This window comes from Vibrio sp. YQ_11, from assembly GCF_043103065.1.
GTDB classification, from domain to species: Bacteria; Pseudomonadota; Gammaproteobacteria; order Enterobacterales; family Vibrionaceae; genus Vibrio; species Vibrio parahaemolyticus.
The window spans coordinates 519045-568100 of record NZ_JBICJM010000006.1 but is presented as its reverse complement, the minus strand read 5'-3'; the positions used below and the strand labels follow the sequence as shown (position 1 = coordinate 568100).

The window sequence follows — 49056 nt, the reverse complement described above, 5'->3', positions numbered from 1 at the left end:
TCGTTACCCGTACTACGTGTAACAACATCTTCAGTGTACTAATCTGATGATGAAAATTTGTGGAGAGATGGCTGAGTGGTTGAAAGCACCGGTCTTGAAAACCGGCATACGTTAATAGCGTATCTAGGGTTCAAATCCCTATCTCTCCGCCACTATTAAGAAGCCTCGCTAGAAATAGCGAGGCTTTTTTATTTCAGCGCAAACTGGAAATGATAGAGGTTTAGCAAATCCTCCCGGTTGAGATTCCCTCCAAACTAGGCGCCCTTGTTCTAATATTCAGCACACAATCACTCAATACAAGGTTTGTTCTTAAATGAATGATTTTTAGCATACAGATGTTCCATTAAAGCTTTCGAACCTACTAAAGTGACGCTTTCTAAAGCAGCAAGCCTTAAACGCTGTGAGATTGAGTGGCTGGCAACTTGAGTTTTAGTGTTGCACACCTTGCAGCTATTCAACTTCCCTTTTCTCTAGTTAATTCAGATACAAAAACGCCCAAGCGATGGGCTTGGGCGTTCTTACATTTAATGTGTTTGTCGAGTGTATTAGAACTCTTTCGGTGCGAAGCCAGTCATCACGTCTAGGCGTAGTTCTTTACCCATTTTGGTCATAGGGTGAACGATAACTAGGCCGCGTACGCGTTTCTTCAGTTTACCGATGTCTGCCTGTTCTGCTTTAGTGATTTCACGAGAGAATGGCATATCTAACAGGCTTTTACGTTCTTTATTTAGTTCGTATGTTTGTTTGTGCTTAAGTTGGTTAAGCTTCTTTGTTAGATCTTCAACTTCATCCGTGAATTTAGAAATCATTTCGTGATCACCACGAGAACGTGCTGCATCCAGTTTACGTTGGCAGGTATCTACGCGGTTATGCAGCTTTTGAATATCAGTTTTAATGCTCATGGTAAATAGACTCAATTTTTTAATGGTCGAGGAGTATAGCATAGCTGAAAATCTACGCTCTACTATCCTCCTCGATTCTATGTTTACTTGATTAGTTCATTCCCTGAAACTTGGCCGGAGAAGAAGGTTTCTACGTTGTTCAATGTCACAGATGCTATGTTATTCAGCGCTTCGTGAGTTAAGAAAGCTTGATGGCCAGTGAACAGAACGTTGTGGCATGCCGATAAGCGGCGGAAAACATCATCCACGATAACGTCGTTGGATTTATCTTGGAAGAACAAGTCCTTTTCGTTGTCGTACACATCTAAACCGAGAGCGCCAATCTTACCCTGTTTAAGTGCTTCGATAGCGGCGACAGAGTCGAGTAACTCACCTCGGCTTGTATTGATGATCATCACGCCATCTTTCATTTGAGCAAAAGCGTTTTCGTTCAATAGATGGTAGTTTTCTTCGCTCATTGGACAGTGAAGAGAGATAACATCTGCATTGGCGTAAATCTCTTCAAGAGAGCAGTATCGTGCACCCATTTCTAAAGCCAGAGGGTTTTCGTAAGGGTCGTAGCAAAGCAGTTCCATCCCTAAGCCTTTAAAGATTCGCATCGTGGCGATACCAATCTTGCCTGTGCCGATAACGCCAACGGTTTTGCCGAAAAAGTTGAAGCCAACTAACCCTTCTAAAGAGAAGTTGGCATCACGGGTGCGTTGATACGCTTTGTGGAGACGACGATTCAAACACATCATCAAACCGACGGTATGCTCGGCGACCGCTTCGGGAGAGTATGCAGGCACTCGCACAACTTGAAGGCCAAGCTCTTTAGCCGCTTGTTGATCTACTTTATCGAAGCCAGCACAACGCATCGCAATGAGTTTTGTTCCGCCCAAGGAAAGTTGTTTTAGAACGGGAGCAGAAAGATCATCATTGACGAAAGCGCATACCACGTCACAACCGTGCGCCATTTTTGCGGTTTTTTCGGTGAGTCGAAAGTCGTGATAGTGAAATTCGAAGTCGCGATTGTTCTTAATTTTGTTAAAAGAGGCTTCGTCGTAGGATTTTGCACTAAAAAAAGCAATGTTAATCATAGTTCCCTCCCAAAAAGTATGGGTTTTATAAATAAATATACTTATAAAGTAATGCAACTTAGGCCTAATGAATAGTGAAATCTTTGCTTAAATATCAGTAATATCAAGATGCGATTAGCACCGTCTTTTTTACGTCTCAACGTTATAATCAGATTGCTTTGTGAGCATCATCTGACTAGCATAGCTTCTCTTTTATTTCCTTCTGACTCTTGGTTTGGGCGTTCTGGCAATGTCGATAAAATGGTGTGCTTTAATTCTGTGTGGATTGGTTACGTTCAGTACGCACGCGGCTGTCGATCTGGTTAAAGTTGATAAATCGAAACGCAGAATGTACTTGATGGAAGATGGCATCATACTAAAAGAATATCGTATTGCATTGGGTGCCAATCCTAAAGGCCATAAGCAAGAAGAAGGCGACAACCGAACGCCAGAAGGCAGTTACACGCTCGATTACGTGATTGAGGATTCTGCGTTTTATCGCTCGGTGCACATTAGCTATCCCGATGCTATTGACACGTTAGAGGCGAACCGGAGAGGTGTCTCCCCGGGTGGGAACATTAAAATTCATGGTTTAAAGAATGGTGAGACGCAAGATCCTAGCTTTATTCAGAGTTTTGATTGGACCAACGGGTGTATTGCGCTCACCAATGAAGAAATGGATGAATTCATCCAGCTTGTCACCATGGGAACACCGATCACGATCGAGTGGTAGGACTCGTTATCCCACGGGAGCTTTGAAAGGTTATTGCATAAAACGTTTTGGATGGTCACTAAAAATGCCATCTAATTGCGGAAGGTGCTTGAGCTTATTCGGGTTGTTGACCGTGTAACACATGACCTTATAGCCCGCTTCTTGCAGCTTAATGATCTGACGCGAACGAACCCAGTTAATATTTAGGTTACAGCTGTAGGCTGCCACTTCATCTAATAATAGCCCGTCTTTTTTTGTAAAAAACTCACTTAAAACACCCAAACGATAACCTTCGCAATGCTGGTAAAGTGCTCTGATGACATCATGACTAAAGCTTGAGAGTAAAAGGTTCTCTCTAGGCATTGAACTTTCGGTAAGCACTTTTGCGAGCGTTTGTGAGACTTCGTCCACTGGATGGCGGTCTACTTTAACTTCAATATTCAGATTTAGACCTCGCTCAGTAGCCAAGCTTAATAGCTCCTCAAGAGTCATGATAGTTTCGCCAGCAAAATCTTCGCTGAACCACCCACCGAAATCTAGTTGTCTTAGTTCTTCCAACGTATGCGCATCAACTCGTCCTATGCCATTGCTGCATCGATTTAACGTATGATCGTGGCAAACCACAAGTACGTTATCTTTTGTTGGCTGAATATCCACTTCTACCCATTTTAGGCCGAGATCAATTGCAGCTTGAACGCTGACTTTTGTATTTTCTGGGAACGAGCCGGCAACGCCGCGGTGACCAATTAACAGAGTTTCCATTTTGTTTGCCTTCTTGAATGAGATGTCCAGATTGTACTCGCTTTTGGCCGTTGATATAGAGGTGAAAGGCTTCTTCAGGGCGGTAACGTCACGATTCAACGGTGTAATTTTCATCAAACAAGCATGGTGCGGAAATGAAAGACTAGATTGGTAAGAGATTCTGAGCTACAAAATGACGTTGGACTTTTATGCTCTCGCCGCTCATTTTTAAAGAGCGACGTATCTTTCAAGAGCCGCATTTTTTCAGGGAGAGTAAGATGAAAATTGGTGTGATTGGCGCTGGCGCCGTTGGAGTTGGTGTTTGCAATTATTTGCTCACGCTAGGCAGCGTCAGTGAACTTGTTCTGTTAGACCAAAACTTAGAAAGAGCTGAAGGGGAAGTCTTCGATTTTCGTCACACTGCGGCGTTAACCTTTTCCAAAAATACCCGCATTATTCCCTCAGATGATTACCTCGATTTGTTAGGTGCCGATATTGTTGTGATAACGGCAGGTGCGCAAATTCAACAAGGACAAACACGTTTAGATATCGCGGAAATCAACGCGAAGATTGGCGTCGAGATCGCTAGCAAAATAGAGCGTGTTGCGCCAAAGGCGGTTTTGATTGTCGTGTCCAACCCTTGTGACATTGTTGCTCATTTTATTACTACCAATACGGGCTTTGAGCCAAACAAAGTGATAAGCAGCGGGTGTGTTATCGATACAGCCCGCTTGATGAGCATTGTTGCTAACCGTGTGGATCTCGACCCTAAAAACATATTTGGTTATGTGCTGGGAGAGCACGGAAGCCACTGTTTCACACCAAAGAGTCTGATCTCTATTGCTGGCCAGCCTGCGGATTATTATTGCGATACGCACAATATCGAGAGAATCGATGCTGATGAGTTGCTCGAAGCGGTTAAGCAAGCGGGTTACGAGATATTTCGTCGCAAACATAATACGGTGCATGGTATTGCAGCCAGCGTATTTCGAATCATTCAAGCCATCAAAATCAATGAGCGCTCTGTGTTGCCAGTTGGCACGATGATGTCGGGTCAATATGGTGTGAGTGGCGTCGTGCTAAGTCTACCGACGGTGGTCGGGAAAAAAGGTGCAGAGTCGGTTCTTACTCATCCGTTTACAGAAGAGGAGCTTGAAACATTACACTCTATCAGTATGAACTTGAGATCCATTGTTGAGAATGTCGCGCAATCGACAGGTTTGAAGTGCTGATTGTAAACAAAGAAATTCTCCGTTTTTCCTTATCTAGCCTACTGTTTAGTAGGCTTTTTTGTGTCTTCCAAACAGAGAAAAGCCCCATAAACTATGGTTGTTTAATTCGCAAATGAGTAATAGAATGCGAACCATTTTTATTTGAGTGGTAATTTGGCATGTCTCGAGTTTTGATTGTTGATGATGACGTTCCTTTGTGTGAGCTTTTAGAAGTAGTTTTGCAAGATGAAGGATATACCGTCTCTTCTGTGCATTGTGGTGAAAGCGCGCTGCAGTACATGGAGAAAACGCCAGTCGATTTAGTGTTGCTCGATGTGATGTTGCCAAACTTAAATGGGATGCAAGTTGCTCGTCGTATTTGCCAACGATTTGCTACGCCAATTCTGATGCTTACAGCATTGAACGATGAAAACTCGATGCTGGATGGCTATCAAGCGGGGGCCGATCAATACATTGGTAAGCCATTCAATGTTGCTGAGTTGCTAATGCGCATCAAAGCGATCCTGCGTCGAGTGGGCTTGGAGCGTCAACGCCAAACCATTTGTAATACCGCCCAGAGTATCAGTGATCAGCTAACCAGCTTACCGTTGACTAGCACTGAAGCGGAGCTTTTGAGCCATTTGGTTAAGAATCAAGGCGTGGTTATCTCCAAAGCTGAGCTACAGACAGAAGTGTTGAAAAAAGAACTCAGCCCGTTTGATCGCAACCTAGATATGCACATCAGTAACATTCGCCGAAAATTGGTTGAAGCGGGCTTATCTAAACAGCACATCAAAACGTTTCGAGGCAAAGGCTACAGTTATTTAGAATCTGTGGGCGCGTGATGAAGCTGGTGTGTCCATCCTACATAGCAAAACGCAAAGACAGCCTTGCGTTTAAGCTTTTCAGTTACATGACCGCGATAGTCATCAGCATTTTGCTGGTGCAAGCGTTAGCGGAACAAGCCTTGGTGAAAGCTATGTTGAAAGTTCCAAATAGCGTCAAAATGGAAATGTTGGATCTTGCTCACCAAGCCAACGTGCTGATTGAACATGGCGACATGGATGAGTTGGCTGATTGGGCGAACGCGCAGCAGTTCTATTTGTTTGTACTGAACGAGCAGCTTCAACCAGTGACGCATCGTCTCATGCATCCACATTTTGAATTTAAGCTCCAATTCAAACGCAGCATTGATGATCAATTGGAAGACAAAGTGAATCGACCAATCATCAGCATTCCATTGGTTCAGCAGCACAACTTAGTCATTCAACTGCCGCATCGCTTACATCCTGCGAATGACTTCATACTGTACTTTTCCATTATCAAAGTGGTAATTGCCGCCGTGATTTTGGCTTTGTTCTCGCTTTTAATGGCACGCAACTTACAGCAACCGTTGGACAGACTCAGAGAGGCGAGCAAGAAGCTTTCTAACGGCGATTTTAATGTCAGTGTTGTGCAGGAGCTAAAGTCCAACACGCGAGAATTTAATGAACTCGCGCAAGATTTTGACCACATGACGAAAGAGATTCACTCGCTAGCGGAGAAGCAACGTCTTTTGATTCGCGATGTGTCCCATGAACTAAGAACGCCTCTTGCTAGACAGAACTTGGTTTTGCACCTTTTACGTAAACGAGTTGGTGAAAGCGAACAAGAATTAGTGACGCGGCTGGAAGACGAAGCCAAAGAGCTGAATCATCTAATCAGTGACATTTTGGAATTTAGTCGCCTTGAGAATGCTCGCTACGACAAAGAGACCAAGCGTAGCGATCTTGAAGTGCTACTAGCCCCACAAGTTGAGCGTTGCAAAATCGATTTGAGGGAATCACAGAGCATTGTATTTATTTCTCGTGTGACCGAGCCGAGAGCTTACTGTGAAGATACTCTCGTGGTGCGTTGTCTGAATAATCTTGTTGGCAATGCCATCAAATACGCGGGTGAAGATGCTCGGATCGAAGTGGCTCTGACTAATCAAGAACTCAATGGGCAGGCTTATCTAGTTATGTCTGTCTCTGACGATGGGCCAGGCATCCCAGAGAACAAGTTGTCCGATATCTTTAACCCGTTTACCCGCTTGGATGCCTCGCGAGACAAAAAGCTTGGTGGATACGGGCTTGGACTGGCGATTGTTAAGGAATCGATGCGAATGATGGGTGGTTCCGTCAATGCAGAGAATCGTTCTCAAGGTGGTTTAACCGTGAGTTTGGTATTCAGACAATAACGGGTAACAATGAAGTGAACTCGATTTGTGATCTGGATCTCGTATGAGCGGTTCTTCATTAGAGAGTTCTTTACAAAACTTTGCAAATGCAAAGAATGTAAATTTAATGCAAATGGTAATACTTATCACTTATATTCACTCGCAAAATAAATAAGAGGGAATCACATTCACTGAATGTGCGACCCGAAAATAATCGGAGTGAAAGGATATGTTTACTAAGAGCCATTTGGCATTAGTGATCGGTGCGGTGCTAGCAGCACCTGCAGTGGCAAACGTTCAAACAGACGAGCACCTAGTTGTAGAAGGTCGCGAGTTCGGCTACAAAGCTGATACCAACAGTACAGCGATGCGTATGGAAATGACGCAGCTAGAAACTCCGGGACAGGTTGCGGTCATCGACGAAACCGTCATCGATGAGCAACGCGCAAGTACACTAGGTGAAGTGTTACGTAATGACGCGAGTGTAAGCGCAGGTGGAACTAGCCGTAACCGTGAACGTTTCTCGCTACGTGGTTTTGAACTAAGTAGTTCTGATGGCTTCTTACGTGATGGTCGTCAGCACTGGTCACATTACCGTCAGCCAATTGAGCTTTTAGAGCGCGTTGAAGTGCTAAAAGGTCCATCTGGTCTACTTTATGGTAAGTCTGAGCCGGGTGGCTTAGTAAACATGGTTTCTAAGAAACCAACAACACAAACACAGGTCAGCTTGAGCCAAGATATCGGTTCAAACGAACATTCGCGTACCGTACTTGATGTAAGTGGTTCTTTAAATGACGCAGAAACGCTACGTGCTCGCGCTATTTTTGCGAAAGAAAACTACAGCTCTTGGCGTACGTATGCCGATGGCACAAAGCCGCAAACTGCCCGTGTTGTGGGTGGCCTGGTTGTTGAGTATGACATTACTGAAAACATCATGGTGTCAGCGCATTATGACCGTACAAAAGACGAAGGTAGCGTAGATTCAGGTGCTTACATCGTGGACGGAAAGCCAGTTCGTGGTGATAAGTACATCTGGGACGCTCAGTGGTCAAAAATTGATAACGACGTAGAAAACTACGGTATCGATATTAATGCTCAAGTGACTGATAACGTGAATGTGAAAGCGGGTTACAACCGTCAAGACTTTAAGCGTTTTGATGTAGAGTCTTACCCTAAGTTTGACAATTATGACAAAGACGGTGTGATTCGACATAAAGGGAACGAGCGCACAGATAACTGGGTATTCGATACCGCGTACTTAGACGTGACAACCAATTTCTCTTTGTTGGGTACAGAAAATACGTTTTTGGTGGGGGCGAACTACCTCGACTACAAATACGACCGCTTTATGGCTTTCCATGCAGGAGAGGATGTAGCGGCAGGCACGACAGTTACTCGTCCTGGAACCGTACGCTCGAAAAAATACCCAAGAGGCGAGCATGACACTTGGGGGATTTACGCGCAAAACATGATGACGATTAACGATTACTGGCAAGTCCTTGCGGGTGCTCGTTATGACGAAAAGCGTGAAGATTCGCTAACAGAGAACCAAGTTTCTCCAAAGTTAGGTGTGATTTTCCACCCGACATCGAATGGTTCGATTTACGTGCAATACTCTGAGAGTTTTATGCCGCAAGGTGAAGTCAGCAACGGTAGTCGTATTTACATCAATGATGGTGAGAAACTCGACGCTGAGCGTGGTATCTCTTATGAAATCGGTACGAAGTGGGAACTGTTTGATCAGCGTTTATTTGTATCAGGTGCGGTATTTGATATCACGTTAGAAAATATCTCGCTAGATGTTGAAAGTGGTAAAGATGCTAGTAATCAGCTCCTACACAAGAAAACGCAAGGTGGTGAGCAAGTTCACAAAGGTGCTGAGTTAATGGCTCAAGGTTTTGTGACTCCAGAGTTGTCGCTAACCGCTTCTGCAATGTACTTGGATGCCGAGTTGAAGAAGGCTGAAAGATTTGAAGGCAACCGCCCTGCAGATGTGCCAGAGTTTTCGGCAAGTCTATGGTCTAGCTACAAGGTTCAGGACAATACGAACCTAAACCTCGGTTTGATTTATGAAGGTGATCGCTACGGTGATGCAGCGAATACCTTCAAGAAAGATGGCTACGCTCGCATTGATATGGGCGTGTCATACAAGCATAAGTACGATGAAAACTTGGATATCATTGCTCGATTCAATGTCGAAAACTTATTCGATACCGACTACCTCGCAGGTGGTGGTAGTACGAATGGCAATCAAGAAGGTGCGAGTGGAGTAGTGGTTGGAGAAGGCCGCAACTACATGGCAACCATCCAGTTCAAGTACTGATAACAATTTGATTAGTAAAGGGGAAGTTTGGTCTTCCCCTTTAGTCGTTTTTAGGAAATAGCATTTAAACTCGTATGAATCTAATGAAATCAAGTATCGCTCTGTTGATCTCATCCGTTTTGATTCCTGCCCACGCAGCGAATTTAAACGATGCACAAGCAGTGCAGAGTAAAACTAACCAAGCATCAGCGGTTAGCCAAAAACGTATTGATGCAAGCGCAGAAAAGGCTCTGACGCTGGAAGCGGAAATCGAACAGCTTCAGGAAGAAGTCAGCAACTTGAAGATTTATCGTGATCATCTTTCAAGTTTGGTCGAAAGCCAACATCAAGAAGTGAACAGTTTGAACGAGCAAATTGAGCAGATTGCTCAAACTCGTCAGGGTGTCGTGCCATTGATGTATCACATGCTTGAAGGACTCAAGCGTATAGTGGCCAGCGACAAACCTATTCGTAAAGCTCAGCGTGAAGAACGCATTGCGAAGCTTGATGATCTGATGACGCGAGCCGATGTTGCCGACGCAGAGAAATTCCGTCGAATCCTAGAAGCCTACCAAATTGAAATGGACTACGGCACCAAGCTTGGTATCTACCAAGGCAAAATTAACCTAGATGCTAACGAAAAAGTGGAAGCTGATGTCCTTTACTTGGGCCGTGTATCTTTGGTTGCGCGTAGCCTGTCTGGTGACAAATTCTGGAGTTGGTCGCAACAGCAACAAGCCTGGCAGCCTGTTGGTTCGGAACAAAAGACCGAGCTAGATAAGGCGTTTGCTATGGCAAACAAACAAATTGCACCGAGTATGTTAACTCTGCCAGTGTCACTAACGGTTGCGGAGGGCAAGTAAATGATCAAGAAATGGCTATCGGTTGCTCTTATCTCAACCGCGGCGATGATGCCTCACACAACGTTCGCGAGCGATACGTTGTTGCAAAAAGCGCAGCAAGAAAATCGTCAGCAACAAACACACAATACGTCACGTGAATCGGGTTTCAAGAAAAACGAACAAGAGCTGCAAGCAATTAAAAACAAGCTTGTTGCTGAGCGTGCAGCCCTTCAAGCCGAAGCTGATACATTAAGCGTAACGTTTAGTGAAAATGAAGCGGAACTGGCTCAGCTAGAAGAAAAATTGCGTTTAGAAACGGGCAGCCTAGGTGAACTATTTGGTGTTGTTCGTCAAAACGCGAAAGAGCTTGAGTCAGAACTGAAACACGCAGTGACAGGCGTAGATGCCAACTCATATCAAAAAGACATTGAAGCTATTGTCGCGGCGAAGTCTCTACCGACGTTGAAGCAGTTGCAAGCGATGTGGCGCAGTATGGAAGAGCAAGTTACCGCAAGTGGCGAACTGGCGAAGGTCTCTTTCACTTTGCTCGATGGAGAAGGTAAAGAACAGACAGTCAATGGTGTTCGTCTTGGTGCAATGGCACTACTTGATGACTATGGCTATGTGAAATGGAACGGCCAGCGTGGTGACGCAGTGAACTATTTGCGTCAGCCAGAAAATGGTCCGACAGCGAGCGCATTCACCAACGGCGAATTGGATTCGTTAGTTATTGATCCATCGCGTGGCATTCTTTTAGAACAGCTAGCGAACTCGCCAACGCTGAAAGATCGTCTAAATGCGGGTGGCGTAGTTGGCCAGATCATCCTTGTTCTATTAGCGATTGGTTTGATTATCGCGTTGGTTCGCGGTGTGTCTCTTTTCATTGCTCGCCAAAAAATCGCGAAGCAGCTAAAGAATCCAACCAAAGCAGAAGATAACCCTCTAGGTCGCGTTCTTTCTGTTTATCAAAACGACAAACATCGAAGTGTCGAAGCATTAGAATTGCGTCTACTTGAGGCGGTGGTTGATGAGCAAACGCACCTTGAAAAAGGACTATCGATGCTCAAACTGCTTGCAGCGCTGGCACCAATGTTGGGTCTGCTAGGTACGGTAACGGGCATGATCGAAACATTCCAAGTGATCACTCAGTTTGGTAATGGCGATCCAAAAGTCATGGCGGGCGGTATTTCGATGGCGTTGGTGACAACGGTTCTCGGCTTGGTAGCCGCAATGCCACTGCTTCTGGCGCATAATGTGCTGAGTTCTCAAGCCGAGAGCATTCGCAACATTCTAGAAAAGCAGGGTATTGGCTTAGTTGCTGAACAAGCAGAGCGCGATATGTCTAACAACAAAGGCAACCGTAACACGATAGCGGAGAACGCAGCATAATGGAGCAGATCCTACTCAACACTTTGGGTTTGATCAGTGAGGATTGGGCCAATACCTTGATGAGCTTTATGCAGCAAGGTGGCCAAATCCTATGGTGGTTGGCAGCCGTTGTAGCGGTGTGTTGGTTACTGGTTATGGAGCGAGTGGTTTACTTAACGACGGTATTTCCGAAGGTAAACAAACAGCTTCGTGAACAGTGGTTGGCACGGTCAGAGCACCACTCTTGGTATGCACATCAAATCCGCGATGGATGGATTGCAAAGGCACAAATCGAATTGCGCCAAAACCTTTCGACGATCAAGCTATTGGTGGCCATTTGTCCCATGCTTGGTCTGTTGGGTACTGTCACTGGCATGATTACCGTTTTTGACGTGATGGCCTCACAAGGCAGCAGCGATCCAAAATTGATGGCTTCGGGCATCTCTTTAGCAACGCTGCCTACTATGGCAGGTATGGTGGCAGCATTGGCGGGCATGTTTGTACATGCTCGTTTAAGCAAAGTATGTGAACGTAAAGCGATCCAATTAGAACAATCTTTAAGGAGTCAGAAGTGAGACTCGGACGCAGACCAAATCAACAAGACGAAGCTCAAGTCGATTTAACATCGATGCTTGATATTGTATTTATCATGTTGATTTTCTTTATTGTTACCAGCTCTTTCGTGCGAGAGTCTGGCGTGGAAGTGAACCGCCCTCAAGCATCGAACGTGGTCAGTCAAAAAGACGCAGGTATTTTCATCGCCATTACGGCAGCAAACGATGTATACATCGACAAACGCTTGGTCGATCTGGAACGCGTAGAAGCATCTATTGAGCACCTATTGCTAGACCAGCCAGATGCATCGTTAGTGATTCAGGCTGATGAACACGCTTACAACGGCACCGTTGTGAAAGTGATGGATGCAGCTAAAGGTGCTGGCGTGAAGAACATTGCACTGGCAGCGGAGAAACCTTAATGGGTAGGCTGTTAATTGCGTTACCAGCGTCATTATTGATCGCCGTGAGTTTGTTTAGCTTTATGGCGTGGATGGTCGATAATGGCAATCAACGCGCACCAAAACCGTCTGAGGCAGTGCGTTTTGATATGGTCATGGTTGAAAACGATGCCGATGTGCAGCGTCGTCAACGTTCAGTACCAGAGCAGCCAGAGCCACCTCAAGCACCAGAGCCGATGGAGCTGTCTCAAGCCAACACGCAAGTTGAGCCGATGAGTCAAGTAACACCGATCAGCGCGCTTGGGTTAAACACGGCATTAGATGGTATTGCGATTAATGCGCCAAACCTAAAGGGAACCATGGGCAATCAACAAGCGTTACCGCTGTATAAAGTTGAACCTCGTTACCCAAGTAAAGCATTAAAACGCAAGGTTGAAGGCTATGTGATCATGCGCTTTACGATTGACACGACAGGTCGTCCAAAAGACATTGAAGTGATCGATGCAGAGCCAAAGCGTATGTTTGAAAAAGAAGCCATTAGCGCGTTGAAGAAGTGGAAATACCAACCCAAAGTTGAAAATGGTGTGTCGATTGAGCAGTTCGGACAAACCGCAAAAGTGGAGTTCAAATTAGGCAAATGATGAAGAAATTCTTAATCACAACGCTGCTTAGTTTGACCGCAGCCAGTGCGATAGCTCAAGAGCTTAGCCAGTACACCGCATCTAGAGTGCAGCGTGCGCACAGCTTAGCTCAAGAAGAGAAGCTTAAAGAAGCGATCTCAACTCTCGAATCGTTAGACCTATCGCGTGGCTACGATCAAGCGTTTGTTGCTCGTATGCTTGGTATTTTTTATTGGCAGAATGAGCAAGTTAAGCCTGCTATCAAGCAACTGGATTTCGCGGTAAGCAGCGGTTTATTGCAAGATGAGCAAGCGTGGCAAACACGTAAAATGCTAGCGGATATTTTGTTGAACGAACAACAGTTTGCTAAAGCCTTGCCGCACTATTACGAGTTGAGTAAAGCTGTACCTAAAAACCAGAAAGCTCATGAAGTTTGGCTGCGCATCGCACAATCGCATTACCAGTTGAGCCAATGGAATAAAGTGTTATCAGCGATGGGTCGCTACGAGAAGTTTGGTCAGCCAGATGAACTCGGTCCATTGTCGATTAAGCTTTCGTCTGAACTGGAACTCAAAAAGTGGCAGCCTGCTATTGTCACCATCAAACGTTTGATTGCAATTGAGCCTGAACGAGTTGAGTGGTGGCGTCAGCTCGTCGCTTTGCACTTACGTGTCGATGACAGCAAACGCGCACTAGATTCAATGGCTTTAGCCAAGCTACAAGGTGTCGCGCTCAGTCAAGATGATTTTAAACTGCTGGCACAGCTTTATGCGAAACGTGGAATCCCGGAGCGTGCTGCTTTAATTATGGAGCAGTTGGAAGACCTTAACGTCGATAGCCAGTTAAAAGCTCAGCAGGCGACCTATTGGCAGATGGCAAAAGAGTGGGATAAATCCATCGATAGTTGGCGAATTGCCGCGAAGTTGGATTCTAAATACTACTGGAACTACTCTCAGCTACTTGTTCAACAAGGCCATTACCAACAAGCATTGGCTGCTTTGGATAAGGTAAAAGGTCGCAATGCTGACGTCGCGCTCATCAAAACCAGAGCCTACTACAAGTTGAATCGATTGGATGACGCATTGGCGAATGCGAAACGTGCGAATGAAATCAAACCATCGAATCAAGCCAAGAGTTGGGTGAAATACTTAACCCAACGGCGTAAAGCGGAAGCGACACAAAGCTCTTAGCGCAGAACAAATGAAAAGACCCGAAGTCATTCTCGGGTCTTTTTTGTTTTTGAGCCTTAAATTACCTTGCTCTAGAAGGTGTTTATCGTTTCATCTCCACTAAACGTAAACAATGTAAATTAAATGCCAATAAGAATGATTATCACCTAAATTATGCTCCACATTTATTGGTGATGATTGTTTTTTATGTTGCTTAAAAGCAAAGGTGTTCAAACGTGGGCGCGCCGTCTACATATCTATATTTCGATGGCTCTTTTATTGGTGACGCTGTTTTTTGCGCTCACTGGCATCACGCTAAATCGTCCTGAGCTGTTTGAGCGAAAAGAACCCATCATTCAACAGCACACCATCATCATCCCGCCGCAGACCTTGTTTTTGAACGGCGAAAGCTTCCAGCCAAACCGCGTTGCACTGATTGACTTTTTGACCCAAGAAGTGGCCTTACGCGGCACTCCATCTGCTTTGGACGTTTACACCGAAGTGGAGCAAGGTGAATTGGTGCTTGGCGAGCTCTCTCTGGATTTCAAAGGGCCGGGTTATAACGCCACGGTTTTCGTTGATATGACCACTGGCGACGCTGATATCGAAACCACCAATTATGGCGCGGTGGCACTGCTGAATGATCTGCATAAAGGTCGTAACAGTGGTGATGTTTGGAAGTGGTTTATCGACATCACTGCGCTGCTGATGGTGTTTTTCGTCCTGACCGGTGTATGCCTGTTATTGCCGAAGAAAAAGACGTTCAGAACATCACTACAGTGGATGAGCTTTGGCTCGTTGCTGTCGCTCGTCATTTATTTTGTTGCTGTGCCTTAACAGCCAGTTGTAGAGAAAAGCTTATGTTGAACACAGGCAAGTTACTTCGCCAAAACCTATTTTGCAAAGCGGCGTTGGTAGCGGCTTTAGCACCATGGCCAGTTTTGGCTGCGCCTTTACCTGATGCTGCCAAAATCGACTTTGAATTTGAATTGCCGAAGATCGATACCTCAATGTACGCCCGTCCTTACGTCGCAGTGTGGGTTGAAGATGAACAACGTCAATCCGTTAAAACCATTCAGCTTTGGGTCGGTAAGGATGAGTGGCTCAAAGACATGCGCAGCTGGTGGCGAAAAGTGGGTCGTTATGATCGCGATCTGATTGACGCTGTGACGTCTGCGACTCGCCCTGCTGGGCAGTATCGATTTGTTTGGGATGGTACTAACGACGCAGGCGAACGCCTCGAGCAAGGTGACTATACCTTACATGTTGAGGTCGTTCGTGAACACGGTGGTCGCAACTACTTGCGCCAAAAAATGACATTAGCGGACAGTGAGGTGCGCTACCAACTCAAACCAACTCAAGAGACGGGGGTCATCACCGTCAATTACCAAGTTAAGTGATAGAAGGACACAACAATGAAAACCAAAATGAAAGCAGTGGCGTTAGCAAGCGTAATGGCAATGGGAATAGCTGCAGCGACAACGGCACAAGCGCATCCTCGTTGGGTTTTGCCTTCACACTTTACCGTTTCTAAAGAAGGTGGTGATTGGCTCACGTTCGATGTGACCGCTTCTCATGGCACATTTGTATTCGATAAGCCAGCAGGTAGCGAACAAGCTTTTGTCATCATGCCGGATGGCCGCTCTGAGCGCCCGAACTTTGTAATACGTGGTAAGCGTCGTTCGATGTTCGATTTCTTCTTTGTTGAAGAGGGCACGCATAAGGTTGCGATCAACAATGAGCCGAGCTACTACACCCAGTACAAAGCAGGTCGCCGCGATACTGTGAAGTGGGTTAGAGCCAATAAAGCTGAGCGCGCTGATGTGCTACCAGAAAAAACGCGTGATGTGGTGACTCAGCTAAGCTACACCCGCGCAGAAAGCTACATCACGGTCGGTAAACCAACAGAAAAAGCGTTAGAAATTGAAGGCAAATTGCTAGAGCTAAAACCGCTGACTCACCCATCTGACATCATTGAAGGTGAAGCGGTGACGTTCCAGTTCTTCTTCGATGGCAAACCTCAACAAGGTGTGACGGCAGAGATCACGCGTGAAGGTACGTTGTATCGCAACCATCAAGAGCAAATTGACGTGGTGAGTGATAAAGACGGAAAAATTACTTTTACGCCAGACGTGGCAGGGCGCTATCTAATGAAAGCGAACTACAAAGGTGAGTTGAACAATCACCCATTAGCTGACAAAACCAGCGCGAATGTACACCTAACGTTTGAAACTCTACTCAACTAATCGAATTAGGCTCAGCAAGCGCTGAGCCATTTTGGAATCAACATGAACAACACTTCTATTCTTAAAGCTGCTCTGCTATTGGCTGGATGTTCTTCCTTTCATGCTTCTGCTCACTTTCCTCTAATGAGTTGTCATTTATCTCAAGATAAAGTGATTTGTGAAACTGGCTACTCTGATGGCTCAACCGCGATTGATTACGATGTCGAAATGTACGACTACGAAGATAACCTCATCGCCAAAGTCAGAACAGACAAGCGTTCTATTGCCGAGTTTTCTCATCCAGAGACTGATTTCTACTTGGTTTTCGATGCCGGTCATGAAAGCCCAGTTGAAGTGGATGTGGTTGAGCTGAAAGAGAAATGATCACACAAAAAGTTCGTCCCGATAACGGTAGCCGAGAAGGAAAATGGGTGGCACTTACCATCGCTGGTATTCTTGCTTGCGCCAGTGTTTTGATGCCTCTGCACCAAGTTGATTCTCCCCATTCTGAAGTGCTTTCTCATCAAATTCGAATCACGGACTTGCGCCAAGAAGAGCTCGGTTTGATTGCCGAGCTAAAACTGGCGCATGAAGAACTGCGCGATTTACACGCAGAGTCCGGTACTTGGCCAGATACGGAAGAGATGGCGTCACTGTGGATTGCGCCCTTTGTTCAAGATCAAAACTGGAAGCGTAAAGGTTCGCATCAATGGCAGAGCATTGGTGACGGGATCTACTTGGGCATCAGACAGAGTGATCAAGGGGCGGCTTCAATGATTCTAGATAGTCGTCAAAGCCACGCCGACATTTGGCTAATTGATGCCCATGGTTTTGCGCCAACCCCAACATTGAGCGAAGAAAGCCATCGCCATCAACAGGGGTGGCAACAGCTAATTCTCTCTTCTCCATCTTCTGCTCACCCTTCGCACACTTAACTCAATTCAAAGAATACATATTATGATCACACGTTCGCTTTTACGTTCCATGTTTGCATCTTGCGCTTTATTGGTCGCTAGCACGTCCAGTTTCGCGAGTGACAAAATGAAAATTGGTATCACGCTTCAGCCTTATTTCAGCTATGTGCACGCTGTTGTTGGTGACAAAGCGGAAATCTTGCCGCTGGTGGATGCTGGCTTTAATCCTCATAACTACTTACCGCAACCGAATGATCTAAAACGTCTTAATGAAATGGATGTCATTGTGGTGAATGGTATTGGCCATGATGATTTTGCATTGAAGGTGATCAACGCATCGCAACGCGATGATCTCGTTGTCATTGAAGCCAACAAAGAAGTTCCGCTATTGCCAGCAATGGGACAATCAGTCGGGCAAGGCGCGGTGAATCCACATACGTTCGTTGGGCTCTCAACAACGATTCAAAAGGTTTATACCATCGCGAGCGAGTTGAGCAAGCTCGACCCTGACAATGCCGATTTCTACCGTAAAAACGCGCGTCAATACGCTAAAATTTTTCGCATGATGAAACGTGATGCCATGTTGTCGTTGGGCGAATTGGACACGGCGGGAATGAAGGTTGCGACAACGCACAACGCATACGGCTACATTCTGCAAGAGTTTGGTGTGGATGTTGCCGCAGTGATTGAGCCAGCTCATGGCGTGGAGCCGAGCGCGAGCCAACTGCAAGAGACGATCGAGAAGATCAAACGATCTGGCATTGATGTGTTGTTTTACGAGCTGAATATGCCAAATCGCTTTGTTGATACCATCGAAGAAGCGACAGGAGTTAAGCTCTACCGTTTTTCTCACATGACGCATGGGGAATACGAAGCGAACAAAGTGGAAGTTGAGATGCGCGAAAATGTTGAGACCTTAATTGAAGCGATGAAGTTCGTGGCAAGCAAACACGCACAGGAGAAAGCGTAATGCTTGGTCCTTCTATTTCGATAGATAATTTAAGTCTCCAATACGGTGACAACGTGATATTGCAGAATGTTACTACAACCTTCGAGCCGGGCAAGTGCCATGTGATTATGGGTCCAAATGGTGGAGGAAAAACCTCGTTGTTGCGCTCCGTACTTGGACTTACGCCTTTTACTGGCGACATTTCCGTTCACTGGCCGAGTAAGACTCACAATAAGCTTGGCGGAAACGTTGGTTATGTTCCTCAAAAAGCGATGTTTGAAGCCAGCTTACCGCTAACGGTGATGGATTTTGTGTTGCTGAACCAAACACGAATCCCACTATTCTGGCGCCGTAAAACCAAACAAACACAACGTGCGTTGGCGCAATTAGATCGCGTCGGCATGGCCGCTCGCTCAGATCGTCGTATGGGGCAACTTTCTGGCGGTGAGCAACAGCGTGTGTTGTTCGCTCAGGCTTTGTTAGATGACCCAAGCTTGTTGGTGTTGGATGAGCCTACAACAGGGATGGACGAGCAAGGTGTGCGTTACCTTGAAGGGTTGATACATGAAGTTGTCGCGCAGGGCAAAACGGTGTTAGCGGTTCATCATGATGTCACTGCGGTGCGTCGCTTGGATGCAGAAGTGCACGTTGTTAACCGTCAGATTGTGGCGTCCGGAAACCACTCGGATGTTCTGAGTCCAGATCGTATTGAAACACTATTTAAGCACTACACAACCAAAGCGGAGGCGGCGTAATGGAGTGGTTACGAGCACTGGCGGTGAGTGGTGTAGATGCTGGATGGTTGAGCGACAGCTTTGCGTACGCTTTTATGGTGAACGCGATGGTCGCTGCGCTGATTTTGGGGCCGCTACTCGGCGGGCTGGGCACATTAGTGATTGCTAAGCGTTTGGCGTTTTTCTCCGAAGCAGTAGGCCACGCAGCACTGACGGGTATCGCTATTGGTGTTTTACTTGGTGAACCGCCAGAAAACCCAATCATAGGGTTGTTTAGCTTTTGCATGATCTTTGCGTTGCTGCTGCACTTCGTGAGAAATCGCACCAATGTACCTTATGACACGTTGGTCGGTGTATTTCTGGCGTTAGCTCTGGCGGTCGGGGCGGCGTTGCTGATGTACGTCGCACGTAAGATCAACATACACATGCTAGAAAACGTACTGTTCGGTTCGATTTTGACGGTGACCGATAGAGACATCACGTTGCTTGCAGTGAGTTGCTTGATCATCCTGCTGCTGCTGATTCCGACATTTAATCGCATTTTGCTCACGTGTATCAGCCCAGATATTGCTCGCGTGCGTGGCTTCAATACCAGCTTTTACGATTACCTATTCGTCATGATGATCACTTTAGTGACGATCGCCGCAGTGAAGATCATTGGTGCCGTGTTAGTAGGTGCCCTGCTGTTGATCCCTGGTGCGACAGCTAGGTTGCTCACCAAGCGAATGGGAAGTTTTGTATTGCTTTCTTCTCTGCTTGCGACGGTTGCTTGCTTGGTTGGCACCATATTGCCAATGGAGCTCGACTTACCGGTGCCATCGGGCGCGTCGATCATCATTGTTTCCGCTGCTTTCTTCTTAACTGCAACGGTTTATCGAATTATTCGTAAGGCGTGAGCACGCTTTTACATACCCAACTTAAGTATCTCAACATGAAAATGAAAACTCTTACTTTAGGTTTAGGATTGATGGCGATGAGTACATTGTCATCATTGGCGATGGCCAAAGATATTTTAACCAGTACCCCTGTGACTTACATGCTGTCAGAGCAATTGATGAAAGGAACGGGCGTGGAAACCACATATCTGCCTCCCAAACGCTATGGCATTGAACGCGTGGCGAATTGGTTCGCCACTAAAGGTGCAAACCAAGTTTCAGAGGCAGGAAAGAGCGCAACCGTGGCCATCACCATGAGAGCCATTTGGGACCAAGACCCGACGTATGTCTACGCACGGCAAGGCAACATTCGTTTGATCGAAATTGATGCTTCACAAGCGATTTCCCCTAGAGCTCAAGGCGTTGCGGCCTTAAAGCTGGAAGATGGAGCCACATCTAAATACGTTTGGTTGAACCCAAGTAATTTAATTCGTATGACAGCGATTGTCGGTGACGATCTGCAAAAGTTGTATCCGCAGTTCCAAGAGCAAATCCAAAGTAATCAACAAGCATTAATGCTTAGCGTGCGTGAGTTGATTAACCAACAACAAGCAGTGATATTTGAAAAAGAGATCGATTCAATCGTGTTGATGAGTGAATCACTAGAAGATTTTGCTTCAGGAAACCAACTTTTTGTCGTCAAACGTCAGTTCAAACCAGAGTTAGAATGGAGTGAAAAAGACAAACTATCTTTAAAAGCTCAGTTTGAACAAGATAAAACACTATGGTTGGTGACGGATAAAAAACCATCAAAAATCTTAACTTCTTTGGTATCACCGGATCGCATACTGCAAATTGATAATATTGACCGCTGGGGCAGTAAGGGTATCAAAACTGAGAAGCCACTCGCACGGTGGAAGATGTAACACGTAAAATGCCACAGAAGTAATGATAGGGAATGAAAAGTTCCCTATTTTTTTGTGGTGTAGATCAAAAATTGAGCACAAATAACACCAGTTGCATAAGAAAGTATTTGTTTCATTTATATTTCATTACTACTTTGTTATCTGTTCGTTGCGAACGATTCAGTTTTATTCTGTTTTGAAACGAACCGGTACAAACAACTATACGGATGTTAACAATGAAAATGAAAACTCTAGCCGTTGCAGTGGCGGCACTAGCATGTGGTTCACAGGCCTTCGCAGCAGAAGTTTATAACAGCGATGGTACATCTTTATCGATTGGCGGTCACGTTTCTGTTGGCGTGGGTGAGTATTTCGAAGATGAAGTGAAAGTTCACCAAGTGTCTCCGCGTATCAACGTGGCGGGTAAAAAGGACATTGGCAACGGTGTTACTGTAGATGCGAAAGGTGAGTGGGCTCTTAACTACCTTAACGGTGGCGATCAGTCATTCAAAACTCGTCTAGGTTACATCGGCGCAACTCACGAGCAACTTGGTCGTCTTGTTGTTGGTACACAATGGGCACCATACTACGATGTTGGTGGCGTTGCGGATTTACCAATCGCGTTTGCTAACGATTTCTTGTACGACAACCACGGCAACCTAGGTACTGGTCGTGCAGACAAAATGGTTAGCTACCGCAAAGGTTTCCAATTTGGTGAAGGTTTTGCTTTCAACCTAGGTCTAGGTTGGCAAGGTGAGCAAACTTCAGACGCAACAACTTACGAGCAACGTGGTCAAATCGCACTTAGCGGTGCGGTAGCAGGTTTCGGTCTTGGTTACGTATACAGCGGCGGTGATGTTAAGAACGCAGCTCTAGGTACTAAAACAGCTGAATCACACCTATTCTCTGTAAATTACGGTGAGTACGGTTCTGGTCTATACGCAGCTGTTGTTTACGGCATGAACGATTACTTCTACGAGATGCGTGAAGAGACATCTCAGCTTGAAGGTCTGTTGGCGTACGGTGTAAATAACTGGACGTTCAGCGTTAACTACGAAGGCGTAGAAGACGACAAAGACAACAAGACAGTTAAGAGCGAAACAGCACTACAAGCTGAGTACTCAGTGACTCCTTCGTTCGTTACTTTCGTTGGTTACCAATTCGACCTAGGTAATGACTACAACAACGAAGAGAACGATTACTGGACTCTAGGCGCTCGTTACTACTTCTAATAAATAGGACAGTTTCTACTGCCTAAACACATTTATTGTGTTAACGCCTACTCGTTGTGAGTAGGCGTTTTTCTTTCCGCTTTGGTGGTGATTTCCCCCTAAGCTGGTGGAATGAGGTTTAGGCTTAAATTGCTTCTCTGCTTCGAGAACGTGTCCAAACAAAAATGCCCGCAGTGTGCGGGCATTTTTATGAGTGGCGTGTATATGCTTATTTTTTATCGAGCAAGTCGAGGAAGAACGCGTATTCCAGTGCATCTTCTTTCAAACGTTTGAATCGGCCAGATGCGCCGCCGTGTCCTGCTTCCATATCGGTTTTGAACAACAAGACGTTATCGTCGGTTTTTATTTCACGAAGCTTGGCTACCCACTTCATCGGTTCAAAGTACTGCACTTGAGAGTCGTGTAAGCCTGTTGTCACCAACATGTTCGGGTAGTTTTGCGCTTTGACATTGTCGTAAGGCGAATAACTCAACATGTAGTCATAGTATGTTTTGTTGTTCGGGTTACCCCATTCATCATACTCATTCGTGGTGAGTGGAATCGATTCATCAAGCATCGTTGTAACAACATCGACAAATGGAACATGTGCGCCAATACCGCGATACAACTCAGGGGCTTGATTAATAATGGCACCCATCAATAAACCGCCAGCAGACCCACCAACGGCGAAGACTTTGTCTTTCGCGCCGTAGCCTTGCTCAACTAAACCTTTAGTCACATCAATAAAGTCGTTGAAGGTATTCTGTTTGGTGAGTTTTTTACCATCTTCATACCAAGGTCGGCCTAGCATTTCAGAACCGCGAATGTGAGCGATTGCAAATACAAAACCACGGTCCAACAGACTTAGTCGTGCAGAGCCGAACGTCGGTTCGATGGTCGCACCGTAAGAGCCGTAACCGTATTGGTAAAGCGGATTTGTACCATCTTTCTTAAACAAGTCCTTACGATACACCAGTGACACAGGGACCTCTTTTCCATCACGTGCTTTGATCATGATGCGCTCTGATTGGTAGTTATCCGCATCAAAGTCACCCAATACAGGTGTTTGCTTCATGATTTCAGATTCGCCCGTTTTCAGATCGAAGTCGTAGTAGGTTCCTGGAGTAGTCAAGCTACTGTAGTAAATGCGAACTTTTTTGTTATCCAGTTCGAAGTTGCCTGTTAAGTATGCCGCGAACGCATCGTCATTAAATGTGAGCGGGAATTCTTTTCCTGTTGAAAGCTGACGCACAGCGACGCTCGCTAGACCGTTAGAGCGCTGCTCATAGACGAGGTGGTCATCGAATAGCTCGAAGTCAACAAGTTGAGTATTGTCGTCTGCGGCAATCACATCTTGCCATTTAGAACGATCGTGCATCTCCTCTTGCTTAACTTTCATCAAACGGAAGTTGACGGCTTGATAGTTGGTATAAATGTAATACCAATTGCCTAACTTGGAAATGCTGTATTCAATGCCATCTTCTCGAGGGTAGAACGGTTCCGCCTTCGCTTTAGGATTGTTCGCATCGATGATGGAGACGCCGCTTGTCTCTGTACTCGAATGCCAAATGTAAACCTCGTCACCATCTTTGCTTTTGCTTAGTGAGGTGTAATAGGCGCTGTCGGTTTCTTCAAAAATCAGCTCATCGCTGCTTTGTGGTGTGCCTAATACGTGACGATAAACTTGATAGCCTAGCAAGGTTTGTGGATCTTTTTTGATGTAATAGAACGCGTTGTTGTCGTTCTGCCATGCGACAGCGCTTGACGCCCCTTCAATTTCATCTTGTAAGTAATTACCTGTGGTCAGATCTTTAATTTTAATGGTGTAAACACGGCGGCTTAATGTGTCTTCGCCATACGCCAATAAGTTTTCATTCGGGCTGACGTACAGGCCACCAATACTGAAAAATTCATGCTCTTTCGCAAGTTCATTGACATCTAAGATGACTTGTTTGTCTTTACCAGCAAAATCTTTCGCTCGAAGATGAACTTCGTACTCGTTATCTCCGGTAACTTCACTTGAGTAGAAGTAGTTTCCTTTACGCACAGGAACGGAGTTGTCGTCTTTTGCTATGCGACCTTTAATTTCTTCAAATAGCTCATTTTGAAGAGCTTCAGTGTGCTTGAGAACGGTTTCCGCATACTGATTTTCTTGCTCTAGGTGCTGCAAAATTTCTGGATCTTTACGCTCGTCGTCACGCATCCAGTAGTAGTTATCAACGCGAGTATCACCATGAATGGTCATCGCGTGAGGGATTTTTTTTGCAACCGGGGCTTGAGTTTGCTGAGCAACGATCTGTGATTGGGAATATTGAGTCATGGTTGGAGTTCCTTGATTGCTGCATCCGGCGATAAGCGCGACCGATACGGCCAACGTAGTTAAAGTGAAACGCATCTGTTTATCCTTATATTTTATACCTAAGTTACCTCATCCTGAGGGTATGGACCTTGGTTTCATTGAGAGTTTTCAGGCTGGCCACGCTTTTGTTTTAGAGAGCAGAAATGTGGTTCGAGAAGTGAATACTCTCACCATTTCTGAACGGCTCATTGTTGTGACCTGTTGGCTTGAAAACCCATTGTGTAAGCAACTGTTATTTTTAACAAATATCACTTCTAAAGTTAAATCATTCTCATCAATAAATAGAGGGAGTGTGATATGAAAAAAGGGACACACTATTTCGTGTGTCCCTTTTCAATGTTTTGGTCAGATTGAAATGTCGGTTAAATGACTTGTGGCATTTCGTTTGAGTGATCGTGCGCTCTGTGTACCCACAATAGGCCAAGCATCGCGACAATTGACATTGCCATCATCAAAACACCAAGCGGCATTTGGTTATGCGCTGGGAATAACGATGCAAGCAAGGTTGCAATACCTGCGCCCAAGTTCTGCATGCCACCCAGAGTCGCACCAGCTGTCCCCGCGTGGTAAGGGAACGGAGCAATTGCGCCTGTTGTTGCTGCAGGGAACAGAATGCCCGCACCTAGGAAATAAATAGTTGCGCCACCAATTAACGTCAGTGCAGTTGTTACGCCAAACAAGCCTGGGATTAATACGACGGCTGAACCGATAAAGATCGACACCAAGCCAACATTTAACGCACGACGCTCAGAGCGACGCTGCGCGATATAGCTAGACAAACCTGCTCCCACTAAGTAGCCCGGGATCGGCAAGATGAACAGCAAACTTACGGTAGTGGCTGGTAATGCCAATACACCTCCTAGCAATACCCCAGCTGCTGCTTCGAACACACCTACGCCAGCAAACGTCGCAACTAGGCAGATTAAAAAGCCTTGGAAGCGGCGGTCAGACAAAACGTGCTTGTAGCTTTTTGCCACTGGTTCGAACTTGCGTTTCTCTTTTGGCAGAGTCTCCATCATGCTGGTCATCATGGTAATCACCACCGCGATGCCGAACAGGGCTAGAAATAGGTAGCTAGAGCGCCAACCAAATGCTTCTGTTAGGTAGCCGCCAAGTACTGGTGCCATTAGTGGTGAGAAAATCACGCACATGCTGATCAAGCTGTTTGCACGATGCAGCTCAGCACCTTCAAAGCAGTCGCGAGTTAGAGTTCGTGACATCGCGCCGCCACAACCGATCCCCAAACCTTGAATGAAGCTACCAGCCAAGAACCACTCAAATTGATGTGCAAATAGCGCCACCAAAGTACCTAGGATGTAGATAAGTAGACCGACGATGATGATCGGTTTACGACCTAAGCGGTCTGATAGCGTGCCGTACGCAAATTGAGACAAGCCATATGGGATCAGGTAACAAGCCATCACTGCTTGAAGTGATGACGCAGATACCAAAAACTCACCCGCCATATGACCGATTGAAGGCACGTACATTGTCTGGGTCATTTGACCCACGGCAGTCAATATTGCGATTAAAAAGGTAAGTTTCGCTAATGGAAACGAGGCAGACATTTGCGTATCTCTCCAAAAAATTTAAGACGTAAAACCCCTTAGCTCTCCAAGTCGAAGTGCCAATTTATTGCTGGTGTTACGGGGTTATTTGCGCGAGATATTAGTGCTTGCCTATACAATTAGCAATCTAAAAGTGTGAACTTGAGCAAGATAAAAATCTATGATTTGGATTAGAAAAACTAATCATTATTTTGTGGGGTAAACGCATGATGCCATTTTCTCAATTAAGGGGAGGTTTCTATGTCGATTCGACATATGGTACTTGCTAGATCATTGGTTCTACTGATAAAAACAGTAGATGAGAAAGTGCCAATCTTTAGTGGGGGAAAAAGCGAATCTAGGTGAGGAAAAGGCTTAACAAGCCGCGATAAAGAAAAAGGGAGCCGAAGCTCCCTTAGAAATGATTATGTTTATTCGCGGCCAGATGCGTATGCGTAAAGCATTTCTAGCGCAATGGTTGCTCCCGCTAGTGCGGTAACATCACTGTGGTCGTATGGAGGCGATACTTCTACAACATCCATTCCCACGATATTCATGCCGGCTAAGCCACGAATAATTTTCAGCGCTTTGTCTGAGTTCAAGCCACCACAAACTGGTGTACCTGTTCCCGGAGCAAAGGCTGGATCCAAGCAGTCGATGTCAAAAGTAACATACACTGGCTTGTCTGCTACGGTGCGACGAATCTCTTCTAAGATCTCGTTCACCGACATGTCATTCGCTTGCATCGCATTAATCACATTGAAGCCGTGATCTTGCTGTTTGTACTCAGTACGAATACCGATTTGTACTGAGTTCTTCGCTGAGATCAAACCTTCTTTCGGCGCATGGTAGAACATCGTACCGTGGTCGTATGAACTGCCATTTGCGTAGGTATCCGTATGAGCGTCAAAGTGAATCAAAGCCATTTGGCCATGATGCTTTGCGTAAGCACGTAGGATAGGCAGTGTGATGAAGTGGTCTCCGCCCAATCCCAACATGGTTTTGCCGCTTTTTAGAATTTCACTGGTTGCCGCCTCTAGACGGTAAGTGAAATCTTCCGCATCACCGCAATCGAACACAAGGTCGCCCGCGTCGATCACTTTCAGTTTATCCAATACGTTGAAGTCCCAAGGGAACTTCTTACCTTCCCATGCCAAGTTGACTGAGGCACGGCGAATTGCATCTGGACCCATGCGTGCGCCTGGACGACCAGATGTAGCCATGTCCAGAGGAACCCCTAGCACCACAACGTCTGCGTCTGCCGATACCGGATTACGAATGTACGGTAGACGTAAAAACGACATAGAGTTGGAGTAAAGAGAATAATCGGTTTTAGTAAACAAATCATTCATATCAGAAGTCCTCTAAATAGGTGTATCCCGCTAGACCTTGTTCTAGTTCTGCTAGGATTTGTGCTTGTTCATTGGCTTCAACTCGTTGGGAAACCAATTGTTTGTAATTGTCACGAATCGCATCCACGTCGATATGAACGTAGCGCATCATGTCTTCTACACTATCACCTTCATTGATGTAACTGATCTCAAATTGACCGTGTTCATCAACATTGACTACTGCACTGTGGGTGTCACCAAATAGGTTGTGCATGTCACCAAGGATTTCTTGGTATGCGCCTACTAGAAAAAAGCCCATTAGGTACGGTTTGTCTTTGCTCCAAGCTGGTACAGGTAGCGTGCTCTCGATGCCTTGACCATCAACGTAGTGATCGATCGCGCCATCAGAGTCACATGTGATGTCCAACATCACAGCACGACGCTCTTCCGCATCGCCAAGACCAGAAAGTGGCAGAACAGGGAACACCTGATCAATACCCCAAGCATCTGGTAGAGATTGGAAGAGAGAAAAGTTCACGAAGAACTTATCTGCAAGACGTTCGCTCAACTCGTCCAGAATTGGACGGTGGAAGCGATTCTTAGTGCTCATCTTGCGGCTTAGTTCGAAGTAAATACGCAGTGACAGTTGTTCTGCCCATGCACGTTGCTCCAAGTTAAGCACGCCAGTTGCGAATTGAGAGTGTACCTCTGCCAAATCACTTTGGGTATCGTTGTAGATCTCAATTAACGCACGAGCGTCTGTACCATCTTGTAAGTTTTCCCAGTTTCGCCACATGTTTTGTAGCAAAAGTGGTGCATCTACGCCCAGTTCATGCACTTCTTCCGGTTGGTATGTTTCGGTACCAATTACGTTCGAAATCAATACAGCGTGGTGTGCTGTCAGTGAACGCCCGGATTCAGAAATGATCACTGGCATTGGTTGTTCGTATTGCTGACACACATCGCCCACTGTGTTGACGATATTACGTGCGTACTCTGCAAGGCCGTAGTTCATCGAGTTTGATGATTGGCTGCGTGTGCCGTCGTAGTCGACTGCCAAACCGCCGCCCACATCGAAGTATTCGATGTTTGCACCCAGTGCGCGTAGTTCGCAGTAGAAACGAGCAGATTCGTTCACACCATTACGTACGTCACGGATGTTTGCCATCTGTGAGCCAAGGTGGAAGTGAACCAGTTGCATTGCATCTAGGCTGTCTTCGCGTTTCAGACGTTCAATAACGCTGAGCACTTGCGATGCAGACAAACCAAACTTCGATTTTTCACCGCCACTTGCTTGCCATTTCCCTGCACCTTGAGAGGCGAGGCGAATGCGCAAACCAAGGCGCGGTTTTACGCCCAAGCTTTTCGCTTCTTCTAGCACCAGATCCAGCTCAGAAAGCTTCTCTAGTACGATGAATACTTTGTGACCTAGCTTTTCACCGATCAGTGCAAGACGCACATACTCACGGTCTTTGTAGCCGTTACACACGATCACGGAGCTGCCTTGTTGAGCCAATGCAAGTACTGCCAACAATTCTGGCTTGCTACCCGCTTCAAGACCAAGCTGTTTGGTTTCTAGTTGAGCTTGGCTAGCTAGAATTTCATCCACCACTTCACGTTGTTGGTTTACTTTAATTGGGTACACCAACAGGTATTTGTTTGGATATTGGTATTCTTCAATTGCTTGGTTGAAAGCGTGGCAAATTCCATGCACACGTTGGTGCACGATTTGCGGGAAGCGCACTAATACAGGCAGATTTAACTGCTGCGCTTCTAGCTCATTTACAATGGCACTGAAAGGGATTTGATGTGCACGATCACTACGAGGTGATACGTAAACCTCGCCTTGGTCATCAATACCGTAGAAACCTTGGCTCCAGTAGTGAACGTTGTAGTCCGCGCGGATGCGGTCTAATTTAGTTGCTTTTTCCAACTCGATTCTCACAAAAATGTACTTAAGTCCTTAATTAATTAGAAGGAAAAGTACAAAAAAGCAAATCATGAGGTATTAACCTCATACCCTGACACGAACTCCGTGTGCGCGCATTAACGGATAAAAGTGCCTCTGAGTCTAATGATTAAAATCTATCATCTCGATTATGATTTGTTGTCGTAGTTGGGTGTGAACATTTGTTTACCGGAGCGTCGATTCTGCTGTTATAGTTGGTCTGACCAGCAAGGAAGCGGTCATGAAAAATCTCACTCAAATAAGGACATATTTTGCAGCTGCACAGAATTCAGGGATACATTCAGACCATGTATCTTGCCGAATATCCCGATAAATTAATGTTGCTTGATAGTGCAAGTCGAGCAGACATTCCTCATCTTAAAGATTTTATTGAACATCAACTCCATCGCCCTTTTTCTGACCTAAAGTTGGTCGTTGTGACTCATATGCATCCAGACCACGCTGGTGGCGCGCACAAGTTGCGTGATTTGACCGGATGCAAAGTGTTAGCCGCAAAGCGAGAAAGCCAGTGGTATGACGGTGTAGATGGTTGGTTAATGCATTTAACCGATTTGATGTTAGCGCACTGGATGGCGAACCGGATGCGCAAACCAAAGCGAAACCTGTGGTATTCGCGCAAGTTAAAGCCCGATATCGAACTCATCGATGGTGAGTGTATTCCGGGATTTGATGATTGGCAGGTGCTAGAAACGCAGGGACATACCGATAGAGATCTGTCGGTTTATCATTCTGAACAAGATGTATTGTATGTGGCGGATTTGATGGTGCAGGTTAAGAAACATCTTATTGCGCCGTTTCCCGTATTTCATCCAAACCAATATCGCCAATCATTAAAGCGCGTGTTTGAAATGAATCCGCAATGTTTGCTTTTGGCACATGGGGGAGAGGTGACTTTTGATGAGAAAGCGTATCAGCACATTCTGCATACTGCGCCGACTAAGCCGATGACCCATTGGCGAGTGACAAAAGTTAAAGCGAGGGGATTGTTGTTTGCGCTATTTCGTAGGAAGTAGACGAATGTAAAGCCAGACGAGTGATGCTCAACAAAAACGTTCGATCACTCATCTGAAGCTACGGGGTTAAGACGCCAATAAGTGAGATTGGCTAGGGTCTACCAGCACTTTGTCTGCCATACCCTGACGACCTAACAACATCATGTAAGTCATTTTTTCACGGTTAGTCAGCGTAATGTCGATTGGCCATTCTTGGTCGCCCAAGCGTAGCATCGTGGTGATGACGCAGCGGTGCTCAAAAGTACCGTTCGAAGACTTAACCTTGCGGTTTGCCTTTAGCTTCGCTGTGCAGCGAACCACTTGTTCTAAGTGATAAACATCCGGGTGTAGATCGAATGCAACGTAAGACTGACCATCTTTTTCAAAGCAATCAATGTTATCTACATGCAATGAAGATGTTTGTGCGCCCGTATCAATACGCGCTTCAAGGTGAGTAATCCCTAACTCTGGCAAGCAAATAGCTTCGGCATTCCCAATGATCATTTTCTGATTCATAGTGTCATCCTAGCGACGAGTAACAAGAGAGCCGGATTTTGGCTCTCTTGTGCGTTAAACAAAAATCAACCTTTACCGCGAGTACGGTTTGAATTTGGCTTAGCGTTTTTCTCGATAAAATCGAAGATCATACCAGCAACGTCTTTACCTGTTGCTAGTTCGATGCCTTCTAGGCCAGGTGAAGAGTTCACTTCCATCACCACAGGACCATTTTTAGATTGAAGGATATCCACACCACAAAGGTTCAAGCCCATCACTTTCGCTGCATTTACAGCGGTTGCGCGTTCTTCTTTGCTTAAGCGTACGAGTTGCGCAGAACCACCACGGTGAAGGTTCGAACGGAATTCGCCTTCTTTTGCTTGGCGCTTCATTGCAGCAATAACTTTGTTACCGACAACAAAACAGCGGATGTCCGCGCCTTTTGCTTCTTCGATAAACTCTTGCACCATGATGTTTGCTTTCAAACCCATGAATGCTTCGATCACACTTTCTGCCGCTTTATTTGTTTCAGCAAGTACAACACCGATGCCTTGAGTACCTTCTAGCAATTTAATGACTAGAGGTGCGCCACCAACGTTTTTGATCACGTCCTGAATGTTGTCAGGGTGGTGAGCAAAGCCCGTGCGCGGCAAACCGATGCCTTTACGTGATAGCAATTGCAATGAACGCAATTTGTCACGAGAGCGGCTGATCGCTACAGATTCGTTGACACAAAATGTGCCCATCATTTCAAACTGACGCACAACAGCAGTGCCGTAGAAAGTGATGGATGCACCGATACGTGGAATAACAGCATCGTATTGCGGCAATTCTTCACCCTTATAGCGGATCATAGGGTTGTTGCTCGTAATGTCCATATAACAGTGCAGAGTGTCGATAACATCGATTTGATGCCCACGCTCTTCACCCGCCTGTTTTAGGCGCATGGTTGAATATAAATTCTCATTACGAGAGAGAATAGCAATACGCATGGCAATTCCTTAGTAAGTCAGTACCAAATTAAAATATAAGTATAGAGTATAGAATGTAGTAGGCAGGTGATCATGGTATGACATAACCTACTTACTTCAACGATTTAGAAGTGTGGTTGAACAACCACGTCGTCAGAGGTGCGCACCTTAGGTTTTTTTGTTATAAGTTTAAAACGAAAAAAAGCATTCGTTACGACAAAAATTATTTGTCGATTTATCGCGCCTTACAGTGATTGTGTGTCAATAGTTTAGCGAATAAAACCAGTGAAAAAATCATGGGCATTGAGTTTGAAATTCGCGCAAAAAACGCTCGGATTCACTTGCGCAAGGCCATGCATATTGGCGTTATTGGAACAAAAATCACAGCAGAAAAGATTTTTTAGCCGCTATAAATTTTACGAAACTTATACAAAAGGTGGTCTTAACCGATGCACCCCCACTTTCTTTACGAAAGACGCTTATTTCCCAATGATGCCTGATAACACCTCTTTTATCGTGGTATAGCGCAGCGGTAATGTGCGCCCCCGTTTTTTGACTAAATACAAATCTTCATAAACGGTTTGTTTTAGCTGCGCGACGTGCAATTCTTCTCTATTTGGAAAGCTTTCTACTGCACTTTGAGGCAACACCGTAAATCCCAATCCTTTGCTAACTGGCAATAATATTTGGCTTAATTGATTGACGAAGCCCGAAAGCGGCATGTCACTCATTTTTGTCTCTTTTAATTGTGGCTCTGCACATTGGTCAAAAAACAACGTCATATAGTGCTCGGCATCGGGATGACCAATAACACCGCATTTTTGCAAGATCTCAGGCGTTAAGGGCTCGGCTTTATATGCGTGGGGAAGGATCAAGCACAGCGCTTCTCGACCGATTCGTTCGCTTTGGAAGAGGCTTTTGTTTGGAGCGTCAGTCACGATGCCGATATCAATGCGGCCTTCAGAGATACCATTAAGAATAGATTGGTTTGGCGCGGCTTCTAAGTGGATGGACAAACTAGGATGTTGCGTTTGTTGCTCTAATAGAGGGCCGTAAAGCATGAGGGCCAACGCACCGGAACAAGCGAGTTTACAATGGCCAGAATAGGCATCATCAAAGCTGAGTTCTTCTAGTAAGCTTTTTTCGCGCTCCTCTAGCTCCAACGCATAGGCGTAAACCATACGACCTTGTTCGGTGAGCTCGAAACTTTTGTTCTCACGTTTGATCAAGGCATGCTGACAACTTTGCTCTAACTTCTTGATGTGTTGGCTAACACCGGGTTGGGTCATGTAGAGCTTTTCTGCGGTTTGTGTAAAGTGGCCGACTTCGACCAGAGTCTTAAACGTGTGTAACCAAACGGGATTAAGCATAGTGCGTGTTGTGCTGTAAGCTTGCTAAGAGACGTTGAGAAAATAATAGCATGGCACTGCACGAAATAAATCGGCCGAAGTGATTTGGGGTGGTTCGCGAATGCTAAATAGCAGACAAAATAAAACCCCGCCTGGTTTCCCAGACGGGGCTTATTATCTTTCGCAGCAATCCAGCTACTAATAGGTGCTCCCTGCATCTATCCTTGATTGTGGCTAAGTCCTTTAACCGAGTTCCTTGTTCATCGCCTTCCTAGCGGTGTCCATTCTTGCCTATCATCCTGACGGGCGAACTCTATCCTAGAGCTTAACTACATCCTTGCTGATAACTCATCCTAAGCTACCAAATCTTCATCCTGAAGATACCTAGTCCATTAGGCTTTTTTCCTGTTCCCGCCAACATCCTGTCGACACAATCAGTATTGATGTTTTGCTGATTACTCTCAATCAGCTAGGTAAAAAAACTTTGGCAGCGAATATTATGAAAAATACTATAAGTTTTAATTTTCAACTATTTATATGCATTTTTTGATTTTATCTTAGTCAAAGATGGTCGTTTTGCTTACATCGCTTGTGAGAGATCTCGCACAAGGTGTCGAGCAAATGTCCGAATTGGCGTCGTTTTTATCCTGTTTAAGAATTTGCTCAAGATCACAACTCGATTTGTAACCATAAAATTTGGCGATGGTGTTAGGTGGGATTTCCATTTCTCTGATAGAGAATTTTGCCCATTCATCGCGTGTCTTGTGCAGGATTTGGCGTAGCTTGATAGTGAAGTGGCTCATGAAAGCTTCCTTAGTTAGCTTGTCTTTACAAGGCAAGAATAAGGAGAGAGACAACACCAAGTTGATAGTATGCCGTTTAATATCAATACTATTTCGGCGTGATGAAGATTATGCCGGCAATACTGATATTATTTGAGCGTGAAACAATACTATCTTGTGGAGTAGCCAATGGCGCACATCGAAAAAGTACCGCAGAGACCAGGTTTTTCTTGGCGCTATCGTCGCATTGATGAGGTAGAGAAAGAGTACGACCTCCATTTTCACGATGATGTGTTTGAGTTGGTCATCCATCGACACTTCACTGGCAGTTTGCATATTGGTCATCACGAATTAGAAGTGACTCACAACCAAATGCTATTGATCGCGCCTGGTGTGCCTCATTCAATTCACTCCACATTGGTCGAAAGCAAGTGCGAGACTCATGTGATTTGGTTTAAGCGTGAGTGGATTGCCAATTTGATGTTCTATTGCGCAGAGCTTAGAAAGCTTGACCCGCTTTTAAAGGCGGCCAATAAAGGTGTGGTGTTTTCTGAACGGACAGCTCAGCACGTTGTGGATCTTCTGCATGAGCTCATGACGTTTTCTGCAATGGAGCAACTATCGAGATTTCTCCATGTTTTGTCTCTGATTGCTCACGATGAAGGAGCAAAAACACTGATGACTCACTCATACTTATCGATGAGTGAACACGAGCTACAGGAAAGAGAGCGCGTGGCAAGTGTTAACGCGTATCTCGAACAACACTTTGCAACTAAGGTGACGCTCGCAGACTTGGCGAACTACTTATCGCTGAGTGAAAGTGCGGTCACAAGATTGTTTCAAAAGCACTTTAAAGAGCCGTTTAGCCAACGTCTAATGAAATTGCGGATCAATCATGCCGCAGATTTGCTGCAATCTACGTCGTTGCCGATTGGGATTGTGTTTGAGCGAGTCGGATATCGTAATCAAGCCCTGTTTAATCGCCACTTCAAAACGTACAAAGGACTAACACCACGCGACTACCGCCAGCATTATCAGCAGCGAATTCAGCCTTAATGGGAATGGTATGCAACTGCTAGTAAGAACGTGAAAAGAGTTACTCGACGGAAAGTGATGTGCAATTGGTATATTACTTGCAAAGTTTTTCAGGAATCATTATTAAGATTCAATGACAGTTAATTTAGGGAACTTGATTGCCATTTTTCTGTCATATCTCGTGAGTAATTTGACCGTGTCAGGAAGGTAATAATCGGTTTTAGGTGTCAAAAATGGCTGCAATAGAACCGTTTTTATCATTATGTTGTGAAATGAGTCACGGTTAAATAATTGGTTCCCTTATAGATTGAAGGGGATAAAAAACCTTAGACAATAAGCTCATAAAGAGCGTTACTTATAGAAGATGAGGGAGATTACTATGAAAAAAATGAGAAGAGCTCAGCTACATCGTGTTCGCATCCAGTACTGGAAAGATACGAAAGAAGCAACAGCTAAGAAATCATAGTTAACCATACTCGAAGTCCTTGAGCTGGCAATAGAATTCAAACGTTCTCTACGCATTGCCAGCTCCAAACACCACCAACACTTCAAATCTAATTTTAAATTCAGTTTCATCACCCATAAAAAAAGCCAGTCCGAAGACCAGCTTTCTCTAACGTATTTGCTTGCCTGCTATTACAGGTAGTTTGCGTCAAGCAAGTCGCCAGCTTTCGCGCTTTTCACTTCTGGACGAGCTTCTAACCAAGCAACGACTTGTGCTTTTTGCTCTTCTGTCGCGCTACCGTAACGTTCTGTAGAACATAGGAAGCCTTCAAATAGCTCCAGACCGCCGCCGCCAAAGCATAGACCTAGAGTATCAATGTAGTCGATAAAGTCATCAACGAATGCATCGTAACGGTCGAAGTCGTTGATGTCTGTTTCACAGCTGATCTCGAAACCTAGGATTGCGAACTCACCTAAGAACAGCTTTTTACGGATACGACGGTTCTTGTTATCGATTTTGTCTAATTTCATGATTCTCTCTCGTAGATGATTTGAGTACGTACACCTTATACCTTCTATCAGACTTTAGCCCAAGAAAAATCAGAATGAAGCGATACAGTTGGCGATTATGTAATCAAACCTAAGGATAGGTTGGCGTTGTGCACGATTTTTGAGCTCTGGAGTGTTGCATTGCTCGCTGTGGGAAGTGAGAGAGGAGGAATATATGAAGAGTCGATAGGGATACGGAGTTGCCGTGTCTCGTTTATTGAGTGATCACATCATTGAAATACAAGTTTCATATAGATTGAGCATTTCTGTCATTTTTCTTCTCCAAACTTCTTGCCGTTCAACAATTTATTCACTAACTATAAGATCGGGAAAGTAAAAATGAGCAAGGAAACCTTCGACGCAACGCGTTATAACCAAAGCGATAACAAGCCTTTTGAAGAAGTACTAGAAGCGAGTCTATCTCGTCGTAGCATCTTAAAAGGTGGCCTTGGTATCAGCGCAATGACTGCGTTTGGTGCTTTTGGATTGGCGGGCTGTAACTCTTCGAGCTCTGGCACGTCAGCAAGTAACGGTTCTGGCGTTTCGAAAGCGGTACTTAACTTTGACTCAATTCCTGGCTCGTTGACTGATGCCGTTTCTATTCCACAGGGTTATACCGCTCAGGTACTGGTACCTTGGGGTACACCGCTGAATGCTCAAGGCAGCGCGTGGAAAAATGATGGCAGCAATACCAGCTCAGACCAACTTAACGCGTTGGGCATGCACCATGATGGCATGCACTTTTTCCCATTAAATGACAGTACGACCGACGGCCTGCTTTGCATCAACCATGAATACATTGATACATCAGCACTGCATCCAAACGGTCCAACAGTTGCGAATGGCGTTCGCACAATAGTTGATGAAGTTCGCAAAGAGATTAACGCTCACGGCGTTTCCGTTGTTCGTATTCAGCTAGAAGACAATATGTGGAAATTGGTGGATACCGATCCGCTTAACCGCCGATACACTGGTGCGACAGTGATGGATTTATCTGGCCCAGTCGCTCACACGGCGCTTACTGTGACGCGTTTTTCGCCTGATGGCAGCCAAGCTCGTGGTACGTTAAACAACTGTGGCAACGGCTATACGCCGTGGGGTACTTACCTCACGTGTGAAGAGAACTGGCCTGGCTACTTCGTTAATGCGGGGACTCGTACAGAAGAACAAGATCGTATTGGTCTGGATGATAAGAGCACGCGTTACTTGTGGGAAACATTGGCAGGTAACTCAGAAGAGCGTTTAGATGAGTTTACGCGTTTTAATGTTGCACCAACAGGCACCAGCTCTGCAGACGATTACCGTAACGAAGCGAACGGCCATGGCTACATTGTAGAAATTGACCCATATACCCAAAACTCTCGTGCGAAAAAGCGTACCGCGCTTGGTCGTTTCCGCCACGAAGGTTGTGCTTTCGGTAAGCTAGAAGCAGGCAAACCCGTAGTATTTTACTCAGGTCATGATTCTCGTTTTGAATACCTTTACAAGTTCGAGTCTGCAGCGGCTTGGGATCCTGCTGATGAAAATCCTGCGAATCGCTTGGCGACGGGCGACAAGTACATGGACGAAGGCACACTTTACGTTGCGCGTTTCAATGAAGACAGCACAGGTACTTGGTTGCCACTAACGCTTGATAGTGTGACGACATCTGGTGGCACGCTTGCTGATCACTTTAACTCGTTAGCGGAAATTATCATTAATACGGCTGGCGCGGCTGACCTTGTTGGCGCAACGCCAATGGATCGTCCTGAATGGTGTTCGGTTGACCCGTTCACAGGCTCTGTATACCTCACGCTAACCAATAACACGCGCCGCACAGACGAAACGAATCCAGCAAACCCACGCTTAAACAACAAGTTTGGTCACGTTATTCGTTGGGATGAAGGCACTTCTGCGACAGACTTTATTTGGGATATCTTTGTTTTTGGTTCGCCTGCAAATGGTGATGCAGACACAAACCGTTCTGGCTTGAATGAGCTTAACCAGTTTGCAAGTCCAGATGGCTTGGCATTTGATGGTCGCGGCATTCTTTGGATTCAGACTGATAACGGCGCAGATGAAGTCACGTCTTACACCAACGACCAAATGCTGGCGGTTGTACCATCTAAACTCACGAATGAAAATGGCGATCAAGCAGTGATCGGTGCAGACAACCAAGCAGAGCTGAAACGCTTCTTTGTTGGTCCAAACGGTTGCGAAGTGACAGGCTTTACCATTAGCCCAGATTACAAATCGTTATTTGTAAACATTCAACACCCTGGTAACTGGCCATACAGTGATGATGCCGCGCAAGAAACTCCGGCTGGAACTACAGTTCGTCCTCGTGCTGCAACCGTTGTGATTCGTCGTGAAGATGGTGGCGAAATAGCGGTTTAATCTCATCGTGTATTAAGACCTTAAAACTCAAGCCCTGCAATTGCAGGGCTTGATGTTTAGGCTTGTGTTTCGCTGTCATTCACATATGTGCGTTAGCGTTTTAACGAACCACCTGCGGTACGAATCACATCCTGATACCAGTAGAAGCTCTTTTTGCGTTTACGTTCTAAAGTGCCTTGTCCATCATCGTGACGATCAACGTAGATATATCCGTAACGCTTGCTCATTTCTGCCGTTGAGTTGGCTACTAAATCAATCGGCCCCCAACTGGTGAAACCCATTAATTCCACGCCATCAAGAATGGCTTCGTGCGCTTGCACTAGGTGATCGTTGAGGTAGGCAATGCGGTAGTCATCTTGAATTTCGCCATTTTCGTCAAATTCATCTCTCGCTCCCAAACCATTTTCCACGATAAAGAGCGGCTTTTGGTAGCGATCGTGCAAGAAGTTCAGCAAAATACGCAGACCTTTGGGATCGATCAACCAGCCCCATTGGCTCTTTTCCAAATATGGATTTGGCACGCTCTCAACAATATTGCCGACTTCCTTTTGTTTCGGATCCGCGCTCGCACAGCCACTGGCGTAGTAGCTGAAGGAGATAAAGTCGACACTGGCCGAGGCAATGTCTTCTAAATCGCCGTCTTGCATCTGGATGTTGATGCCATTTTCACGGAAATAGCGCTTCATATAACCAGGATACTGACCACGAGTTTGCACATCACCGAAGAACAACCACTTGTTGTTTTCATGCATGGCGGCTAACACATCATCAGGGTTGCAAGTGTATGGGTAGTTCATGGCACCCAGTAACATGTTGCCGATTCTGCCATTCGGTACAATTTTCTGGCACAGCTTCACCGCTTTAGCATTCGCCACCAATTGATGGTGAATCGCTTGGTAAATCTCTTGCTCTGTTGCGTCTTCTGACAAACCAACCCCAGTAAATGGTGCATGCAGAGACATGTTGATTTCGTTGAAGGTAAGCCACAGTTTGACCTTATCTTTGTAGCGTTCTAACACGGTTCTAGCGTAGCGCTCGAAAAACTCGATTACTCGACGATCGCCCCAACCACCATAATTTTCAACCAAGGCGTAAGGCATCTCGTAATGAGAAAGCGTCACAAATGGTTGCATGTCGTGTTTGGCTAGCTCATCAAAAATTTTGTCGTAAAACGCCAGTCCTTCTTCGTTTGGCTCCAGTTCATCACCATTAGGAAAAATACGGCTCCAAGCGATGGACAAGCGCAGGCAGGTGAATCCCATCTCTTTAAATAAGGCAATATCTTCTGGATAGCGATTGTAGAAATCGATCGCAAGATCTTTGATACCGGGCGTTCGTTCTTCACGCGTTTGATGCGGGCTCAGAATGCCGTTTGGCAACATATCTGATGTTGATAAACCTTTACCCCCAAGGTTATATGCCCCCTCTACTTGGTTTGCAGCAATGGCACCACCCCAAAGGAAATTATCTGGAAACTTAATCATGTTTCTCACTCTTTTATCATTAGAAAATTGCAGTTACTTGGATTTTTCTTTGCTTGAGAATAGTGCAGGTCACATCACGATTCTTGTAGCCAGATCGACTTTCTGAAGGGCGATTGGTTCGGTTTTAGAAAAGACGCCAACCGAAGCTAATCTGGTTGGCGTAACTATTCAGGTGGTGAATCAGAAAGTGAAGGCTAAGTTCGCCGCTGCTCCGAATTGATTATCGCCTGCGTAAGAACCTGCTAGGTCAAGGCTAACAACATCAAATGGGCTGATCCCAATACCACCAGTGACGGAGTTATCTAGGTTATTCTCCAGATCTATTTCATAGCCTGCGCGAAGTTGTGCCCATCCCCACGCGTCGCCTTCGATACCGATGCGTACAAACTGAGTGTCATCATCAAGTTCTTTAAAGCGCTTTTGCGTGGTTAGATCGGCGTCTAAGCTCAGTGCTACGTAGTTACTCACGTAGCCAATCCCAACGGTTGCTTGAGGAGTGAGTTCGTAGGTATAACTACCGAGTTTGGTTTTAATGTCTTGCTTGAACACATCCTTAACGGACAAACCCGCACGAAAGGCTTCGTGATACCAAGCGATGCCAACATCCATATTGAAGGCGTTTTTTGAGACTTCGCTTTTGTCGTAATCTTCAATATCAAAGTCATCAAGCGTTGTACGTTGGGTGTAAGTTTTGAGTTGTTGATATTTAGGTGTGAGGCCAAAGGCGACGGTTTGTCCGCCAAGAGTATAGGTTCTTGATAGAGAGACGCCATATTCTGCGCTGCCAAATGCCGCCAAATTAACTGCCGAGTTCAGGTATCGCTCAGCGGTGTTGGTGGCGTCAGAAATATCAGGTGCCGCGAGAATCTCCACATAACCAGCGCTAAAAAGGTTCATTGACATAAAACGTGTTGGTATCGCGATGGCAAAGGTTAATCCACCGTTGATAACGATAGGCACACTGCTATCTAACTGATCTAACAGTCGATTCATTGCAGCTTCGTCTGCGGGAGTGGGTAGTCCCTGAATGCTGTCATACAAATCTTGTACGTCATCGACGGTCGAAAGAGCGTCATCTTCATCGTGAATATTGACGCCAAAGGCGGGGATCAGTAGACCAATATCATCATTTTCTCGATAAAGTGCACCAAGCGCAGGATTGTGAAGTGGAGCTGTCAAATAATCTGCCGATACCACTCCAGTATTTCCCATACCGTGACTGCGAGCATCGGCTGCATAAGGCGCAGCAAAGGAAGGAAGTGACAACAAAGTAAGGGCACTTGTCACTGCTAAAGTTGTTTTTCTCATAACGCGTCCATTCTTACTTGAAGTAAATACTTGTAATAAGTTAACGGTTGGATGCCAAAGCGGATGTAGACAACCAACAATTCCATTGATGAATGGCAAGGTGGTTATTCATCATGTTAAGCGTAGGTTAAGCAATCTGCTTTATAAAGCTGAGGGCGAGTTATTGGTCTGCACGAATAAAGAGAAATGCAAATAGTTTTTTATGTGGCTCAATCAATCGTATTGGCGAGCTGAAATCGCAAGATGAACGACATACCGGAACCAGGATTGCGTTGTGCTGTGACTTGTCCATTCATGTCTCGCATGTTGTTCGCGGTGATTGACAGTCCTAAACCCAAGCCCTCGCCGATTTTTTTGCTGGTTTGAAATGGCTCGAAAATGGTGTCGAGTTGTTCTAGTGCCACGCCACAACCGTTGTCACTGACCACCACTTCAACGTGGCTGTTAGTTGGTGTGACAACGATTGAAAGTTGGGGCTTGTCCCTAGATTGCATGGCATCAAGCGCATTGGATATCAGGTTGCCAAGCACTTGTTGTAAGCGTTGTTCTTCCCCCTGAATTTGCGGCAGATCGCTAGGTATTCGAACGCGAACATCCACATTCGCCAGCTGAGATTGATAGACACGCAGCGTCTCTTCCAACGCGCTGGTTAACGACAGTGCTTGTAGCTTTTCAGGTTTGTTGTACGCGAATGTTTTGAGCTGGCTCGTCATGCTTGCCATGCGGTCAATCAGCTTTTGCACGAGCACATTATTGGCCTTCATCATGGCGGTTTCGCCGCGTTCTGCCAATAACTCGTTGGTGGTGAGAAGGGTGCGCAATCCGGTAAGAGGTTGATTCAACTCGTGGGTAATCGCGCTCGACATGCGGCCCAACGCCGCCATTTTGCTCGACTCAATCAATTGCTCCTGAGCTTGACGTAGCGCTTGCGTGCGCTCTTCTACCCGCTGCGCTAGCTCTTGGTTGATGAGTTGTAGCGATTGTTCAGCCTTTTTGCGTTTACTGATATCGATGAGGGTGGCAAGAAAATACAGCTCTCCGTGCCAAGGAAAGGTCGTTAATGAGAACAGCACCGGGAAAACGCTCCCATCACTTCGCCTTGCCATCGTTTCAACGGCACTGATTTCTGCCAGCTCCTTATGTTTTGGTAGATCTCTGAGCAGTGTGAGCGTGGTTGAGTTGGGATTACCTGCATCAAACAACTCCCAAGAAAAAGTTTGACGATTGACATTTTCCGGCAAGCAAAACAGCCGCTTAGCCATTGGATTGAGATCGAATAGCTGTCCTTGCTCATTGATCAACAGCAACCCAACGTGAGTTTTGTTGATCATCTGCTTAAGTCGCCTTTGGGATTCCTCCAGTAGAGCCTGAATACGCTGTTGGTTCTGGTTTTTCTGGTGCCGTTGTAAACCGATGATGACCAACAAAATCATCAATAACAGCAGTGCAGCGACACTCCAAGCAATGACATTAATGGCTTGTTGAACTGGCTTGGTCGGGATGAGATAACTGACATACCAATTGAGGTCATCCAATTTAACGGTATGGGCAAAATAGCGTTGTTGATCCAGCGTCCAAAAATGGATCACGGTGTTGTCGTAGAGCTTTTGTGTTTCCTCATCTACTGCATGGTTTGGCTCATTGAACCAGTCTGCGTTGTAAGTGGTGCTGCTCGACAGGAAGAAACGTTGATGGCGGTTTTGCAGTGTAATAATGTCTTGGCTGGTGATGGTTTGTTCTGTCAGAAGGCTCAAGTTAATTTGTACGACGACAATACCCGCGATGTTGAGGCCATCAAAAATCGGTGCCGATAAATAATACAGAGGGCTTGAGCCTTTGGTTTTATTTACCAGAGAGACGCCTTCACCTTGGCGATGAATCTGTTCAACAATGGCACGTCGATCTGAACGGCTAAATCGTTCATCGATGAGGCTGGAAACCAACACTTCACCAGAGGTGGAGAGGATCAACCAACCTTCGGTATTCGCGGCTTTGTCGAGTTGGGTTAACTGGGCTTGCAGCGGTTCATAGTAAGTCAAATTGCCTTTCACAAACGCAATAGTTTCGGGATTGTTGGTGACTAAATAAGGCAGGTGATAAAAGCGTTTCAGTGCTCGGCGGACTTCGCCGATGTAATCCAGTAGTTTTTGTTGCGCTTCGGTTTGCGTTTGTGCGCTGAGCAATTGGTGGGCGATTTCACGACTAGCACTGTAAGAAAATAGCACCATCGCGCTTGCAAAAATCACAAGCAACCACGTTTTTCCTTTTCCGCTGAGCGTCATATCGACTCCATCCAAGTACTCGTTTTCTTAAGATAAGTTATTGATTTTCAGTTCTGCCTCGTCCTGATTGATGACCCAATCCACATGCAGGTTTGCCGATTTAGATTTTTCCTGTGCGGTTCACAGCGATTACTTATCCAGATTGAGACAGAGTGCGCCTAACTGATTGGATGTTAAAGAGTTGTAATTAAGAAGTGAGATCTAGCTCCTTTTCTCCCTCGTGGTTTTTGCTACCGTTACGAAAGACGTTTTAAACAGGCAGTAATTCATGGCTTTTGAAAGCACCCCCAACATCGCACTTATTGAAGATGATGACATTGTTCGTCAGGCAACTAGCCAATGGCTGCAACTGGCCGGATTTAACGTTGAGGCATTCAGTACCGGTGACGCTGGAAAGGCGGCGATACTAAGTCAAGAGTTTGATGCTGTTGTCAGTGATGTTCGCTTGCCTGATAGCGATGGCCTCTCGATTTTAGAAAGCCTTATTGACCATCATATCCAAACGCCCGTTATCCTGATCACCGGACATGGGGATGTGGATATGGCGGTGAGTGCGTTGCAAAAGGGCGCATTTGACTTTATTGAGAAACCATTTCAGCCAGAGCGACTCTCGCAACGTGTGACGGAAGCGGTCGAGACTTATCGAGCGCAGACGTCAACGCAAGATCGTCAAGAATATCTTGCGAGCGTAAGTGGGCTCGAAGAAGTGCTGATTGGCCGAAGCCGAGTCATGCAGCAATTGCGTGAACAAGTTGCAAAGCTAGCGCGTATTGATACTAACGTCATTATTTATGGTGAAACGGGCTGTGGTAAAGAGCTGGTGGCTACCAGCCTGCATAAAGAAAGCCAACGAAAATTACATCGTTTCGTACCGATAAACTGTGGCGCGATTCCCGAAAATCTGTTCGAAAGTGAGCTGTTTGGTCACGAGCCCGGCGCTTTTACCGGAGCAAGTAAACGACGGATTGGCAAACTCGAATACGCCGATAAAGGCACGCTGTTTTTTGATGAAATCGAGAGCATGCCGCTTTCAATGCAAGTGAAAGTGCTGCGCTCATTGCAAGAACATACTGTCGAGCGAGTTGGTGGTAACCAGCAGATCAATGTGGATTTGCGAGTGATCGCTGCCGCGAAAGAAGATCTCAACGATCATGAAGAGTTCCGCGAAGATTTGTATTACCGACTTAATGTTGCACAGATCTACTTACCGCCGCTTAGGGAGCGAGAAGAAGACGCGTTGATTCTGTTTGAGCACTTTGCATTGCAAACAAATCCAGACAGTCGACCGTTGAGTGATGCCGACAGAAATGCCGTGCTTTCTTACGCTTGGCCAGGAAATGTGCGCGAATTACGTAACGTCGCAATGCGTTTCGCACTGGATGATACGGTTTCTGTGATGGAAATTCTTTCTAGCCGCCCGTCGTCAACCACGGAAGAGACTCAAGCGGGTGTTCCGTTGATGATTCAGTTGCACAACTTTGAGCGCAAAGTGTTGCATGATTCATTAGTGAGGCACCAAGGACGGATTAATGAAGTGATGCAAGAGCTCGATTTACCACGCCGCACCTTAAATCAGAAAATGCAAAAATTTGGTCTGAATCGCTCCGATTACACCGATTCGTGAATGGAATAACAGGAGCGATGTTGTTGTACCTTTCCGTTATGCGCTTTTGGTCGGTGTTTGGATGAACTTGCCACCCTCCTCGCTTCCATCTTGGAATGTCGTGACTTGATTTCGCCCGGTGTGCTTTGAGCAATACAGTGCTTCGTCGGCTCGGGTGAGTGCATCTTGCAAGCTGTCATTGGGCATTAGCTCGCTGATGCCGAAGCTCATCGTGACTTGGTTTTTAAAAGCAAGCAGCGACGTCTCACGTTCAATGCTGCGGCGAACTAACTCGGCATAGGCTTTCGCGTTTTCGGCATTGGCAAGCAACACAATCATAAACTCGTCACCACCAAAGCGAACGGTACATGCTGACTCTGGTAACGTTTGTTTAAAAATCGTGGCTATGGTTGCCATGACTGAGTCGCCAGTGGTGTGTCCGTATTGGTCATTAATGGTTTTAAAATCGTCCACGTCAGTCATAACGATGCTGATAGGCGTATTTTTTTCGCGTGCTTGATTCACAAGGTTAGGCACAATGACTTCCATTGCACGTCGATTGTATAACCCAGTTAATGCATCCAAATGAGAAAGATCGTTGATGGATTTCACAAATCTTGCGTTGATCAACCACAACATACTAAAGCTCAAAGCAACAATGAGGCAGATACTAAATAGAAACGTCAGCTGGTGGATGATACCTGCATTCATAAAACTGGTGACTTCAGGTGCCCAAATGCTCCAAATGGTTCTGCCCGCCATAAAAGCACTAAACCCAAAGAAGGCGTACGCCATCACTTGAACGGGAAGTTTTAGATCGTCTCTTTTTCCCTTGATCATCGCAACACCACTGCAGAAGGTGACTAAGCTCAAATAGATACTAAGAAAAATGATTCGGATACGAATAGATGGCGAATAAAAGGTGAAGTAATAAAAAAGGCCACTGAATACTGGTACCAGAAACGTGAGTACATGAGCGCACTTGAGAGGGAATTTACGGAAAATGCTTACGCCATATAACGTGAGCAAAAAGCCGATGATAATGATGGTATTGGAAAGAATGATCGTCAGCCAATCTGGGGCTGAGTCACGAAATCCCAATAAAAAAGGGCCTAAGCCAATAAACAGCAGAGAAATGGCGAACGTTTTCAATCCTTTAATTTTGCTCTGAGTATATTGATAGCAAAGCAGGCTAATAGCATAGATACAAGAAAACAAAATGATAATAAAGTTGAGGGTTCTTATATCTAAATAGTGACTCTCCATATGTGCTCCACAACGAACCATTACTCGGGCAACTCCTTTGCCCGTCATCAATAAACGTCCAGTATGTTAGCGTAATTATAGAATGATGTCTTAAGTTAAGCGGCTATTCGTTGACCAGCTCGAATTCTTTGATGTCTTCTGCTTTTTTAGTGAACAAAAGTCCGACCGTTGCCATGATGACACTAGGTACAATCCAGCTCGCGAACTCATTATACAAAGGCATGTTGTGGCTCATCCATTGGTCTGCAGCTTCTGGCATGTAGCCCAAAATGTGCAGAGCATCGACACAACCAAATGCTAGTGCGGTGAACGCGGTAAGCACCAACATGAACTGAGACATTTTGTTGCGAACGGGCGCCATCATCATCAAAGCAATCGCCACAGGATGAAGTGCCACAACCGCAGGTAAAGTGATTGACAATAGCTGCTCTAAACCGATGTTGGCGATAAAGCCTGACAGTACCATGGTGATGACGACACAGCTTTTGTAGTTCACTTTGCTAAAGGTGTTGTCATAGAACTCGCTGCCTGCGGTTGTTACGCCAATCGCTGTGGTTAAACAGGCCAATACCATGACTGCACCCAACAACACCGAGCCAAACGCACCAAAGTGGTTGAAGGTGAACGCCGTTAAAATATCGCCACCATTGCTAAACTCTGAACCTAAATAAGAGCTAGTGGAACCGATGTAAGACAACGAAATGTAAACAAACGCCATCGCGACAGCGTACATTAAGGCTGCAATTAGAGTGTATTTCGCCGTTGCTTTCGGGCAGTCCACTCTCATGCTGCGAATGGCACGGAAAATGATCCAACCAAAGCCAATTGAGCCCAACGCATCCATCGTCATGTACCCTTGCGTCAAACCTTCTGCAAACGCACCACTCACGTATGGGCCACTGGCTTGTGTCAACTCACCTGCTGGGTAAATCAAGGCAGTGACAGACATGATGATCAAAATCGCCATTAACGCCGGTGTTAGGATTTTGCCTAAGTTATCAACCAACTTACCTGGGTAAAGCGCAAACCAAATGGTTGCTACACAAAAGGCAATCGTAAACGGCACTAATGCTGCCTCACCAAAGATTGGGGCGAAGCTAAATTGATAGGCGACGGTAATGGCTCGCGGAATCACAAATGCTGGCCCGATGACGATGAAGACCATCACCCAAAAACTGGTTGCTAGCGGTTTTGGTAGCGCAGCGGTTAGCTTGTCTGAGCCATTAACGATCGCCACCATTACCAGTGCTAAAGCAGGTAGACCCACGCCAGTTAAAAGGAATCCAGACATTCCACTCAAAAAGTTTTCACCCGCTTGGTAACCCAAAAATGGAGGGAAGATAAGGTTACCTGCGCCCAAATACATGGCGAAAGTCATAAAGCCTAAGGCGGCGATATTGCGTGCGCTTAACATTGTTATTCCTCTTACACGTTTCGCTTGGAAGAAACTGAAAGGAATGGGAGAGAGTATGTGGTTGTTCCCGTCAGCTTCTTCTCAAGCTGACAGAAATTTTAGATGTAGCCTGTCAGCTCTGAATCAGTTCCAGAGAGAGCAGGAGGATCGCTGCAGCAACGCCGGACGGGCGTTTTAATGCGAATGGAGATTGCGCAGTTGCTGACATGAGAGATCCTTAATGATGAAAAAATACCAAGGAATACGTTTGCCTTGGTGTTCATTTACCCTAACGAACTTAAGGGGATCGGCACAACCCCAAAGGAGAAAATAAGTCGATATGGTTAATCTTCATCAGTAATTTAGTGGTTTAAACTGGAATTTGAATCTTAAAATGGAATAAATAACTTTTCAGTCCGTTAACATGCCCGTGTTTGTTGGAATTTTGTTCATCATTTGGAGTTTTTATCTAAGCTGTATTGCTCAATAAGTGAACGCTAATTTATGGTGGTGCTCGACTTGATATGAACTCGATACGTTTTTAGACCTATTTCGCTAAGAGATGTTGCGTTGGGACACTCCGCGACAGAGTTGAGTGCTTGTTTGTTATCGGCAAAAACTTGCTCATGGCTAAAAAGGGCAAATCTTTTGTATCGATCACAATTCATTAACGTTTTGCGAGGTTGTACCGCTTAGTCTCATTCTATCGTCGGCAATATCTTGCTTATTGGTTTGCGGGTAAATGAGCGAGTTTTTGCTCATTTTTGGCTGGGAGATTATATTTATTAAATAAAAACAATGAGTTGAAAATTGGCATTTAAGTTGCTCTTAGCGTTTTGTTGTTAATAAAGATTTAACATGATGTAAATCCATAATCGTGAAACGACTACACGGAGAGTAATAATGAAAATGAATAAGCTCGTAAAAGCACTGGCTATTGCTGTGACATCTTTTGGTATCGCGACAAATGCAGCGGCGGAAGAGCGCAGCTACATCCTTGCAACCGCTTCTACTGGTGGCACTTACTACCCAGTAGGGGTAGCTTTGGCGACATTAAGTAAAGTGAAACTCGCACCAAAGCACCACTTCTCCCTTTCTGCTATCAGCTCTGCTGGCTCTGGTGAAAACGTTAAACTACTGAATGAAAACGAAGCGCAATTTGCGATTTTGCAAGGTTTGTACGGTGCGTGGGCTTGGTCGGGGGAAGGTCCTTACGAGAAAAGCGGTCGCCAAGAAAAGCTGCGTTCAGTCTCAATGTTATGGCAAAACGTTGAACACTTCATTGTTCGTAGCGATTTAGCAAAAACCGGTACGGTTAGTGATCTGAAAAACCTCGAAGGGAAAAAGTTCTCTATCGGGAAAAAGAACTCCGGTACTGAGAACTCAGGTCGTCAGATCATGAAAGGCCTGAATGTTGACCCAGACAAGTTCAACCTTGCCTTTATGGGGTACGGCGGCAGTGCAAGTGCGCTACAAAATGGCACTATCGATGGCATGAACACGCCAGCAGGTGTTCCTGTTGGGGCGGTGACGCAAGCATTTGCGGCGCTAGGCAACGATATCTCGATTCTTTCGTTCACTGACGAGCAAATCAAGCAAGCCAACGGCAACTACAAGTTGTGGACCAAGTT

At 45.6% G+C, this 49056-nt stretch carries 43 protein-coding genes and 1 tRNA gene (1 of these 44 cut by a window edge); 27 read left to right on the top strand and 17 right to left on the bottom strand.

Features of this window, described 5'->3' with window-relative positions:
- Window positions 1–61 precede the first annotated feature (61 nt).
- Window positions 62–152: transfer RNA gene (locus ACF8EG_RS05020), tRNA-Ser, on the top strand.
- 393 nt (window positions 153–545) lie between these two features.
- On the opposite strand, the gene ACF8EG_RS05015 is transcribed toward ACF8EG_RS05020, so the two are convergent.
- Window positions 546–902, bottom strand: a complete 357-nt coding sequence (locus tag ACF8EG_RS05015) for a YibL family ribosome-associated protein (RefSeq protein ID WP_005467110.1) — start codon at window positions 900–902, stop codon at window positions 546–548.
- Between the two features lie 83 nt (window positions 903–985).
- Window positions 986–1981 carry a 2-hydroxyacid dehydrogenase gene (locus tag ACF8EG_RS05010; RefSeq protein ID WP_020841687.1) on the bottom strand — a complete coding sequence of 332 codons (996 nt, stop codon included), beginning with the start codon at window positions 1979–1981 and terminating at the stop codon, window positions 986–988.
- A gap of 229 nt (window positions 1982–2210) precedes the next feature.
- On the opposite strand from ACF8EG_RS05010, the gene ACF8EG_RS05005 reads away from it, so the two are divergent.
- The gene (locus ACF8EG_RS05005) at window positions 2211–2693 is read left to right on the top strand and encodes a murein L,D-transpeptidase family protein (protein ID WP_069494347.1); all 483 of its coding nucleotides are present in this window, start codon (window positions 2211–2213) and stop codon (window positions 2691–2693) included.
- A gap of 30 nt (window positions 2694–2723) precedes the next feature.
- On the opposite strand, the gene ACF8EG_RS05000 is transcribed toward ACF8EG_RS05005, so the two are convergent.
- On the bottom strand, window positions 2724–3434 hold the full coding sequence (locus tag ACF8EG_RS05000; RefSeq protein ID WP_069504994.1) for a glycerophosphodiester phosphodiesterase family protein: 711 nt from the start codon (window positions 3432–3434) through the stop codon (window positions 2724–2726).
- Window positions 3435–3691: 257 nt separating this feature from the next.
- Between ACF8EG_RS05000 and ACF8EG_RS04995 the strand changes: the two genes are divergently transcribed.
- The 20 genes from ACF8EG_RS04995 to ACF8EG_RS04900 all read left to right on the top strand — a co-directional run bounded on the left by ACF8EG_RS04995 (window position 3692) and on the right by ACF8EG_RS04900 (window position 21911).
- Window positions 3692–4645: an L-lactate dehydrogenase gene (locus tag ACF8EG_RS04995; RefSeq protein WP_025442453.1), complete on the top strand. Its 954-nt coding sequence runs from the start codon at window positions 3692–3694 to the stop codon at window positions 4643–4645.
- A 158-nt stretch (window positions 4646–4803) separates the two neighbouring features.
- Window positions 4804–5469, top strand: coding sequence for a response regulator transcription factor (locus ACF8EG_RS04990; protein ID WP_005459337.1), 666 nt, complete (start codon window positions 4804–4806; stop codon window positions 5467–5469).
- Window positions 5469–6842 (top strand): sensor histidine kinase, encoded by a 1374-nt coding sequence (locus tag ACF8EG_RS04985; RefSeq protein WP_025622573.1) that lies wholly within the window; start codon window positions 5469–5471, stop codon window positions 6840–6842. Before ACF8EG_RS04990 ends, ACF8EG_RS04985 begins: the two co-directional genes overlap by 1 nt.
- Window positions 6843–7050: 208 nt before the next feature.
- Window positions 7051–9144, top strand: a complete 2094-nt coding sequence (gene peuA / locus ACF8EG_RS04980) for a TonB-dependent siderophore enterobactin receptor PeuA (protein ID WP_069504992.1) — start codon at window positions 7051–7053, stop codon at window positions 9142–9144.
- 74 nt (window positions 9145–9218) lie between these two features.
- Window positions 9219–9986 carry a DUF3450 domain-containing protein gene (locus ACF8EG_RS04975; RefSeq protein WP_023584345.1) on the top strand — a complete coding sequence of 256 codons (768 nt, stop codon included), beginning with the start codon at window positions 9219–9221 and terminating at the stop codon, window positions 9984–9986.
- Window positions 9987–11354 carry a MotA/TolQ/ExbB proton channel family protein gene (locus tag ACF8EG_RS04970; RefSeq protein WP_069504990.1) on the top strand — a complete coding sequence of 456 codons (1368 nt, stop codon included), beginning with the start codon at window positions 9987–9989 and terminating at the stop codon, window positions 11352–11354.
- Window positions 11354–11908, top strand: a complete 555-nt coding sequence (locus ACF8EG_RS04965) for a MotA/TolQ/ExbB proton channel family protein (protein ID WP_005497833.1) — start codon at window positions 11354–11356, stop codon at window positions 11906–11908. Before ACF8EG_RS04970 ends, ACF8EG_RS04965 begins: the two co-directional genes overlap by 1 nt.
- A complete protein-coding gene (locus ACF8EG_RS04960; protein WP_005459364.1) occupies window positions 11905–12309 on the top strand; it encodes a biopolymer transporter ExbD in 405 nt (134 codons plus the stop codon). Before ACF8EG_RS04965 ends, ACF8EG_RS04960 begins: the two co-directional genes overlap by 4 nt.
- Window positions 12309–12929: an energy transducer TonB gene (locus ACF8EG_RS04955; RefSeq protein ID WP_005484262.1), complete on the top strand. Its 621-nt coding sequence runs from the start codon at window positions 12309–12311 to the stop codon at window positions 12927–12929. Before ACF8EG_RS04960 ends, ACF8EG_RS04955 begins: the two co-directional genes overlap by 1 nt.
- Window positions 12926–14098, top strand: coding sequence for a tetratricopeptide repeat protein (locus ACF8EG_RS04950; RefSeq protein ID WP_025524839.1), 1173 nt, complete (start codon window positions 12926–12928; stop codon window positions 14096–14098). The genes ACF8EG_RS04955 and ACF8EG_RS04950 overlap by 4 nt, the downstream gene beginning before the upstream one ends.
- A 186-nt stretch (window positions 14099–14284) precedes the next feature.
- On the top strand, window positions 14285–14914 hold the full coding sequence (locus ACF8EG_RS04945) for a PepSY-associated TM helix domain-containing protein (protein ID WP_005459339.1): 630 nt from the start codon (window positions 14285–14287) through the stop codon (window positions 14912–14914).
- Between the two features lie 23 nt (window positions 14915–14937).
- Window positions 14938–15477: a DUF2271 domain-containing protein gene (locus ACF8EG_RS04940; RefSeq protein ID WP_005479631.1), complete on the top strand. Its 540-nt coding sequence runs from the start codon at window positions 14938–14940 to the stop codon at window positions 15475–15477.
- 15 nt (window positions 15478–15492) lie between these two features.
- Entirely contained in the window at window positions 15493–16323 is an 831-nt protein-coding gene (locus ACF8EG_RS04935) for a DUF4198 domain-containing protein (protein ID WP_029802954.1), read from the top strand.
- A gap of 42 nt (window positions 16324–16365) precedes the next feature.
- Window positions 16366–16686 carry a hypothetical protein gene (locus ACF8EG_RS04930; protein WP_069504988.1) on the top strand — a complete coding sequence of 107 codons (321 nt, stop codon included), beginning with the start codon at window positions 16366–16368 and terminating at the stop codon, window positions 16684–16686.
- Window positions 16683–17237, top strand: a complete 555-nt coding sequence (locus ACF8EG_RS04925) for a DUF6162 family protein (RefSeq protein WP_025552081.1) — start codon at window positions 16683–16685, stop codon at window positions 17235–17237. Before ACF8EG_RS04930 ends, ACF8EG_RS04925 begins: the two co-directional genes overlap by 4 nt.
- Window positions 17238–17259: 22 nt before the next feature.
- Complete coding sequence (locus ACF8EG_RS04920) at window positions 17260–18186, top strand: metal ABC transporter substrate-binding protein (protein WP_069504986.1); 927 nt, start codon at window positions 17260–17262, stop codon at window positions 18184–18186.
- Window positions 18186–18920, top strand: a complete 735-nt coding sequence (locus ACF8EG_RS04915) for a metal ABC transporter ATP-binding protein (RefSeq protein WP_069504984.1) — start codon at window positions 18186–18188, stop codon at window positions 18918–18920. The genes ACF8EG_RS04920 and ACF8EG_RS04915 overlap by 1 nt, the downstream gene beginning before the upstream one ends.
- Window positions 18920–19795 carry a metal ABC transporter permease gene (locus tag ACF8EG_RS04910; protein WP_005479618.1) on the top strand — a complete coding sequence of 292 codons (876 nt, stop codon included), beginning with the start codon at window positions 18920–18922 and terminating at the stop codon, window positions 19793–19795. The genes ACF8EG_RS04915 and ACF8EG_RS04910 overlap by 1 nt, the downstream gene beginning before the upstream one ends.
- A 35-nt stretch (window positions 19796–19830) precedes the next feature.
- Window positions 19831–20700, top strand: coding sequence for an ABC transporter substrate-binding protein (locus ACF8EG_RS04905; protein WP_005497850.1), 870 nt, complete (start codon window positions 19831–19833; stop codon window positions 20698–20700).
- Between the two features lie 215 nt (window positions 20701–20915).
- A complete protein-coding gene (locus ACF8EG_RS04900) occupies window positions 20916–21911 on the top strand; it encodes a porin (protein WP_005497853.1) in 996 nt (331 codons plus the stop codon).
- Between the two features lie 208 nt (window positions 21912–22119).
- Here the strand turns inward: ACF8EG_RS04900 and ACF8EG_RS04895 are convergent, their stop codons facing one another.
- The 4 genes from ACF8EG_RS04895 to speA all read right to left on the bottom strand — a co-directional run bounded on the left by ACF8EG_RS04895 (window position 22120) and on the right by speA (window position 29060).
- A complete protein-coding gene (locus ACF8EG_RS04895) occupies window positions 22120–24285 on the bottom strand; it encodes a S9 family peptidase (RefSeq protein ID WP_069504982.1) in 2166 nt (721 codons plus the stop codon).
- A gap of 326 nt (window positions 24286–24611) precedes the next feature.
- On the bottom strand, window positions 24612–25817 hold the full coding sequence (emrD, locus tag ACF8EG_RS04890) for a multidrug efflux MFS transporter EmrD (RefSeq protein ID WP_005459347.1): 1206 nt from the start codon (window positions 25815–25817) through the stop codon (window positions 24612–24614).
- A gap of 410 nt (window positions 25818–26227) precedes the next feature.
- Window positions 26228–27148 (bottom strand): agmatinase, encoded by a 921-nt coding sequence (speB, locus tag ACF8EG_RS04885; RefSeq protein WP_005393578.1) that lies wholly within the window; start codon window positions 27146–27148, stop codon window positions 26228–26230.
- Window position 27149: 1 nt separating this feature from the next.
- Window positions 27150–29060 carry an arginine decarboxylase gene (speA, locus tag ACF8EG_RS04880; RefSeq protein ID WP_021450328.1) on the bottom strand — a complete coding sequence of 637 codons (1911 nt, stop codon included), beginning with the start codon at window positions 29058–29060 and terminating at the stop codon, window positions 27150–27152.
- Window positions 29061–29383: 323 nt separating this feature from the next.
- Here speA and ACF8EG_RS04875 point away from each other — a divergent pair, with 323 nt between their 5' ends.
- Window positions 29384–30109, top strand: a complete 726-nt coding sequence (locus ACF8EG_RS04875) for an MBL fold metallo-hydrolase (protein WP_069504998.1) — start codon at window positions 29384–29386, stop codon at window positions 30107–30109.
- 66 nt (window positions 30110–30175) lie between these two features.
- Here the strand turns inward: ACF8EG_RS04875 and ACF8EG_RS04870 are convergent, their stop codons facing one another.
- The 4 genes from ACF8EG_RS04870 to ACF8EG_RS04855 form a co-directional block, all read right to left on the bottom strand.
- Complete coding sequence (locus ACF8EG_RS04870) at window positions 30176–30604, bottom strand: RimK/LysX family protein (protein WP_005459284.1); 429 nt, start codon at window positions 30602–30604, stop codon at window positions 30176–30178.
- 65 nt (window positions 30605–30669) lie between these two features.
- On the bottom strand, window positions 30670–31575 hold the full coding sequence (rimK, locus tag ACF8EG_RS04865) for a 30S ribosomal protein S6--L-glutamate ligase (protein WP_005459235.1): 906 nt from the start codon (window positions 31573–31575) through the stop codon (window positions 30670–30672).
- Window positions 31576–32033: 458 nt separating this feature from the next.
- The gene (locus ACF8EG_RS04860) at window positions 32034–32924 is read right to left on the bottom strand and encodes a LysR family transcriptional regulator (protein WP_025536838.1); all 891 of its coding nucleotides are present in this window, start codon (window positions 32922–32924) and stop codon (window positions 32034–32036) included.
- A 536-nt stretch (window positions 32925–33460) separates the two neighbouring features.
- Window positions 33461–33706: a hypothetical protein gene (locus ACF8EG_RS04855; RefSeq protein ID WP_043037677.1), complete on the bottom strand. Its 246-nt coding sequence runs from the start codon at window positions 33704–33706 to the stop codon at window positions 33461–33463.
- Window positions 33707–33874: 168 nt separating this feature from the next.
- On the opposite strand from ACF8EG_RS04855, the gene ACF8EG_RS04850 reads away from it, so the two are divergent.
- On the top strand, window positions 33875–34741 hold the full coding sequence (locus tag ACF8EG_RS04850) for a helix-turn-helix domain-containing protein (RefSeq protein WP_025532960.1): 867 nt from the start codon (window positions 33875–33877) through the stop codon (window positions 34739–34741).
- Window positions 34742–35356: 615 nt separating this feature from the next.
- On the opposite strand, the gene ACF8EG_RS04845 is transcribed toward ACF8EG_RS04850, so the two are convergent.
- Window positions 35357–35695, bottom strand: coding sequence for a YggL family protein (locus ACF8EG_RS04845; protein WP_005459294.1), 339 nt, complete (start codon window positions 35693–35695; stop codon window positions 35357–35359).
- A gap of 357 nt (window positions 35696–36052) precedes the next feature.
- Here ACF8EG_RS04845 and ACF8EG_RS04840 point away from each other — a divergent pair, with 357 nt between their 5' ends.
- Window positions 36053–38089: a PhoX family phosphatase gene (locus tag ACF8EG_RS04840; protein WP_069504980.1), complete on the top strand. Its 2037-nt coding sequence runs from the start codon at window positions 36053–36055 to the stop codon at window positions 38087–38089.
- Window positions 38090–38181: 92 nt separating this feature from the next.
- Here ACF8EG_RS04840 and ACF8EG_RS04835 read toward each other — a convergent pair whose 3' ends face one another.
- The 3 genes from ACF8EG_RS04835 to ACF8EG_RS04825 form a co-directional block, all read right to left on the bottom strand.
- Entirely contained in the window at window positions 38182–39573 is a 1392-nt protein-coding gene (locus ACF8EG_RS04835; RefSeq protein WP_069504978.1) for a glycoside hydrolase family 1 protein, read from the bottom strand.
- 180 nt (window positions 39574–39753) lie between these two features.
- Complete coding sequence (locus tag ACF8EG_RS04830) at window positions 39754–40881, bottom strand: conjugal transfer protein TraF (RefSeq protein WP_021484275.1); 1128 nt, start codon at window positions 40879–40881, stop codon at window positions 39754–39756.
- A gap of 209 nt (window positions 40882–41090) precedes the next feature.
- Window positions 41091–43163 carry an ATP-binding protein gene (locus ACF8EG_RS04825; RefSeq protein ID WP_069504976.1) on the bottom strand — a complete coding sequence of 691 codons (2073 nt, stop codon included), beginning with the start codon at window positions 43161–43163 and terminating at the stop codon, window positions 41091–41093.
- A 268-nt stretch (window positions 43164–43431) separates the two neighbouring features.
- On the opposite strand from ACF8EG_RS04825, the gene ACF8EG_RS04820 reads away from it, so the two are divergent.
- Window positions 43432–44787 carry a sigma-54 dependent transcriptional regulator gene (locus ACF8EG_RS04820; RefSeq protein ID WP_025794499.1) on the top strand — a complete coding sequence of 452 codons (1356 nt, stop codon included), beginning with the start codon at window positions 43432–43434 and terminating at the stop codon, window positions 44785–44787.
- A gap of 36 nt (window positions 44788–44823) precedes the next feature.
- Here ACF8EG_RS04820 and ACF8EG_RS04815 read toward each other — a convergent pair whose 3' ends face one another.
- The gene (locus ACF8EG_RS04815; protein WP_025794501.1) at window positions 44824–46032 is read right to left on the bottom strand and encodes a GGDEF domain-containing protein; all 1209 of its coding nucleotides are present in this window, start codon (window positions 46030–46032) and stop codon (window positions 44824–44826) included.
- 103 nt (window positions 46033–46135) lie between these two features.
- Complete coding sequence (brnQ, locus tag ACF8EG_RS04810; RefSeq protein WP_025794503.1) at window positions 46136–47446, bottom strand: branched-chain amino acid transport system II carrier protein; 1311 nt, start codon at window positions 47444–47446, stop codon at window positions 46136–46138.
- Window positions 47447–48328: 882 nt separating this feature from the next.
- On the opposite strand from brnQ, the gene ACF8EG_RS04805 reads away from it, so the two are divergent.
- A protein-coding gene (locus ACF8EG_RS04805; protein WP_025631691.1) for a TAXI family TRAP transporter solute-binding subunit crosses the window boundary here: on the top strand, window positions 48329–49056 show its 5' portion. Its footprint extends 283 nt past the window's final position; the window shows 728 of its 1011 coding nt (coding positions 1–728); the start codon lies at window positions 48329–48331; the stop codon falls past the right edge of the window.

Coding starts and splice junctions, on each gene's coding strand:
- ACF8EG_RS04845 (WP_005459294.1), bottom strand. CDS start 35,695: ATGAAATTAGACAAAATCGATAACAAGAACCGTCGTATCCGTAAAAAG.
- ACF8EG_RS04850 (WP_025532960.1), top strand. CDS start 33,875: ATGGCGCACATCGAAAAAGTACCGCAGAGACCAGGTTTTTCTTGGCGC.
- ACF8EG_RS04910 (WP_005479618.1), top strand. CDS start 18,920: ATGGAGTGGTTACGAGCACTGGCGGTGAGTGGTGTAGATGCTGGATGG.
- ACF8EG_RS04835 (WP_069504978.1), bottom strand. CDS start 39,573: ATGATTAAGTTTCCAGATAATTTCCTTTGGGGTGGTGCCATTGCTGCA.
- ACF8EG_RS04945 (WP_005459339.1), top strand. CDS start 14,285: ATGTTGCTTAAAAGCAAAGGTGTTCAAACGTGGGCGCGCCGTCTACAT.
- ACF8EG_RS04855 (WP_043037677.1), bottom strand. CDS start 33,706: ATGAGCCACTTCACTATCAAGCTACGCCAAATCCTGCACAAGACACGC.
- emrD (WP_005459347.1), bottom strand. CDS start 25,817: ATGTCTGCCTCGTTTCCATTAGCGAAACTTACCTTTTTAATCGCAATA.
- ACF8EG_RS04815 (WP_025794501.1), bottom strand. CDS start 46,032: ATGGAGAGTCACTATTTAGATATAAGAACCCTCAACTTTATTATCATT.
- ACF8EG_RS04905 (WP_005497850.1), top strand. CDS start 19,831: ATGAAAATGAAAACTCTTACTTTAGGTTTAGGATTGATGGCGATGAGT.
- ACF8EG_RS04840 (WP_069504980.1), top strand. CDS start 36,053: ATGAGCAAGGAAACCTTCGACGCAACGCGTTATAACCAAAGCGATAAC.
- ACF8EG_RS04925 (WP_025552081.1), top strand. CDS start 16,683: ATGATCACACAAAAAGTTCGTCCCGATAACGGTAGCCGAGAAGGAAAA.
- speB (WP_005393578.1), bottom strand. CDS start 27,148: ATGAATGATTTGTTTACTAAAACCGATTATTCTCTTTACTCCAACTCT.
- peuA (WP_069504992.1), top strand. CDS start 7,051: ATGTTTACTAAGAGCCATTTGGCATTAGTGATCGGTGCGGTGCTAGCA.
- ACF8EG_RS04900 (WP_005497853.1), top strand. CDS start 20,916: ATGAAAATGAAAACTCTAGCCGTTGCAGTGGCGGCACTAGCATGTGGT.
- ACF8EG_RS04825 (WP_069504976.1), bottom strand. CDS start 43,163: ATGACGCTCAGCGGAAAAGGAAAAACGTGGTTGCTTGTGATTTTTGCA.
- ACF8EG_RS04860 (WP_025536838.1), bottom strand. CDS start 32,924: ATGCTTAATCCCGTTTGGTTACACACGTTTAAGACTCTGGTCGAAGTC.
- ACF8EG_RS05005 (WP_069494347.1), top strand. CDS start 2,211: ATGTCGATAAAATGGTGTGCTTTAATTCTGTGTGGATTGGTTACGTTC.
- ACF8EG_RS04985 (WP_025622573.1), top strand. CDS start 5,469: ATGAAGCTGGTGTGTCCATCCTACATAGCAAAACGCAAAGACAGCCTT.
- ACF8EG_RS05000 (WP_069504994.1), bottom strand. CDS start 3,434: ATGGAAACTCTGTTAATTGGTCACCGCGGCGTTGCCGGCTCGTTCCCA.
- ACF8EG_RS04920 (WP_069504986.1), top strand. CDS start 17,260: ATGATCACACGTTCGCTTTTACGTTCCATGTTTGCATCTTGCGCTTTA.
- ACF8EG_RS04965 (WP_005497833.1), top strand. CDS start 11,354: ATGGAGCAGATCCTACTCAACACTTTGGGTTTGATCAGTGAGGATTGG.
- ACF8EG_RS04875 (WP_069504998.1), top strand. CDS start 29,384: ATGTATCTTGCCGAATATCCCGATAAATTAATGTTGCTTGATAGTGCA.
- brnQ (WP_025794503.1), bottom strand. CDS start 47,446: ATGTTAAGCGCACGCAATATCGCCGCCTTAGGCTTTATGACTTTCGCC.
- ACF8EG_RS04975 (WP_023584345.1), top strand. CDS start 9,219: ATGAATCTAATGAAATCAAGTATCGCTCTGTTGATCTCATCCGTTTTG.
- ACF8EG_RS05010 (WP_020841687.1), bottom strand. CDS start 1,981: ATGATTAACATTGCTTTTTTTAGTGCAAAATCCTACGACGAAGCCTCT.
- ACF8EG_RS04895 (WP_069504982.1), bottom strand. CDS start 24,285: ATGCGTTTCACTTTAACTACGTTGGCCGTATCGGTCGCGCTTATCGCC.
- ACF8EG_RS04970 (WP_069504990.1), top strand. CDS start 9,987: ATGATCAAGAAATGGCTATCGGTTGCTCTTATCTCAACCGCGGCGATG.
- ACF8EG_RS04995 (WP_025442453.1), top strand. CDS start 3,692: ATGAAAATTGGTGTGATTGGCGCTGGCGCCGTTGGAGTTGGTGTTTGC.
- ACF8EG_RS04955 (WP_005484262.1), top strand. CDS start 12,309: ATGGGTAGGCTGTTAATTGCGTTACCAGCGTCATTATTGATCGCCGTG.
- ACF8EG_RS05015 (WP_005467110.1), bottom strand. CDS start 902: ATGAGCATTAAAACTGATATTCAAAAGCTGCATAACCGCGTAGATACC.
- ACF8EG_RS04930 (WP_069504988.1), top strand. CDS start 16,366: ATGAACAACACTTCTATTCTTAAAGCTGCTCTGCTATTGGCTGGATGT.
- rimK (WP_005459235.1), bottom strand. CDS start 31,575: ATGCGTATTGCTATTCTCTCTCGTAATGAGAATTTATATTCAACCATG.
- ACF8EG_RS04870 (WP_005459284.1), bottom strand. CDS start 30,604: ATGAATCAGAAAATGATCATTGGGAATGCCGAAGCTATTTGCTTGCCA.
- ACF8EG_RS04990 (WP_005459337.1), top strand. CDS start 4,804: ATGTCTCGAGTTTTGATTGTTGATGATGACGTTCCTTTGTGTGAGCTT.
- ACF8EG_RS04915 (WP_069504984.1), top strand. CDS start 18,186: ATGCTTGGTCCTTCTATTTCGATAGATAATTTAAGTCTCCAATACGGT.
- ACF8EG_RS04950 (WP_025524839.1), top strand. CDS start 12,926: ATGATGAAGAAATTCTTAATCACAACGCTGCTTAGTTTGACCGCAGCC.
- ACF8EG_RS04820 (WP_025794499.1), top strand. CDS start 43,432: ATGGCTTTTGAAAGCACCCCCAACATCGCACTTATTGAAGATGATGAC.
- ACF8EG_RS04935 (WP_029802954.1), top strand. CDS start 15,493: ATGAAAACCAAAATGAAAGCAGTGGCGTTAGCAAGCGTAATGGCAATG.
- ACF8EG_RS04940 (WP_005479631.1), top strand. CDS start 14,938: ATGTTGAACACAGGCAAGTTACTTCGCCAAAACCTATTTTGCAAAGCG.
- ACF8EG_RS04830 (WP_021484275.1), bottom strand. CDS start 40,881: ATGAGAAAAACAACTTTAGCAGTGACAAGTGCCCTTACTTTGTTGTCA.